The sequence below is a fragment of the Citrobacter sp. RHBSTW-00029 genome, from assembly GCF_014104295.1.
Taxonomy (GTDB): domain Bacteria; phylum Pseudomonadota; class Gammaproteobacteria; order Enterobacterales; family Enterobacteriaceae; genus Citrobacter; species Citrobacter youngae.
This window is the reverse complement of sequence record NZ_JABXRT010000002.1, coordinates 114,017-167,404: the sequence shown is the minus strand read 5'-3', so window position 1 is coordinate 167,404 and position 53,388 is coordinate 114,017. Positions and strand designations below refer to the sequence as shown.

The window sequence follows — 53,388 nt, the reverse complement described above, 5'->3', positions numbered from 1 at the left end:
TGTGAGACAGAATAGATGAATGACTGTCCACGACGCTATGCTCAAAAGAACGCGGCTTATCGGATAGCTTCACTCTTTATAGAATCCCGCTTCGGCGGGGTTTTTACTTTGTGAGACAGAATAGATGAATGACTGTCCACGACGCTATGCTCAAAAGAACGCGGCTTATCGGTCAGCTTCACTCTTTATAGAATCCCGCTCCGGCGGGGTTTTTGCTTTGTGTGGCGTAGCCCACAGGAAGTCATCATTCTGTCCGTTGTAACATAAATTATGTTCTCTCCTTTGAATTGCCATCTTCTACTTTATTCATATCAGAAATACCCGTTTTTGGCGTGATAAACAGAGTGTCTTTAAATTACTCATGATCTTTAACATTAAAGCAATACCATCAACAAAAAATTACATTATTAATAAATGATCGTTGTGATTTTTTTCTGATTATTTTAGTGTCGCCTTTTCTTTATTCAGGTCGAATAAAAGGGGACAGAGTCAATTACTAATAAAATGGTTAAAAAGTAAGCGAAAAAACCGCTCAAAAAAAATTGATTCATTATTATTTTTGATTGTTGTCACAATAATGGACATTTCTATTCATAACAATGACCCACGAATTCAGTACGAATTTCCACTTATTGCAAAATTTTAAATTAATAGGAAACCATTATGGGAACAGTAAGCTCAGGCTCTGCTCATAAAATGGGAGTCATTGCCCTAACGTTAGTGACTGCATCAAATATGATGGGGTCTGGCGTATTTATGTTGCCAACTAATCTCGCAGGCATAGGCTCCATCTCAATATGGGGATGGGTATTTACCATCATCGGTGTTATTGCACTTGCATTAGTTTTCGCTAAAACCAGTTTAATTACACCTCGTACCGGCGGTATCGTTGCTTATGCCAGTGATGCCTTCGGCCCATTCATTGGGTTTCAGACAACAATGTGCTATTGGATCAGCGCATGGGTAGGTAACGTTGCATTATTGGTCGCAGGTGTCGGCTATCTCAGTTTCTTTTTCCCGGAGCTTAAAAATCCAACTTACGGTTGTATTGCCGCAATTATTATTCTGTGGGCATTTGTTTTCCTTGCTAGTTTTGGTGCCAAAGTTGCGGGGCGGGCACAATCCTTTACCGCAACCTGCGGGTTAATCGTAATATTAGGCGTAGGATTTATTGGGTGGTTCTGGTTTAACCCGTCGCTCTATACTGAAGTTTATAATGGAACGGGACATAGTGATTCCTCGGCAATTATTTCTGCTGCGTCGATTGCGCTATGGGGCTTCCTTGGTATTGAATCTGCAGTCGTTTCTACCGGTCAGGTCGAAGATCCTGAACGCACGGTTCCTCGGGCTACCGTTATGGGGTTATTAATCGCTTCCGTATGCTATGTTGGTAGCTGCACCGTTATTATGGGGTTGGTACCACATAATGTTCTGGTAGATTCAGCCGCACCTTTTGCTGATGCCGCACGCTATATGTTCGGTAATACGGCAGGGAACATTGCTTCCGCACTGAGCATCATTGCCTGCTTTGGCTCAATTTCAGGTTGGTTGATACTTCAGTCAGAAGGTCCGCGCGCAGGTGCTCAACAAGGACTTTTCCCGAAATTCTTTGAAGAAACCAACAAGCAAGATGTCCCGATGAAAAGCCTCGTTTTTACCGGTGTATTAATGAGTATTGTCTTGCTTCTGACGGCATCTCCGAATCTGGCGAAACAATTCCAGGCTGTAATCTTAATGTCGGTATTTGCTTCACTTCTGCCATATATGTACGCCCTGATTTCGCTTCCAATTATCCTTGTTTCAAAGAAAGCCAATCGTGGAAGATCGTTTATGTTTTACTGCACGTTGGTTGTTATTGGCATGATTTACTGCATTTTTGCTTTGCTTGGTTCTGGCAGCGACTCCATATTCTGGGGCATCTTGATGATGATGGTAACCATTCCATTGTTCTCATTTGTTGCTGCCGGGCGTAGTAAGAAAGGTCAGGATATTCTTTATTTAGATAAACGTATCTAAACGTATCCAACTGTATTGGTTTTATCCACGGGAGTTTAAAATGACATTATCTATTGTCGATCAGAATAAGCTCGATGCTTTTTGGTCATATTGCGTAAAAAATCAGTATTTTAATATAGGTTATCCGGAGTCAGCCGACTTCGATTACACGATACTGGAACGGTTTATGCGTTTCTCCATAAATAATTGTGGTGACTGGGGGGAGTATTGCAATTATTTGCTGAACTCGTTTGATTTTGAAAAAGAAGTAATAGAGTATTTCGCCAGTATTTTCAAAATCCCATTCGAAGAAAGCTGGGGTTACGTTACCAATGGGGGAACTGAAGGCAATATGTTTGGCTGCTATCTGGGGCGTGAACTGTTTCCAGAAGGTACGCTTTATTACTCGAAAGATACTCATTATTCCGTTGCGAAAATTGTTAAGTTGTTGCGCATTAAATCAAGTCTGGTGGAATCACAGCCGAATGGTGAGATGGACTATGATGATTTGATTCGTAAAATTCAACGCGATAACGAAGAACATCCGATTATTTTTGCAAATATCGGCACAACCGTTCGTGGCGCTATTGATAATATTGCTGAGATCCAACAACGGATTGGTCAACTGGGTATCAAACGTGACGATTATTATCTACACGCTGATGCTGCGTTGAGCGGTATGATTTTGCCGTTTGTGAACGATCCGCAGCCTTTTAACTTCGCTGATGGTATTGATTCTATTGGCGTTTCAGGTCACAAAATGATTGGTTCGCCTATTCCCTGCGGCATCGTGGTAGCGAAAAGGAAAAACGTTGACCGGATTTCTGTCGAAATTGATTACATCTCTGCACACGATAAAACCATTTCTGGTTCTCGTAACGGCCATACACCGCTAATGATGTGGGAAGCTATTCGCAGCCATTCCTGGAGCGACTGGCAACGCCGCATTGAACATAGCCTGAATATGGCGCAGTACGCAGTCGATCGCTTACAGGCTGCTGGTATTGATGCCTGGCGCAATAAAAACTCTATTACCGTGGTTTTCCCTTGTCCGTCAGAAGCCGTCTGGAAGAAGCACTGTCTGGCCACCTCCGGTGACATCGCTCACCTGATTACCACTGCGCACCACCTTGACTCCAGCAAGATTGATGAGCTGATTGACGATGTGATTGCTGACCTGAACCAGCAGGCCGCATGAAGAAAGGGCAGTGATAATCATCACTGCCCTCAGGGGCGGCGCAACCGATGCCGAGACCAATCATTATCGGTTGCGTCTATCAGGCTCTGTTCTTACAGAGCCTTCAACGAGATTAACGCTTTACCGATGGGTTGTAACGACAAACTTTGGCCCTGGACATGCGCGGGAGGAGTCCCGTTCATCTCACTATGATCTATTAAATGAGGACTGGCATGGATAAATGTTGCGCGAAGACAAACCAAATGGGTCTGCTTGCGCTGACCATGATGACAGCATCAAATATGATGGGTAGCGGTGTGTTTATGCTGCCTGCCACGCTTGCGAGAATAGGTTCAATCTCTGTCTGGGGATGGGGACTCGCGTTTTTAGCGATTGCTGCTCTGGCACTCATTTTCTGCAAAATGAGTGAGTTATTTCCGCGCAATGGCGGCATCATAGCCAGTATTACTGCCAGCTTTGGCCCCTTTATCGGCCTACAAATGACATTGTTCTATTGGTTGTCAACGTGGATTGGCAACTGCGCGCTGCTGTTAGCCGGCGTGGGATATCTCTCTTTCTTCTTCCCGGTATTACACAACCCACTTTATGGTACGACAGCATGCATTGTGCTGCTTTGGTGCTCTGTTCTTTGGGGATTACGTGGAGCGAAACGGGTTGGCTATATGCAAATGTTCACGGGCAGCTGCATGGTGCTGGTGATCCTCAGCATCGGCGTCATGGGCTGGGGACATTTTGACGTTGCGCGTTATCAGGCAGCCTGGAATCTTAGTGGCGTCAGTGATCATCAGGCAATCATTAACGCGGCAACTATCTCATTATGGGGTTTTCTGGGCATTGAATCTGCATCTGTCTCGTTTAGCCAAGTGAAAAACCCACGCCGCACAATACCTCTGGCCACCTTGTTAGGGTTGGGGCTCGCTGGGTTATGTTATGCCAGTTCAACCAATGTCATGATGGGGCTACTCCCCCATGATGTGCTGATGAACTCCTCCTCTCCTTTTGCCGACAGCGCAAAAGCAATGTGGGGAAGTACGGTTGGGGCGATTATTTCAGCCATGGTCGTTATCGCTTGCCTCGGGGCGATGCCTGGTTGGCAAATCCTGCAAACTGAAGTGCCCAGGGCTGCGGCGGAAGATAATTTACTCCCTGCTTTTTTTGCCCGTACTAACCGCCATGGTGTTCCCTGGTGTGGGTTGATTTTTACTGCAGCGCTGATGACTGCACTCCTGCTATTCACATTGTCGCCAAATCTGCAGAACCAGTTCCAGAGCGTGATTACATTGGCCATCTCTGCCAGCTTACTCCCCTATGCATTTGCTGCAGTATCACTGCCGGTCATGATAGTTGTTCATCGCCGGGGAGGTGATGCCAGTTTCTGGAGTTATTGCTGCCTCAGCCTGGTTGCGTTGAGCTTTATTGCACTGGCGCTAATGACAGAGAGTGCCTCTACCGTGGTATGGGGCATTATTTTACAGATGATCACCATCCCTCTTTACCTTCTTTATGTTGCCCGGCGCCATCGTCTGAACAAGGGTGTCCCGCAGCACAATTTGACTGAACAATCTTTTTCTTTATTAAGCAAGGAGTTGTCATGAGCAAAATTCAGGCTATACGAGGTATGCGCGATGTGCTGCCTGACGAAACACCAATGTGGCAGTGGCTGGAGCGTAAATTTCATCAAATGGCGTTTCGTTATGGATACCAGGAAATGCGTCTGCCGCTCCTGGAGCCCGTTGCGCTCTTTGAACGTGCGGTGGGTGAAGCGACCGATATCGTCTCAAAAGAAATGTACGATTTTACCGATAAAAGCGGTGAGCATATTACCTTGCGTCCGGAAGGGACCAGCGGATGTATGCGTGCGGTCCTGGAAAATAACATGTGTTACAACAAGTCACAGCGTTTGTGGTATCAGGGACCGATGTTTCGTTACGAGCGTCCGCAAAAAGGGCGGTTACGCCAGTTCACGCAGTTTGGCGTCGAAGCCTTCGGAATGTCCGGTGCCGATGTTGATGCTGAACTGATCTTTATGGTGCGCGATCTATTTGAAGATTTAGGCATATCACAGAACGTCCGGCTGGAAATTAACTCATTAGGGACGCCGGAAGAACGCCAGGCACATCGCAGGGAACTGGTGAGTTGGTTTACTCAACATAGAGACTTGTTGGACGAAGACAGCATCAAGCGTCTGGACGTAAACCCTCTGCGTATCCTCGATAGTAAAAACCCTGAAATGCAAGAAATGATAGAGAACGCACCTCGTTTACTGGATTTTCTGGAGGATGATTCACAGCGGCATTTCAATACGTTGCGGACTCTGCTCGACAATGCCGATATAACCTATCACATTAACCCACGCTTGGTGCGCGGGTTGGATTACTATTCACGCACTGTTTTTGAATGGATTACCGATGACTTAGGTTCTCAGGGGACAGTCTGCGGTGGTGGTCGTTATGATGGTCTGGCTGAGTTATTTAATGGTAAGAAATTGCCCGCCTGTGGGTTTGCCATAGGTATCGAACGATTGTTGCTTCTGCTGCAGACTGTTTATGATGGTCTGAATCCTCAGTGGCAATTCCATCCTGACGTTGTGATTACCAGCGAGCTGGAGGATGGGGGCATACAGGTGCAAGTGCTGGCTTGCGCGCTTCGTCGAGACTTGCCTGGTTTGCGTGTCCTCACTGATTGTAGCGGTACCAAACTTAAACGACAGCATCAAAATGCCCTTAAGAGCGGTTGTCGTTTTATTCTGACCATTAATGCTGATCAACAAATTCGTCTTTGGGATTTACAAAATAACCAGCAAAATTTACTAGCGATTCAAGATATTGCATTACGACTTGATGAGCTTAACCAGAAATAAGTGAACTGGGCTATCAAAAGGGCATCTTGTTGTCTTTTGGTAGCTCCTGTAAGATTCTCTAGAAATCCTAATATATTAACAGACGTGGCTTATGCACTAATAAAAAACACTATTTAGCCAACTTAAATATTATTTAAACATTATTCCTATGCCACGAAAAAACCGATTATTTATCGATGGAATTCCTCACCTCGTGCAATTGTGCGGGCATAATGATGAAACTATTTTTAAAGGTGAAGAAGATTACCAGTATTTTTATCAATGCGTCGACACTGCAATGAGTATCTATGCGGTAAGATTACATGCGTATTCACTTTCATCAAAGAAAATATTTTTATTTCTGTCCGCTCCTGATAAAGAATGCCTCGGGCGTTTTATGCAATATATCGCCAAAGGTTACACCCACTACTTCAACCACCGTCACCAACGCCATGGCACGCTTTGGGATAGTCGATACAATTGCTGCCCCGTCGAACCCAACGCCTATTTCTTACTGACAAAAAAATACGTTGAATGCCATTGCGTGGATGAAACTCCGCATCATAGTTTTGCTGATTCCCCCGAAGTGCGGATCACTCCCCATGAAGAGTACCTGCGCCTCGGAGAAAATGCGGCGCAGCGTTCCGGTGCCTACCAGCGCTTTTGCCTGGGGATGATTGTTCCGGCAGTCATTACGCGTATTGAGTCATCACTGGCGCAAAACTGCCTACTGGCAACGACACCTTACTCTCAGTCGCTGGAAGAAAAATATCAGCGGAATCTGCGGCCACGAAAAAGTGGTCGTCCACGTAAGCATTACCAGAACCCCGCCGCGGACTGGGAGTGGCTGGAAAAAAAAGCGGAGTATTTATTGCAGCAGTATTGCTACAAGGAGATCCGCATGCCGCTTCTTGAAAGGCTGGAAGAAAACGCTACGAGGTCTTTTTCCGGTGAAAGTGATGAGCTAATGCTTAATCATCAGGCGTTATTTCGCGGTGATGGAACGATGGGCTGTCTACGGCTTTTATCGCAATATCAGAATTTACAAATTGGCACACGATTATGGTATCTGGGGGCAATGTTCCGCCGTCAGAACCAGCAGAACATCAGCCAATTTCATCAATTGGGCGTGGAAGCGTTTGGCTATCCAGATATTGGCATTGAGATTGAACTCATTTCCTTACAGTACGATTTTTTCAAATCGCTACAACTGTTGCCGTTTGTCGAACTCAAAATCAATACATTAGGCAATGTCGAAGAGTTCACTCAATTTCGCCGTCACTTGCAGCAATACTATCAGCCGCTGGCATCACTGCTTAATGCCAGGCAGTTAGCTTGCCTGGAGCAACATCCTGAGCGCTTACTGAGTGATAAAGATAATTTGATGCTGCGCCTGGCAGAAAAGGCGCCGCAACTTGAAGCATGCCTGTCATTACAATCCCGTCAGCGTTTTACGCACCTTTGCGACTCACTGACTGCACTGAATATCCCTTTTACCCACGATAAAAATCTCTTCCCCGTAAATGACTATAACGACCAGCTTTTTGAATGGTATGCGGATTCGTTGCATCACAATAAATTACTGTGTCGGGGCGGGCGTTACGACAATAGCGCCAGTCGGCTAATTGGGCATCCTGTCTCTGCATGCGGCTTCGCTTTCATGCTGGAACCGATTATGCAGTTGCTTACCGCTACGAAAAAAAGCAGCGATTATGCTAAGCATGTCGATGTTGTCATCATACCCAGCCAGGAAAGGGCACGGGATCAGGCAATACTACTTGGCCGCCGGCTCAGGCGTAATTTCCCGCATTTGAGCATTGTCAATGACTGCTCCACGCTACGCTTATCGACCCGGCAGAAGAACGCGCAACGCCAGGGAGCACGTTTTATTTTGCTTATAGACGGCAGCGACAATGAGGTCACTTTTTGTGATGAAGAAAACCATTGCTGGGTGCAAATCCCCCTTCATGAAGTGACAGCGCATTTAAGTATGGCGTTAATGATGTAACCCGGTGGCTCGCAATGAGAAGTGGCATTCCCTTTATTGAAGGGGATAACGTTCTTTATCTGGTAAAAGGTACTGGTGGATATTTCCCGTTTTGTGACAACCAACACAAAACGCTGTGCGATACGTTTTTCTCGAGAATAAATGAACGCAATCGATCGCCATCACAAAATTACTCGCTGATAAATCGTACAAAATCAGTGTTAATATAATGTTGCATATGATAATTTTATGTATGATTTTGTTTGAATATTAATAAATGCAATGTTTCTTTACAAACAAATAAGGCGAAAAAATGTGATGCATGGCGTTATTTATTCATGGTTACAATTAAAATATAATTAAATTTGATAAGTTGCTTATTAAATTTAAGCATCATTTTGCCGGATAATTGCTCTGTAATTGATTGAAATATAGCCTTTCACGATTTTTGGAAATAGCGGAAAAAACAGGTGTGTTATTGCCATAAAATTCCGTTATCCCCCCATCTTTTTTTGATTAAAGTCAGGTTAAAGTGAGATCGTGTTTTTATAATTTGTTGATTATAAAGAGTTTTATTGTTTAATAATAATCTTACAAAATGTAAGTGAAGGGGATTTGTGAGTGGTCGCACATATCCTCGATTGCTTAATTTGGTACACTTCCTGCCGTCAACAAAGTAATTAACGCAGGTCGATATGAATACTATTACTCTCCCTAAAACACAGCATTTAGTGGTCTTTCAGGAAGTCATTAGAAGTGGTTCTATCGGCTCGGCTGCAAAAGAATTAGGTTTAACTCAACCCGCTGTCAGCAAAATCATTAACGATGTTGAGGCTTATTTTGGCATTGAGTTAGTCGTACGTAAAAATACTGGTGTGACACTGACCCAGGCAGGTCAGGTGATGCTTTCATGGTCTGAATCCATTACCCGCGAAATGAAAAACATGGTTGATGAGATGAACAGCATGACCAGCAACGCGGTCGTTGATGTGTCGTTTGGCTTCCCTTCACTGATCGCCTTTACCATCATGTCCGGCATGATAAAAAAATTTAAAGAGGTGTTCCCGAAAGCGCAGGTTTCCATGTATGAGGCTCAGCTCTCCTCTTTCTTACCTGCGGTACGCGATGGGCGTCTGGATTTCGCCATTGGTACGCTGAGCGATGAGATGAAACTGCAGGACCTCCATGTTGAGCCGCTTTTTGAGTCAGAGTTTATTCTGGTGGCCAGTAAGTCCCGAACATGCACCGGCATCACCTCGCTGAGCGCGTTGAAAAACGAACAGTGGGTGTTGCCACAAACGAATATGGGTTACTACAGCGAACTTCTCACCACGTTACAAAATAATGGCATCAGCAGTGAAAACATCGTTAAAACAGACTCCGTTGTCACGATTTATAATCTTGTTCTCAATGCTGATTTCTTAACAGTAATTCCCTGTGATATGACCGCCCCATTTGGTTCAGACCAGTTTATTACTATCCCGGTAGAAGAAGCCTTACCGGTTGCACGTTATGCCGCCGTTTGGTCTAAAAATTATCGAATAAAAAAAGCAGCATCTATTTTGGTTGAATTAGCCAAAGAATATTCATCATATAATTCTTGTAGGCGAAAGCAATTAATTGAAATTGATTAAAGATTGAACTTGTTTTAATGAGAAATTAACGCCATCGGTCTATATCAGACGTTGGTCACGGCTATCTATTTACTTTAATACCCAGGTAAGAGGTTCTAATGCACATTACATACGATCTCCCAGTTGCAATTGAAGATATCCTCGAAGCGAAAAAAAGACTGGCGGGGAAAATTTATAAAACGGGAATGCCTCGCTCTAACTATTTTAGTGAACGTTGCAAAGGGGAAATTTTCCTCAAGTTTGAAAACATGCAGCGTACCGGTTCATTTAAAATCCGTGGCGCTTTTAACAAGCTCAGTTCCTTAACTGAAGCAGAAAGAATGAAGGGTGTGGTGGCTTGCTCTGCAGGTAACCATGCGCAGGGCGTTTCTCTCTCCTGCGCTATGCTCGGTATCGACGGCAAAGTGGTGATGCCAAAAGGCGCGCCGAAGTCTAAAGTGGCGGCAACCTGCGATTATTCCGCAGAAGTTGTGCTGCACGGCGACAACTTCAACGACACCATCGCGAAGGTCAGCGAGATTGTGGAAACGGAAGGCCGTATCTTTATTCCGCCATACGATGACCCGAAAGTTATTGCGGGCCAGGGAACGATTGGCCTGGAAATTTTAGAAGATCTGTACGATGTCGATAACGTGATTGTACCAATTGGCGGTGGCGGACTGATTGCGGGTATTGCCGTAGCAATTAAATCTATCAACCCAACAATTAGAATTATTGGTGTGCAGTCTGAAAACGTTCACGGCATGGCGGCATCTTTCCACGCTGGAGAAATAACCACGCACCGAACGACCGGCACCCTGGCGGATGGTTGTGACGTCTCTCGCCCGGGTACTTTAACGTATGAAATTGTTCGTGAGTTGGTGGATGACATTGTCCTGGTCAGCGAAGATGAAATTCGCAACAGCATGGTGGCATTAATTCAGCGAAATAAAGTTGTGACTGAAGGTGCCGGTGCGCTGGCATGCGCAGCATTATTAAGCGGGAAATTAGATAGCTATATCCAGAACAGAAAAACAGTCAGCATTATTTCTGGCGGTAATATCGACCTTTCTCGTGTATCTCAAATTACTGGTTTAGTTGACGCTTAATATACTTCGTTGAGGATAGGATATGAGTACTACTGATAGCATTGTATCCAGCCAGACAAAACAGTCGTCCTGGCGCAAATCGGACACCACCTGGACACTGGGTTTATTTGGTACAGCCATCGGCGCAGGGGTGCTGTTCTTCCCTATCCGCGCAGGTTTTGGCGGACTGATCCCCATTCTGATCATGCTGGTGTTAGCATACCCCATCGCCTTCTATTGCCACCGTGCGCTGGCACGCCTGTGTCTTTCCGGTTCTAATCCTTCCGGTAACATCACAGAAACGGTTGAAGAGCACTTTGGTAAAACGGGCGGCGTGGTTATCACGTTCCTCTACTTCTTTGCGATTTGTCCGCTGCTGTGGATTTATGGCGTCACCATTACCAACACCTTTATGACCTTCTGGGAAAACCAGCTGCAGATGCCCGCGTTAAACCGTGGCTTCGTGGCACTGTTCCTGCTGCTGTTGATGGCATTCGTCATCTGGTTCGGTAAAGATCTGATGGTTAAAGTGATGAGCTACCTGGTATGGCCGTTTATCGCCAGCCTGGTGCTAATCTCTCTGTCTCTGATTCCTTACTGGAACTCTGCGGTTATCGATCAGGTTGACCTCAGCAATATCGCACTGACTGGCCATGACGGCATCCTGGTTACCGTATGGCTGGGTATTTCCATCATGGTGTTCTCTTTCAACTTCTCGCCAATCGTTTCTTCCTTCGTGGTCTCTAAACGCGAAGAGTATGAGAAAGATTTCGGTCGCGAATTTACCGAGCAGAAATGTTCCAAAATCATCTCCCGCGCCAGTATGCTGATGGTTGCCGTGGTTATGTTCTTCGCCTTTAGCTGCCTGTTTACGCTGTCTCCGGCAAATATGGCGGATGCGAAAGCACAGAACATTCCAGTACTGTCTTACCTGGCGAACCACTTCGCGTCACTGTCCGGTACGAAGTCCACCTTCGCGACCGTTCTGGAGTACGGTGCTTCTATCATCGCCCTGGTCGCTATCTTCAAATCTTTCTTCGGCCACTATCTGGGTACGCTGGAAGGTCTGAACGGTCTGGTGCTGAAGTTTGGTTACAAAGGCGATAAAACGAAAGTTTCCGTCGGCAAACTGAACACCATCAGCATGATCTTCATCATGGGCTCCACCTGGGTTGTGGCTTACGCCAACCCGAACATCCTGGACCTGATTGAAGCAATGGGCGCGCCGATTATCGCCTCACTGCTCTGCCTGCTGCCGATGTATGCCATCCGTAAAGCGCCGTCACTGGCGAAATACCGTGGCCGTCTGGATAACGTGTTTGTTACCGCGATTGGTCTGCTGACCATCCTGAACATTGTCTACAAACTGTTTTAATCCATAAGCTCAGGATGAGCGGAGTAGTGAAATGAATGAGTTTCCGGTAGTACTGGTTATTAACTGTGGTTCATCTTCCATTAAATTCTCAGTGCTGGATGCAGCAAACTGTGAAGTTTTACTGGCGGGAATTGCAGACGGTATTAACTCTGAAAATGCGTTCATAGCAATTAATGGAGGAGAGCCAGCTAAGCTGGCTCACCACAGCTACGAAGACGCATTAAAAGCCATTGCCGTTGAACTGGAGAAACGTAATTTAATGGACAGCGTGGCCTTAATTGGCCACCGCATTGCCCACGGCGGAAATATCTTTACCGAATCAGCCATTATTACTGATGAAGTTATCGAAAATATCCGCCGGGTCTCTCCTTTAGCACCGTTACATAATTATGCGAACTTAAGCGGAATCGAATCTGCTCAGCATCTTTTCCCTGGCCGGCAGCAGGTTGCGGTATTTGATACCAGCTTCCACCAGACGATGGCGCCTGAAGCGTATTTGTACGGTTTACCGTGGAAATATTTCGAAGAGTTGGGCGTTCGTCGTTACGGCTTCCACGGCACGTCGCATCGCTATGTTTCTCATCGTGCGCATGAGCTGCTTGAGCTACCGCACGATGATTCTGGCCTGGTTGTGGCTCACCTCGGGAATGGGGCGTCTATCTGTGCGGTGCGTAATGGACAGAGCGTGGATACCTCGATGGGGATGACGCCGCTGGAAGGCCTGATGATGGGGACACGCAGCGGTGATGTGGACTTCGGTGCGATGGCGTGGATCGCCAGTGAAACCAACCAGACGCTAAGCGACCTTGAACGCGTAGTGAATAAGGAATCTGGCCTGCTGGGTATTTCCGGTTTGTCGTCCGACTTACGTACGCTGGAAAAAGCCTGGCACGAGGGACATGAGCGTGCGCAACTGGCGATTAAAACGTTTGTGCATCGTATCGCGCGTCATATCGCCGGGCATGCCGCATCGCTGCATCGTCTTGATGGGATTATTTTCACCGGTGGTATAGGTGAAAACTCGGTATTAATTCGCCGCCTGGTGATTGAGCACCTTGCTGTTTTAGGCGTGAATATCGACAGTGAAATGAATAGTCTGCCAAATTCCCATGGCGAAAGAATTATCTCCAATAAAGATGCTCGTGTTGTTTGTGCGGTAATTCCCACAAACGAAGAGAAAATGATTGCGCGTGATGCCATTGCGTTAGGCAAAATTAATACACCAGTAGAATTTGCATAATTAATTTTCAGCAGAGAGATTATTTTTCATGAAGGTAAATATCGATACCAGCGATATGCTGTATGCCGAAGCCTGGAATGGCTTTAAAGGTACGGACTGGAAAGAAGAAATTAATGTCCGTGATTTTATTCAGCACAACTATACGCCTTATGAAGGGGATGAATCTTTCCTCGCCGAAGCCACGCCTGCGACCACAGCATTGTGGGAAAAAGTCATGGCGGGCATCCGTATTGAAAACTCGACGCATGCGCCGGTTGATTTTGATACCAATATTGCGACGACAATTACCGCACACGATGCGGGTTATATTGAACAGGAACTGGAAAAAATCGTCGGTCTGCAAACGGATAAGCCACTCAAGCGTGCTCTGCATCCGTTTGGCGGCATCAACATGATCAAAAGCTCTTTTGATGCTTATGGCCGTGAAATGGATGCTGATTTTGAGTACCAGTTTACTGAACTGCGTAAAACCCATAACCAGGGTGTATTCGACGCCTACTCTCCGGATATGCTGCGCTGCCGTAAATCCGGCGTGCTGACCGGTCTGCCGGACGGCTATGGTCGTGGCCGTATCATCGGTGACTATCGCCGCGTCGCGCTGTACGGTATCCGCTACCTGGTGCGCGAGCGTGAACTGCAGTTTGCCGATCTCCAGTCGAACCTGGAGTGGGGGCAGAATCTTGAAGCCACGATTCGCCTGCGTGAAGAGCTGTCTGAACATCGCCGCGCCCTGCTGCAAATGCAGGAAATGGCGGCGAAATATGGCTGCGATATCTCCCGCCCGGCGCGTAATGCGCAGGAAGCGGTGCAGTGGGTGTACTTTGCTTATCTGGCTGCGGTGAAATCGCAGAACGGCGGCGCGATGTCGCTGGGTCGCACCGCATCGTTCCTCGACATCTACATTGAGCGCGATTTCAAAGCGGGAATTTTAGACGAGCAGCAGGCGCAGGAGCTGATCGACCACTTCATTATGAAGATCCGTATGGTACGCTTCCTGCGTACGCCGGAATTCGACACCCTGTTCTCAGGCGACCCTATCTGGGCGACCGAAGTTATCGGCGGTATGGGGCTGGATGGCCGCACGCTGGTGACGAAAAACTCGTTCCGCTACCTGCATACGCTGCACACTATGGGCCCGGCACCTGAGCCGAACCTGACGGTGCTGTGGTCTGAACAGCTACCGATTGCCTTCAAAAAATATGCTGCCCAGGTGTCTATCATCACCTCGTCTTTGCAGTACGAAAACGACGATTTGATGCGTGCCGACTTTGACAGCGATGACTATGCCATTGCCTGCTGCGTCAGCCCGATGGTTATCGGCAAACAAATGCAGTTCTTCGGCGCACGTGCCAACCTCGCCAAAACGTTGCTGTATGCAATCAACGGCGGCGTGGATGAGAAGCTGAAAATCCAGGTCGGGCCGAAAACAGCACCGCTGATGGATGACGTGCTGGACTACGATACGGTGATGGAGAGCCTGGACCACTTTATGGACTGGCTGGCCGTGCAGTACATCAGTGCGCTGAACATCATCCACTACATGCACGACAAGTACAGCTACGAAGCCTCGCTGATGGCGCTGCACGATCGTGATGTCTATCGCACGATGGCCTGCGGCATGGCGGGTCTGTCCGTAGCGGCGGATTCTCTGTCGGCTATTAAGTACGCCCGCGTGAAACCGATTCGCGATGAAAACGGCCTGGCAATTGATTTCGAAATCGAAGGCGACTATCCGCAGTACGGCAACAACGACGAGCGCGTGGACAGCATTGCCTGCGACCTGGTCGAACGCTTTATGAAGAAAATTAAAGTGTTGCCAACTTACCGTAACGCGGTGCCGACGCAGTCCATCCTGACCATCACTTCCAACGTAGTGTACGGACAGAAAACCGGTAACACGCCGGACGGACGTCGCGCAGGTACGCCGTTTGCGCCAGGGGCGAACCCGATGCATGGCCGCGATCGTAAAGGTGCGGTGGCGTCGTTAACCTCGGTCGCCAAACTGCCGTTTACCTATGCCAAAGACGGTATCTCGTACACCTTCTCCATTGTGCCGGCAGCGCTGGGCAAAGAGGACAGCGTACGTAAAACCAACCTGGTCGGTCTGCTGGACGGTTACTTCCATCATGAAGCGCATGTGGAAGGCGGGCAGCATCTGAACGTTAACGTCATGAACCGTGAAATGTTGATGGATGCCATTGAGCACCCGGAAAACTATCCGAACCTGACGATCCGCGTGTCTGGCTATGCGGTGCGCTTCAACGCGCTGACCCGCGAACAGCAGCAGGATGTTATTTCACGTACTTTCACCCAGGCGCTCTGACGCCGGAGGGACTATGAGAAAAGTTATTGCAACCGAATGTGCGCCAGGGGCGATTGGGCCTTACGTACAGGGTGTGGATCTGGGCAGCATGGTATTGACGTCAGGTCAAATCCCGGTGTGTCCACAGACCGGTGAAGTGGCGGAAAACGTAGCCGATCAGGCGCGTCAAAGCCTGGAGAACGTGAAAGCGATTGTCGAGTCTGCAGGTTTGAAAGTGAGCGATATCGTGAAGACCACCGTTTTCGTTTCCGACCTGAACGACTTCGCCACCATCAATCAGGTGTACCAGCAGTTCTTTGATGAGCATAAGGCAATCTACCCTACGCGCAGCTGCGTGCAGGTCGCCCGCTTACCAAAGGATGTGAAGCTGGAGATTGAAGCCATCGCCGTACGTGGCGACATGCTGTAATCCCTTGCGGGGCGATCTCAGGATCGCCCCGATCCTTAATGAGTGTGAAACCTGGTCTTCACTGAACGGCAATCCGAGGGTGTGGATATGATTAGCGCATTCGATATTTTCAAGATTGGCATTGGACCTTCCAGCTCCCATACCGTGGGGCCAATGAATGCAGGTAAAAGCTTTATTGATCTGTTGGTCAGCAGCGGGGAACTTCCCAGGGCCACACATATTGTGGTCGATCTTTATGGATCGCTTTCCCTGACCGGAAAAGGTCATGCGACAGATGTCGCCATCATGATGGGGCTGGCCGGTAACAGTCCGCAAAACGTTAATATAGATTCAATCGCTGGTTTTACTCAGGAAGTAGCCCGTACCGGACGTTTACCGGTGGCAGAGGGCACGCATATTGTCGATTTCTCCCCAGACGAAAATATTCTCTTTCACGCCGAAACGCTGCCGCGCCATGAAAATGGTATGCGTATCACCGCGTGGAACGGCAGCGAGACGCTGTTAAGCAAAACCTATTACTCCGTCGGCGGTGGTTTTATCGTTGAAGAGGAGCAATTTGGTCAGGCGCATGATGTTGAAGCACACGTGCCCTACAATTTTCATTCCGCCAGCGAACTGCTGAAACTGTGTGAGCGCAACGGGCTGTCTGTTTCCGGCCTGATGATGCAAAACGAACTGGCGATGCGCAGCAAAGAAGAAATCGATGCTGGCTTTGCTGCCATTTGGGACGTCATGCATGCCGGGATTGAGCGCGGCATGAATACCGAAGGTGTGCTTCCGGGCCCGCTTAATGTACCGCGTCGCGCCGTGGCACTGCGTCGGCTGCTGGTTTCCAGCGACAACCTGTCCAGCGACCCGATGAACGTCATTGACTGGATCAACATGTTCGCGCTGGCCGTGAGCGAAGAAAACGCCGCCGGGTGTCGGGTGGTGACCGCACCGACCAACGGTGCATGCGGGATTATTCCCGCCGTCCTGGCCTATTACGACAAGTTCCGCCGTCCGGTGAATGCCAACTCCATCGCCCGTTATTTGCTGGCCGCGGGGGCGATAGGTGCGCTGTATAAGATGAATGCCTCGATTTCGGGTGCCGAAGTCGGCTGCCAGGGGGAAATTGGCGTAGCCTGTTCAATGGCGGCTGCCGGGCTGACAGAGTTGCTTGGCGGTAGCCCGTCTCAGGTGTGTATTGCGGCGGAAATCGCTATGGAGCATAACCTGGGCCTTACCTGCGATCCGGTGGCCGGGCAGGTGCAGATTCCGTGTATTGAACGTAATGCGATCAACGCAGTGAAAGCCGTCAACGCCGCCCGCATGGCGCTACGTAGGACGTCAGAACCACGCGTTTCGCTCGATAAAGTGATCGAGACCATGTATGAGACGGGCAAAGACATGAACGACAAATACCGTGAAACTTCACGTGGAGGCCTGGCTATCAAAGTGATTTGCACTTAACTGAATTTGTGTTTATTTCTCCTTTGGGCGCACTTGAGTGCGCCCTTTTTTTTGTTGTGATCTGCTTCAAAAATAGAAAATAATCCCATTTTGTAAATATAAAATAGAATAATTTTATTAAACATCATGAAATGAAGGGGTATTTATGTGAAGTTTTTCTCTGACCCTCGGCGTATGATTTCTCCATTCAAACGAACTCGCCTGCACGACTCGTACCGCGTATCGCATTGATGCGGAACGGAAAAATAATAAAACCTTACCCTACATTTTGAGCGAGATTTTTATGGAAACGGCAACGAATAACAGCGTAATACTCGACGCATCAGCGCCTGCGCGTCGGGCGGGAATGAACGAAAGCGAATGGCGGGAAGCTATTAAGTTCGACAGCACGGATACCGGCTGGGTCATTATGAGTATCGGTATGGCGATTGGTGCGGGGATTGTTTTTCTTCCTGTCCAGGTCGGGTTGATGGGGCTGTGGGTGTTCTTGCTGTCCTCTATCATTGGCTACCCAGCCATGTATCTGTTCCAGCGCCTGTTTATTAACACGCTTGCGGAATCTCCGGAATGCAAAGACTACCCGAGCGTAATCAGCGGCTATTTGGGTAAAAACTGGGGCATCCTGTTAGGCGCATTATATTTTGTGATGCTGGTAATCTGGATGTTCGTCTACTCCACGGCTATCACTAACGATAGCGCCTCTTATCTGCACACTTTTGGCGTTACTGAAGGTTTACTGTCCGACAGCCCGTTCTATGGCCTGGTGCTGATTTGCATCCTGGTGGCCATCTCGTCACGCGGAGAAAAACTGCTGTTTAAAATCTCCACCGGCATGGTGCTGACCAAGCTGCTGGTGGTGGCTGCGCTTGGTGTATCGATGGTGGGAATGTGGCATTTGTATAACGCGGGCTCACTGCCGCCGATGGCGCTGCTGATCAAAAACGCAATTATCACGCTGCCGTTTACCCTGACTTCAATTCTGTTTATTCAGACGCTAAGCCCGATGGTTATTTCGTACCGCTCTCGTGAGAAATCGATTGAGGTGGCACGCCATAAAGCTCTGCGTGCTATGAACATCGCATTCGGTATTCTGTTTGTCACCGTCTTTTTCTACGCCGTTTCCTTCACACTGGCGATGGGGCATGACGAAGCGGTTAAAGCCTATGAGCAGAACATTTCCGCTCTGGCGATTGCTGCGCAGTTTATCAGTGGTGATGGTGCAGGTTGGGTGAAAATCGTCAGCGTTATTCTGAACATTTTCGCCGTCATGACCGCCTTCTTCGGTGTTTACTTAGGCTTTCGTGAAGCGACTCAGGGGATCGTAATGAACGTGCTGCGCCGCAAAATGCCAGCCGAGAAAATCAACGAAGCCCTGGTTCAGCGCGGCATTATGGTTTTCGCCATCCTGCTGGCCTGGAGTGCAATTGTGCTCAATGCGCCGGTGCTGAGCTTTACCTCTATTTGTAGCCCAATCTTCGGCATGGTGGGCTGCTTGATCCCGGCATGGCTGGTCTACAAAGTTCCTGCATTGCACAAATACAAAGGCGCCTCTCTGTACCTGATTATCGTCACCGGCCTGTTGTTGTGCGTTTCTCCGTTCCTGGCATTTTCCTGAGTTATCTGAGCAAGGGTTGTTGTTATGTTTGAGACTACATTGAATCCATTATGGGATAGTTTTATTCGCGCGGTGCAGGAAGAAGTAAAACCTGCGCTGGGTTGTACTGAACCTATCTCTCTGGCTCTGGCTGCGGCCGTCGCTTCTGCTGAGCTGGACGGCGCGGTGGAACGCATTGATGCGTGGGTCTCACCAAACCTGATGAAAAACGGCATGGGCGTTACCGTGCCGGGTACCGGGATGGTAGGTCTTCCCGTAGCGGCTGCGCTGGGGGCTTTGGGGGGAAATGCCGAGGCTGGGTTAGAAGTACTGAAAGACGCGTCGCCACAAGCGATTGCTGATGCGAAAACGATGCTTAACGCAGGGAAGGTTGCTGTGATGCTGCAGGAGCCTTGCGAGGACATCCTCTTTTCCCGCGCGAAGGTTTACGGTGCTGAAGGATGGGCGTGCGTGACGATTGTCGGCGGTCATACCAACATTGTACACATCGAGACCAATAACGGCGTGGTGTTTACTAAGCCTGAGCAGGTTCAGGCTGATGAGCAGGAATCCCCGCTGGCAGTGCTATCCCACACGTCGCTGGAAGAGATTGTGGCATTTGTGAATGCTGTGCCGTTTGACGCTATTCGCTTTATTCTTGATGCGGCAAAACTGAACGGTGCGCTGTCTCAGGAAGGACTGCGCGGCAACTGGGGCTTGCACATCGGAACTACGCTGGAGAAGCAGTGCGCACGTGGTCTGCTGGCGAACGATCTCTCCACTGCCATTCTTATTCGTACCAGCGCGGCATCGGATGCGCGAATGGGCGGGGCGACGCTGCCGGCCATGAGCAACTCCGGTTCTGGTAATCAGGGGATTACCGCCACCGTCCCAGTGATGGTTGTAGCTGAGCATTTTGGCGCAGATGAGGAGAAACTGGCGCGTGCGCTGATGCTGTCTCACCTGAGCGCTATTTACATCCATCATCAGCTTCCGCGTTTGTCTGCGCTGTGCGCGGCAACTACGGCCGCAATGGGCGCAGCAGCGGGGATGGCATGGATCGTAGATGGTCGCTACAACACCATCGCGATGGCGATCAGCAGCATGATTGGCGACGTGAGCGGAATGATTTGCGATGGCGCTTCAAACAGCTGTGCGATGAAAGTCTCAACCAGCGCATCAGCGGCGTGGAAAGCGGTGCTGATGGCGCTGGATGATACTGCCGTAACCGGAAACGAAGGGATTGTGGCGCATAACGTGGAACAATCTATCGCTAACCTGTGTGCGCTGGCGTGTCGTTCGATGCAGGAAACCGATAAGCAGATCATTGAGATCATGGCCAGTAAGGCGCATTAATCCCCAGGTCGGGTAAGGCGTTGCCGCCACCCGGCATAAGTCTAAGCCGCCTTTTCAGGCGGCTTCTTCATCTTCCAGCCGTAGTTCAGCATCGGCCACAATCGCTTCCAGCTCTGTCAGCATTTCTTCATAGCCGAAGGGAACTGTTTCCTGTTTTTTCGGCGCAGCCTGCGGCTGGTGTTTTTTTGATGACTTCTTGCTCAATAGTCGTACTCCCTTGATTCCAATGACTATACGGGCAAATCTATCAGCAAAGCGCGCAATGGGGTATCGGCAACTAACGTTATGTTAGTTTCATCACGAATAAATGCGCCATCACCGCAGGTGAGCGCTTCTTTTTCGGCACCTGAAGTGACCGCGTGGAACGTGCCATGGATCGACTGCAAATACGCGCGAGGTCCATGTAACTGAAAACTCAGTGATTCACCTTTTTGCAACTCAACATGATGTACCCAGACCTGCTGGCGAAGATGCAGGCTACCCTGTTCACCGTCCGGTGAGGCCAGCAGCTGATGCTTACCTGCACTCAGCGTGGCTTTCTGTACGCAGGCGTTTTCGCGCTGCGGGCAGGCGTCCAGCCAGAGCTGCATTCTGGTCAGGGGCTTATCTTTGCTGATATTGTGCTCGCTGTAGCTGATCCCTGGTTGCGTAGCGAGCAGTAACACCTCTCCGGCTTTGGCCTGAATATGGTTACCTTCACTGTCGCGATACTCTGCTTCCCCTTCGAGGATCAGATTGACGATATCAACCTTTGGATAGGTACGTGGCTGGAAAGAGGCCCCCGGTGCCAGAACTTCCTGGTTCAGAACACGCAGCGAGGCATAACCCAGCAGTTTAGGATCAAAATAGTGTCCAAAGGAGAAGGTATAACGGGCCTGCAGCCAGCCGTAGTCTGCTTGCCCGCATTGTTTGGCTGTACGGGTAGTAATCATAGTTCTTGACCTCTCTTTACTTCCTTTTATGTTAAATGGCTAGACGCTGCATTGTTAGCCAGATATTCTGCCCGGTATGTTCAAATTTCCTGAATGAGAACGAGATGGCCAAAGAACGGGCTTTAACGCTTGAAGCGTTACGCGTCATGGACGCAATAGACAGGCGCGGCAGCTTTGCCGCCGCGGCAGATGAACTGGGACGCGTACCTTCCGCCCTCAGCTACACCATGCAGAAACTGGAAGAAGAGCTGGACGTGGTGCTGTTTGACCGCTCAGGTCACCGCACAAAATTTACCAACGTCGGGCGTATGCTGCTTGAACGTGGCCGCGTGTTGCTGGAGGCTGCGGATAAACTGACGACCGATGCTGAAGCACTGGCCCGTGGTTGGGAAACGCATCTGACGATTGTCACTGAAGCGTTGGTGCCAACGGCGGCATTCTTCCCGCTTATTGACCGCCTTGCCGGAAAGGCGAACACGCAGCTTTCCGTCATCACTGAAGTGCTGGCCGGGGCGTGGGAGCGTCTGGAGCAGGGCAGAGCGGATATCGTGATCGCGCCGGATATGCATTTCCGCTCATCATCAGAAATTAACTCGCGCAAGCTGTACTCGCTGATGAACGTGTATGTAGCGGCGCCGGATCACCCGATCCACCAGGAGCCGGAACCGTTGTCAGAAGTCACTCGTGTGAAATACCGGGGCATAGCGGTGGCGGATACTGCCCGTGAGCGCCCGGTGCTGACAGTTCAGCTTCTCGATAAACAACCACGCCTGACGGTGAGTACGATAGAAGATAAACGCCAGGCGCTGTTGGCTGGACTTGGAGTGGCGACGATGCCATACCCGCTGGTGGAAGCGGATATTGCGGCTGGCCGGCTGCGTGTAGTTAGCCCGGAATCGACAAACGAAATAGATATCATCATGGCCTGGCGTCGGGACAGTATGGGCGAAGCGAAGTCCTGGTGTTTGCGGGAAATCCCCAAGCTGTTTGCCGGGAAATAAGAAATACGCCCCTTCAACGGAAGGGGCGTATTTAAATTCAGGACAACTGTTTGGGGTCAGCGCCGAAGCGGTTGCTCCCCGGCGTGCCGTTTTGACAGTTGAAAATAATGATGACCAACCAGCCGACGATCGGGATCAGCAGCACCAGTAGCCACCAGGCTGAACGGTCGGTGTCATGTAAACGCCGGAACTGTACTGCCCACCACGGTATAAAAACCAGAATTGCATAAATCGTTGTTAATACGCCTTCTCCCCCGGTGCGTTGCCAGCCAAACATCCTGTCTAACACGCTCAGCACGAACGTAAAGATGATGTTGACCAAAATAAACATCCAGTACTCTTTGCGCCGTGCACGACCACCAAAACCAAAGTAGTTCTTTAATACGTTTAAATACCAATCCATTTTCGCCTCGTTCTGCGTTCAATTACTTGTTTTTAAAGCAATCAAATTAAGAATAGCTGCGAATGGAATGCTGGTAAATGTTTGTAGTATTAATTATTTGGCCCGCAGATGGGTAATGCTATTCAGTTAACGCCTCAGTTTCAGAAAGTATCGCCTGTGTGGGTAGAAGTTATGAATATGCTCTCTCAGAGAAAGGGTTCCGTTCACCTCATGTTCATAGTTTCTCTGAAACACCGATTCCTGTGAACGTGTAAAGGGCGTTCACGGGTATCAGCGCTTCAGAAAAGTGATACCGCTGAGGTGAACGGAACCCTGAGTCGAAATCTCATGTTCTGCAGAATGCTTAACTGACAAGCATTCCCCCCAAGGAGACCTGTGTAAATTATGCAAAACGGCTGTCACGTCCATGAGGTTCGCTGAGGTCCTGCCACGGGCCGATAGAAATAATGCCGGTCGGGTTGATCGTTTTGTGGCTACGGAAGTAGTGATTGCGGATGTGATCGAAATTGACGGTCTCCGCAATGCCTGGCATCTGGTAGATATCACGCAGAAAACCGTACAGATTCAGGTAGTCACTGATGCGGTGTTTGTCGCACTTGAAGTGGGTGACATAAACCGGATCAAAACGTACCAGCGTGGTCCACAGGCGAATATCGGCCTCGGTTAGCTGGTCGCCGGTCAGGTAGCGATGCTGACCCAGGATCTGCTCCAGTCGAGCCAGCGATTGAAAGACTTTTTCTACGGCGTCGTCGTAAGCTTCCTGGCTGGTGGCAAACCCGGCTTTATATACGCCGTTATTGACGTTGTCATAAATCCAACTGTTCAGATCGTCAATTTTACTTTGCAGAGTCGGTGGATAGTAATCCCCGGCTTTTGCGCCCAGCGCATCAAACGCAGTGTTAAACATGCGGATGATTTCTGCAGATTCGTTGCTCACGATGGTGTGATTTTTTTTATCCCACAGCACCGGAACCGTTACCCGGCCGCTGTAGTGCGGATCGGCGTGTAAATACAGTTGATAGAGAAACTCGTGCTGGTAAAGCGTATCGCCGGTGGCCGCTGGGAAGTTGTCATCAAAGGTCCAGCCGTTTTCCAGCATCAGCGGATTGACAACGGAAACGGAAATAAACGGTTCCAGCCCTTTGAGTTTACGCAAAATCAGCGTGCGATGCGCCCACGGACAGGCCAGAGAAACGTACAGGTGATAGCGGTCTTTTTCGGCGGCGAAGCCACCTTCACCCGTTGGGCCTGGGGCGCCATCCGCGGTGAGCCAGTTACGGAAAGCCGATGCAGAGCGTTGAAATTTCCCCCCGGTTGATTTGGTGTCGTACCAGGTGTCATGCCAGACGCCGTCAATGAGTTGTCCCATAATTTTCGCTCCTCAGATAGCAAAAGCGAGGAGATATCTCCTCGCTTTTTGATGTGTTCAGTATAGTTTGCTTACCACTTTTTATTCAGTACGCGGTCAATACTGAATGCGCCCGGACCGGTGATAGCCAGCAGCAGGAAGCCGCCTGAGATGGTCAGGTTTTTCATAAACATCAGAGAGTTCACACCTTCCGCAAAGTTGCTGTGGAAGAGGAATGCCGTCAGCAGCGTGAAGCCTGCGGTGAACAGCGCGGTAGTACGGGTCAGGAAACCGAACAGAATTGCCAGACCGCCGCCAAACTCAAGCAGAATCACCAGCGGCAACATAAATCCTGGGACGCCCATGGCTTCCATGTACTGTTGGGTACCCGCATATCCGGTGATTTTTCCCCAACCTGCGGTAATAAACAGGATTGGCATCAGAATGCGCGCTACCAGTACACCAACATCTTCTAATTTCTTCATCATACTCTCCAGGAAACCACTCAGGCGGCTTATTGTGTTTTTTTGTGCAACGACGCCGCAGAGGGCGTCATTGCTGTCGATGAAGAGAATAATAAACGTGGCTAATGAGAATTGTTAGCAAGGAAAACTGTCAGAAATTTTCAAAAAATTTGAGGTTAGGTGGAAGGTGAGGGGATCAGCCGCGCAGCTGCTGTTGTCTGATGGTTGATTTCACCAGACGCCAGATGCTCCAGGCGCTAAAGCCGCGTTTGGCCCAGCGTACCAGCAGGTTCGGATTACGGATGGTGCGAACCGCCATAATACTGCTCCCGACTAACACCCAACCACGCAGGTTCAACAGCGTTTTCCAGCCGCGATCGTAGACTTCAGTAGCCTCCAGCCAGTCGCGGCGAGTGGCTGACAGATCCAGCCGTTGCTGCTGGATCTGTCCAAGCAGTTGCGCCTTACGCTGTAGACGTTCGACTTTACTGCTCATTATGCATCATCCTCCAGGGCCTTCCTGTCGTTAGCGAGTTCATTGCGCGTATGGCGCAGCAGCGTTGTTTTACGCGCTTTTCGCAACGTCCATAGCCCACCGATAAGCGCTAAAAGCAACAGCACAACGGTAGTGGCAATCATGGCGTTCAGGCGATATTGAGGGTCGATGGCCCAGATGATAAGCACCATCAGACTCATCAGGCCAAACGCCGCGAACAGCATTGTCAGCCCAAGCATCAGCAGGATCTGGATGAGGTTGGCTTTTTCCTCTTCCAACTCAACGACGGCCAGCCGCAGCCGCGTCTCAACGATCTCAACGAGAATCGTCAGGATCCGCTGTCCAATACCCAGTACGCCTTTGCCTGGACCTTGTGCGTGTTGAGAATCAGCCATTGTTAACGGCGCGACAGCAGTACACCAAGCACCACACCGACTGCAGCGCCAATGCCGACGCCTGTCCATGGGTTTTCGCGCACGTAGTTATCGGCTTTAGCCGCGGCCTCACGGGTCTGTTTGGCAATCACATCGCTGGTTTCACTCAGACGATGGCGGCTCTCGCGCAGCGCATGTTCGGCTTTGCTGCGAATTTTACTCATCTCTTCCTTCGACTTATCGCCAGAAGAGCTAAGTACTTCTTCAAGCGTATCCGCAAGAGATTTCAGCTCAGCGCGCAGGTTTTCCGTAGCATTATCTTTCGACATAGTTTTCTCCAGTTGAGTGGCTAGTTACCGTACTTAGTAATCGCGGGTCTCGAGTTCTTTTAGCTCTTTCTGAGCTTCAGCAAGCTTGTGTTCGCGCTTTGCTACCTTATCCGCATCGCCTTTTTGCTTAGCTTCGGCTAAGTCACGTTGACGCTCGGCAATCTCATTTTTCTGCTCGGCGATTTTTTTCTGATGGTTGGCGCGCAGTTTGCTGTCAGTACAGTTTGCCCTGACTTCGCTCAGCGCTTTGTTCAGCCCATTGATGCGGCTCTGATTATTGTGTTTTTCGGCATAGCTAATCTCCCGCTGAATGTCTTGTTCTTTTTCCTGACAGAGGGTGTTGGCGTAGCTGCCGGCACTAAGAGCGAAAAGGCTAATTGCCAAAGCGATGCGGTATTTCATTCTTGAACCTTCCATTGTGATTCGACCTCGTAGTTTAGGGTCGATGCTCCAGAATAATAAAACGTTGGGCCATAAGCCCAGTTTATTAATCATAGGCGCTAAACGGTGAAATCACCAAAGTGAGTGATCTAATTCAGATTCCTGGAAATTAACCAAAGCGGTGTGGAGTATCACGTAAGCGGGATAACCACTGCACCGCCTGATTATCATCGTCCTGCTGAGCAATAACGAAACCGTGCGGTAACGTTCGGTCCAGCACGACCTTTGCGGCTGCGCTCTGCGCGCTGGAATCAAAAGTGATCAGCAGTGCGTCATTTTGCGGAGTGATGCTTTTAAAACGAATGCCGTTGGCATCCAGGTGATGCCAGATAGAGAAGCCATCAGGCATGCTGGCTCCCTGGTTTACGGCACGAATGGCAAGCGTTGATTCCTGCTGGCGAATGACAGACCAGGTCAGGAGCAACGCGCCAATGAACAATATAAAAGTGGTGGACCAGGCAAGTCGTCGGAGCGTTATGCATGATTTCAGCATAATTTACCCTCGGTTCCCGTATTTCTTTTTCCAAAGAACAACCAGTGAACCTGCCAGACCAAACACCAGTAACACCACAGGAAGCAGCATCAGACAAGACATCAGCTGATCTTCATATTTGAGAAACACCGGCGTTTTGCCCAGCAGATAGCCAAGCGTTGTGAGAATCAGAACCCAAAGCAGTCCACTCATCCAGTTGAAGAACTGAAAGCGCGCATTATTCAGGCCGGACAATCCTGCGATGGTCGGCAGTAATGTTCTGACAAACGCGATAAAGCGACCGACCAGCAGCGCAGACAAGCCATGCTTATGGAATAGATGATGCGCGCGCTGATGGTAATGCGCGGGCAGATGAGATAACCAGTTTTGTACTGTGCGGGTATTCCCCAGCCATCGCCCCTGGATATAGCTAAGCCAGCAACCCAGGCTGGCTGCGGTAGTGAGCAGCAGTACCGTTTGCGGGAAACCCATTGCGCCTTTGGCAATAAGAACGCCGACCAGTACCAGCAAACTGTCACCAGGTAAAAAGGCCGCGGGTAGCAACCCATTTTCCAGAAACAAAATTGTAAACAGTACAAAATACAGCATACCAATCATGGAAGGATTGGCCAGAGTTTCAAAATCCTGAGCCCATAAAGCATTCAATAATTGAGTCAGTAGTTCCATTCAATATTCCTGGAGAATCGGTTGTTGTCATGCCGGTTTTCTGGAGTTTGTAACGCCGCAATTTTATTGGTGTTTTTTACATGGTTCGCGGTCTGACACAAATTCACGGCCTGAACTATTCCCTGTAAAGTTGTGAAGTAAGCAAGCTCTCAAACATAAAAATTCAAATAGCATCTAATTGTAACAAAGGTCAACGTTGTCCGTTATATAAATTACGGTAGTTGAACTCTGATTTTGCTGATCGCAAGGGAGTGAGGCGAGAGGATTTACACAGGCTGACACTTTATACCTAATGCTTACTGAGTGTCAGAAACAGGCGCTGTTATCGCGCCTGTGAAAGTCAGAACGTTTATTTTGTGCTGTTTGCCGCGGTATCCAGATGAACGACCGGATTTTCCGTGAAAAGGTAACGATCCGCGTTGAACTCGAAATCATCGCTGGTTTCGTTAAACAGCATCTGTTTCGTGTTCTCAAGGTGCTGCCACATCGCCAGCTTGGCTGCATGCGGATCTTTGCGAATTAATGCCCGCAGGATCTGGTCATGGTCATCACACCAGTTGTCTACCGTGCGCAGATCAATGTGATCGTGCAATTTCTTCCAGTAGGGGTTGTGAACGCGCTGAGTCCACATTTTTTCAACAATGGCGGCCAGAGCTGAGTTTTGCGTCGCTAGCGCGACCTGAACATGGAACTGCAGGTCCCATTCGGAGTCACGAAAGCTTTTTTCGTTGCGCGACTTCTCCTGGATTTCCATCAGTTTCATGATGTCCTGCTTGGTCACCTGGGTGGCGGCAAACTCGGCGATGTTGCTCTCAATAAGCTGACGCGCTTGCAGCAATTCAAAAGGACCGTAGCTGGCGAATTCCAGACCCTCGTCGGGAGCAACATAATGTTTGGGTTGGTTAGAGATGACGTGGATACCTGATCCTTTACGCACCTCAACGTAGCCTTCAACCTCGAGCATGATAATCGCTTCACGAACCACGGTACGGCTGACATTCTTTTCATCGGCAATAAAGCGCTCGGCGGGAAGTTTATCGCCCACCAGATAGACGCCTTGCTCGATGCGTTCTTTTAGATCGGCAGCAAGTTGTTGGTACAAACGTCGTGGTTCAGTGATTTCCATATGCACTCCAGGCATGATACAGCAGACTATATTTGTTATACCACTTTTGCGATGGCGGCTCTACTCGCACCGACAAAAAAGCCGCCAGTTAACTGGCGGCTCTGCATTATATACCTATGACGACTAGCGTCAGGTTAATTTTGCGTAGCGGGAGAGCCGGTTTGCGGACCTGAATCAATCTCGCTTGCCGATTTGTTCTGCAGTACCGTCCAGATGACTAACGCACCGAGCAGGTCGAATACTGCCAGTACGGCGAACAGCGGGCTAAAGCCGATGGTATCAGCCAGGGCGCCAACGACCAGGGCAAACAGAGTACTCGCCAGCCAGGCTGACATCCCCGTCAGGCCGTTAGCTGTCGCGACCTCATTGCGGCCAAATACGTCAGAAGAGAGCGTAATCAGCGCGCCAGACAGTGCCTGGTGAGCAAAACCACCGACGCACAGCAGGGCAATAGCAATATACGGGCTGGTAAACAGACCAATCATCCCTGGGCCAATCATCAGCAGTGCACCCATGGTGACGACCATTTTACGGGACACGATCAGGTTTACGCCGAACCAGCGCTGGAACAGTGGCGGTAAGTAACCCCCGATGATACAACCCAGGTCAGCGAACAGCATTGGCATCCACGCGAACATCGCGATCTCTTTCAGGTTAAAGCCGTAGACTTTAAACATGAACAGCGGGATCCAGGCGTTGAATGTCCCCCAGGCTGGTTCTGCCAGAAAACGTGGCAGTGCGATACCCCAGAACTGGCGGTTACGCAGGATCTGGCCAAGCGACATTTTCTTCGCTGTGCTGTTTTTATGCTGTGATTCCTGACCGTTAAGAATGTAATCACGCTCTTCGTCAGACAGTTTTTTCTGGTCGCGCGGGTGCTTATAGAAGACAAGCCAGGACATCGCCCAGATGAAGCTCAGGGCACCAGAAATAATGAACGCCATCTGCCAGCTGTGCATGACGATAGCCCACACGACCAGCGGCGGAGCGATCATCGCGCCAATAGAAGAGCCGACGTTAAAGTAACCTACGGCAATCGAACGCTCTTTTGCCGGGAACCATTCTGAACTGGCTTTCAGACCCGCAGGGATCATCGCGGCTTCTGCGGCACCGACTGCGCCTCGTGCCAGTGCCAGTCCACCCCAGCTACCAGCCAGAGCCGTGGCACCACAGAAGACGGCCCACAGAACGGCGAACATCGCGTAGCCTACTTTGGTGCCGAGCACATCCAGCACGTAGCCAGCAACGGGTTGCATTACGGTGTAAGCAGCAGAATACGCTGCGATGATATAGGAATACTGTTGAGTGGAGATGTGTAACTCTTCCATCAGAGTTGGCGCAGCTGCCGCCACAGTGTTACGTGTCAGGTAACCCAGCACGGTGCCAAGCGTCACCAGTGCGATCATGTACCAACGTAACCCTTTAATTTTACGCATGTAAAACCTCATCGTTTTGTTATGTCCGCTAACGAGCGGTCATCTTCCAGTCCAGGGCGGAGGATGTTCTTTTACGAAGGGCGTGACCGAAAAAAAACCGGCACTGCCCCGAACTTTGCCATGTCAATGATTGTGCTAATTCGGTTTCCGTACCGGTCAATCCGATGGCGGACCATCGGTAATTTGCATTCCGTCGGCTTATGTATCGCGACGGCAAAAAGATAACTTGTCATACAGCTTTAAAAGGTGAGTGCCATCACAAAAGTGTGAATCTTCGTGTGGTCATTAATTCGATTCAGCAAAGCCAGTGCTGGCGCGGCTTGCCGTGAGTTTTACCTCTTTGAGAGTAATTTTTTTGTCATCATTTGTTGATCTAACTCACGAAAATATCTTCAGCGTATGGAAATTGGTGTGATAACTTTGACAACATCAAAACATAAGCAATCTGACGCACTCGCTGAGAGGAAGACGATAATGACCCCGTTTATGACTGAAGATTTCCTGCTGGATACCGAATTTGCCCGCCGTCTGTATCATGATTACGCTAAAGACCAGCCAATCTTCGACTACCACTGCCATTTGCCGCCGCAACAAATCGCGGATAACTACCGTTTTAATAACCTGTATGACATCTGGCTGAAAGGTGATCACTACAAGTGGCGCGCCATGCGCACTAACGGCGTCGCTGAACGCTTGTGTACCGGTGATGCGTCCGATCGCGAGAAGTTTGATGCATGGGCCGCGACGGTCCCACACACCATCGGTAACCCGCTCTACCACTGGACGCATCTTGAACTGCGTCGCCCATTTGGTATTACAGGTAAGCTGTTGTCTCCTGCAACTGCCGATGAAATCTGGAATCAGTGCAACGAATTGCTGGCGCAGGATCGGTTTTCCGCACGTGGAATCATGCAGCAGATGAATGTGAAAATGGTCGGTACCACCGATGACCCGATCGATTCTCTGGAGCATCACGCAGCGGTCGCGAAAGACAGCACCTTTGCTATCAAAGTGCTGCCAAGCTGGCGTCCGGATAAAGCCTTCAACATTGAACTGGCGACCTTTAACGATTACATGGCGAAGCTCGGTGAAGTGTCCGACACCGAGATCCGCCGCTTTACCGACCTGCAAACCGCGCTTACTAAACGTCTTGATCACTTTGCTGCGCACGGCTGTAAAGTCTCCGACCATGCGCTGGATGTGGTGTTGTTTGCCGAGTCTAACGAAGCTGAACTGGATAACATCCTGGCGCGTCGTCTGGCGGGTGAAACCCTGAGCGAGCATGAAGTTGCCCAGTTCAAAACTGCCGTACTGGTGTTCCTTGGCGCTGAATACGCACGTCGCGAATGGGTGCAGCAGTACCACATTGGCGCACTGCGTAATAACAACCTGCGTCAGTTCAAACTGCTGGGCGCGGATGTCGGTTTCGACTCCATTAACGATCGTCCGATGGCTGAAGAACTGTCCAAACTGCTAAGCAAGCAGAATGAACAGAACCTGCTGCCGAAAACCATCCTGTACTGCCTGAACCCGCGCGATAACGAAGTGCTGGGCACCATGATCGGTAACTTCCAGGGCGAAGGTATGCCGGGCAAAATGCAGTTCGGTTCCGGCTGGTGGTTCAACGACCAGAAAGACGGGATGGAACGTCAGATGACCCAACTGGCACAGCTCGGTCTGCTGAGCCGTTTTGTGGGTATGCTGACTGATAGCCGCAGCTTCCTGTCTTACACGCGCCATGAATACTTCCGCCGTATTCTGTGCCAGATGATTGGCCGTTGGGTTGCCGCCGGTGAAGCACCTGCCGACATCCAGCTGCTGGGTGAGATGGTGAGAAATATTTGCTTCAACAATGCGCGTGATTACTTCGCCATTGAACTGAACTAAGAGCCTATCCATTAGGCTATTTTACTTGCCAGTTTGAACCTGGTCAGTGCTCAAAATCCTCACGTACTGCGTGTACGCTCCGGTTTTTGCGCGCTGTCCGTGTCCAAACTGGCTGCGACAATATACGCCTACTGAGATAGGCTCTAAGGTCCGGGTTGATATGCAATACATCAAGATCCATGCGCTGGATAACGTCGCGGTAGCGCTCGCTGATTTGGCTGAAGGGACGGAAGTTACTGTTGATGGTCAGGTCGTCACCCTGCGCCAGGCGGTGACTCGCGGTCATAAATTCGCTTTACGCGATATTGCGAAAGGCGAAAACGTCATTAAATACGGTTTGCCAATCGGCCATACGCTGGCTGACGTTGCGGCGGGTGAGCATATTCATGCTCATAACACGCGCACCAATCTGAGCGACCTGGACACGTATCGCTACCAACCTGATTTCCAGCCGGAAGTCGCGCAACCTGCCGATCGCGATGTGCAGATTTATCGTCGCGCGAACGGTGACGTTGGGGTGCGTAATGAACTGTGGATCCTGCCAACCGTAGGCTGCGTCAACGCCATGGCGCGCCAGATGCAGAACCGTTTCCTGAAAGAAACGAATGACGCTGACGGTATCGACGGCGTGCATCTCTTCAGCCACACCTACGGCTGTTCACAGCTTGGCGATGACCACATCAACACTCGCACCATGCTGCAAAACATGGTGCGTCACCCGAATGCGGGGGCGGTGCTGGTGGTTGGCCTCGGTTGTGAAAACAACCAGGTGGATGCTTTCCGCGAAACGTTAGGGGAGTATGATCCTGACCGCGTTCACTTTATGGTCTGCCAGCATCAGGAAGACGAAGTGGAAGCAGGGATTGAACATCTCCATCAGCTGTACAACGTGATGCGTAACGATAAGCGCGAGCCGGGTAAACTCGGCGAGCTGAAGTTTGGTCTGGAATGTGGCGGCTCTGACGGCTTGTCCGGGATCACCGCTAACCCGATGCTGGGACGTTTCTCTGACTACGTGATCGCCAACGGCGGGACTACCGTGCTGACTGAAGTTCCGGAGATGTTCGGTGCCGAGCAGCTATTAATGGATCACTGCCGCGATGAAGAAACCTTCGGTAAGCTGGTGACCATGGTCAATGACTTCAAGCAATACTTCATTGCTCACGACCAGCCGATCTACGAGAACCCATCGCCGGGGAACAAAGCGGGTGGTATCACCACGCTGGAAGATAAATCACTGGGCTGTACACAGAAAGCGGGTTCCAGCAAAGTTGTCGATGTACTACGCTACGGTGAACGCCTGAAAACGCCTGGTCTGAATCTGTTAAGTGCTCCGGGTAATGACGCCGTTGCGACCAGTGCGTTGGCGGGGGCCGGCTGTCATATGGTGTTGTTCAGTACCGGGCGCGGTACACCGTACGGCGGTTTTGTACCGACGGTGAAAATCGCGACCAACAGCGAGCTGGCCGCGAAGAAAAAGCATTGGATCGATTTTGATGCCGGGCAGCTAATCCACGGTAAAGCGATGCCGCAATTGCTGAACGAGTTTGTCGATACCATCGTTGAGTTTGCTAACGGCAAGCAAACCTGCAATGAGCGCAACGATTTCCGGGAACTCGCGCTGTTTAAGTCGGGAGTGACGCTGTAATAAATCCCTGATGGTGCCTGCAGGTCTGCGCAAACCGTAGGCCTGATAAGCGTAGCGCCATCAGGCACAAACCGTTGCCGGATGCTGGCGAACGCGCCTTATCCGGCCTACAAAATGGAGTTGGGGTTGCTTGCATGACCGCGTATTGGCTGGCCCAGGGCGTAGGTGTCATCGCCTTTCTGATCGGTATTACCACTTTTTTTAATCGTGACGAGCGCCGGTTCCGGCTACAGCTCGCCGTCTATAGCGCCACCATTGGCGTGCATTTTTTCCTGATGGGGGCCTGGCCCGCGGGAATGAGCGCTGAGCTTAATACCATCCGCACGCTCGTCTCAATGCATACCCGCAAACTGTGGGTAATGACCGTTTTTATTGTCCTCACGCTGGTTCTTGGGTTGGCAAAATTGCAGCATGCTATGGAGCTACTGCCTATTATTGGCACGCTTGCCAGTACCTGGGCACTGTTTCGTTGCAAAGGGCTAACCGTGCGCTGTGTGATGTGGTGTGCAACCGCCTGCTGGGTTGTTCATAATTTCTGGTTAGGATCGATTGGCGGGACGATGATCGAAGGCAGCTTTCTGGTGATGAACGGCCTGAACATTATCCGCTTTCGGCGGATGCAAAAGCGCGGAATTGATCCGTTCAAAATTGAAAAAAGCGTACAGCAAGATAACCCCTCCGCCCGCTGACGGAGGGGAGAAACGATTAGCCGCGCAGGGCGTTATTTGCCAGACGTTCGTCTTCAGCCTGGCAGGCTGCAGCAGTAAACAACACGTCAGTTGATGAGTTCAGCGCCGTTTCACAGGAATCCTGCAATACACCGATGATAAAGCCAACGGCCACCACCTGCATGGCGATGTCATTCGGGATACCGAACATATTGCACGCCAGCGGGATCAGCAGCAGGGAGCCACCCGCTACGCCCGATGCGCCGCAAGCACACAGCGATGCCACCACGCTCAGCAACAGCGCCGTCGGTAAATCAACCGGGATCCCCAGCGTATTCACCGCCGCCAGCGTCAGTACGGTAATGGTGATCGCCGCGCCCGCCATATTGATGGTGGCGCCCAGCGGGATAGATACCGAGTAGGTATCACGGTCCAGATTCAGCTTCTCGCACAGTGCCATATTCACCGGAATGTTGGCGGCAGAGCTACGGGTAAAGAAAGCGTACACGCCGCTTTCGCGCAGACAGGCCAGCACCAGCGGATACGGGTTACGGCGAATTTTCCAGAATACCAGCAGCGGGTTGACCACCAGCGCCACCAACAGCATACAACCGACCAGTACGGTCAGCAGCTGCGCGTAGCCCCACAGCGTGGCAAAACCGGTGGTTGCCAGCGTGGAGGAGACCAGGCCGAAGATGCCGATCGGGGCGAAACGGATCACCAGCTTCACCATAAAGGTAACGGCGTTGGACATATCATTGACCAGATTTTTGGTCGTTTCATTACCGTGGCGCAACGCAAAGCCCAGACCGACGGCCCAGACCAGAATACCGATATAGTTGGCGTTAAGCAGGGCGTCAATTGGGTTGGAAACCATGCTCATCAGCAGGCTACGCATCACTTCAACAATACCGGATGGCGGCACGATATCGCCAGCGCTGCTGGAAAGGTGCAGTGTCGACGGGAAGGCGAAGCTGAAGACGACGGCTGCTAACGCGGCTGAAAACGTTCCGAGCAGGTAGAGGAACAGGATGGGGCGGATGTTGGTTTTTTGCCCGTGCTGGTGGTTGGCGATAGAGGCCATGACCAGCATCAGAACCAGAATTGGCGCGACGGCTTTTAATGCGCCGACGAACAGCGTACCCAGCAGACCAACGGCTTCTGCCGCAGGTTTTGACACCAGTGCGAGTAAAATCCCCAGTACCAAACCTACCAAAATTTGTTTAACCAGGCTCCCTTGCGCCAAACGCAAGAGTAGCCCCGATGAACGTTGCGTAGTCATGTCGTGATCCTTTGATTGTGTTGTTGCTCATCCATTGTGCGTTCTCATGACGCATCTTTCTGGATGTAACAAAGTGTTTGCCTGGTTGAGTATAAGGAAAGATAAAGCTTCGGGAAGAGAAATATGCTGGATTCCGCGTTGAGATCATATTTTATAACTTTGGGTTAACATTATTTTGACATGATAAACAAAAAGCCCGACGCACATAGTGTGCCGTCGGGCTTTTCAGCTAGCAGATAACCTTACTGTATTTGCTGCTTTTTATCGTGCTGGTGGTTGACCCACGCGTTCACAATCAGCGTTACAAACAGAATACCGAACACTACGCCTAACGAAATAGCGATCGGGATATGGTAGAAATCGACGATCAGCATCTTGATACCGATAAACACCAGGATGACCGCCAGACCGTACTTCAGCATGGAGAAACGCTCTGCAACGCCTGCCAGCAGGAAGTACATCGCGCGCAGACCTAAAATAGCAAACAGGTTCGAGGTCAACACGATGAACGGATCGGTGGTGACGGCGAAGATTGCCGGAATACTGTCGACGGCGAAAATCACGTCGCTCAGCTCAACCAGAATCAACACCAACATCAGCGGCGTCGCAAATAGCAGACCGTTTTTACGCACAAAGAATTTTTCGTCTTCAATGGTATCGGTCATACGTAAATGGCCGCGCAGCCAACGCACTAAGGGTTTGTCGCCAATACCGGAAGCGTCTTCTTTCGCCAGCGCCATCTTCACGCCGGTAAACAGCAGGAACGCGCCGAACACGTACAGCAGCCACTCAAACTGGGCGATAAGCCAACTGCCCGTGAAGATCATGATCGTACGTAATACAATCGCACCCAGTACGCCATACACCAGTACCCGACGCTGCAATGCAGGGGGGACGGAGAAGTAGCTGAACAGCATCAGCCAGACAAAGACGTTATCTACTGCCAGCGATTTTTCAATTAAATAGCCGGTAAGGAACGCCAGCGCCTGCGGGTCGGCAACGGCGCGGCCCTGAGTCTCAGCCAGGTACCACCAGAATGCCGCGTTAAACAGCAACGACAACGTTACCCAGACGATTGACCAGGCCGCGGCCTGCTTCATCGACATCGTATGTGCGCCACGACGACCCTGTAGCAGCAGATCGATGGCCAGCATAATGACCACCACAACAGCGAAGCCACCCCATAACAACGGTGTGCCGACAGTATTCATTTTATTTCCCCATGCATAAAAAAACGGCCAACGCCGAATGACGTTAGCCGCTGCTTTTTATGCATAGACCTTGCCATTCGGCAAGGTCTCACTTACAACAACAAAGGAATACGATGGCGTATTCCTTTGTTATCGCCCGGTGACCGGATGTGGTTTTTCACACATCGTAATGACGATCAACCGACAACGAAGTTACTCCCCTTTGCGGGTTACAAAATATTACAGGCCATGCATTCAGTCAATGGCCTGCAACATTCGTTTTACACACATTTACGCAGTCAGCGAGGTTACCGCTTCGTCTGCCGGGAAAACCACGCCGGTCTGGCGGCGAATCTCCGTTTGTAGTTTAGCGGTGATACGGCTGACGGCCAGTGCCGGGTGATCCACTTCGCCGGATTCAACCAAATAAGCAAACGCCTCTGCCTCATAAAGCATAGTATTGATGTGCTGAGGCACCGTAAGATCCTGCGTTTTGCCCCCGCGCGGAATAAAGCACACTTTCTGACACTCGGAAATCTTCTCGACAACCAGTGACCCTGATTCGCCCTGAATTTCGCTGGCCAGTACGGAATCACTGACTTTCGAGTGCTGTAACGTGACGCTAAAATCGCCGTAATTCAGCACCACCACGCCGTGGGCATCCACACCGCTCTCCAGCAGGCTGGCGCTGGCCTGAACGCTTTTTGGCTCACCCCACAGCGCAACCGCCGAGGCCAGGCAGTAAAAACCGATATCCATAATCGAGCCATTGGAGAATGCCGGATTAAACGTATTGGGATTTTCACCGTCGAGATAGCGCTGGTAACGCGAGGAGTACTGGCAGTAATTGATAAACGCTTTTCTGATTCTTCCAACTTTGGGAAGCGATTCCTGTAACAGCAGGAAGTTAGGCAGGCTGGCGGTCTTAAATGCTTCAAACAGCACGACCTGGTTTTCACGCGCGCAGGCGATGGCGGCTTCGGCTTGCGCCAGGTTTGAGGCCAGCGGTTTCTCGCAAATGACATGCTTTTTGTGCTGTAGAAACAGCGTTGTCTGCGGGAAGTGCAGAGAGTTCGGACTGGCAATGTAAACAGCATCAATCGCGTCGCTTTGCGCCATTGCCTCCAGCGAGGTAAACAGATGCTCGACGGGATAATCATTGGCGAAGGTCTGCGCCTGCTCAAGGCTACGGGAATAGACTGCGGTTAACTTATATTTGCCGGTTTCATGGGCGGCATCGACAAACTGGCGGGTGATCCAGTTTGTGCCAATTACTGCGAAACGTATCATAAAGGCCTTCAGGCTGCGAAAAGGGATCCTTGCGTCAATTTAGCATGCCCTGAAGACAAAGCCAGTGCGCTACGGCGCAGTTTGCTTTAACGATTGTTGCGTTAACCACAGGCGGGTATCGAACTCCAGTTGGTGATACTGAGGCTCCATATGGCAGCAGAGCTGGTAAAACGCTTTGTCGTGCTCTTTTTCTTTCAGATGCGCCAGTTCATGCACGACGATCATGCGTAAAAAGGGTTCGGGGGCATTGCGAAAAACGGTCGCCACGCGGATTTCCGCTTTGGCTTTGAGCTTGCCACCCTGCACGCGGGAGACGGCAGTATGCAGTCCCAGCGCATTTTTCAACACGTGTATCTTACTGTCATACATGACTTTATTCAGCGGCGGGGCGTTTCGCAGAAACTGATTTTTCAGATCCTGGGTATATTGCCAGAGCGCTTTGTCGGTCGCGAAGTCATGCGTACCCGGATAGCGCTTCTCCAGCACCGCCCCCAGACGCTGTTCAGCAATCAGCGTACGAACCTGGGAAAGTAAATTCTCCGGGTAGCCTTGCAGATAGGTCAACTGACTCATTAGTGCCCCATATAAAGTATAAAAAGTGTATACTCACGCACCCTTTTCAGGGATACGCCGAAATTTTACCATTCAGGAGGGCCGATGAGCCACATAGACAACGGTTTCCGTTCGCTGTCACTTAAACGTTTCCCGGAGACGGATGACGTTAACCCGCTGCTGGCGTGGGAAGCTGCAGATGAATATCTGCTGCAACAGCTGGACGATACCGAGATTAGCGGCCCGGTGCTTCTCCTGAATGATACTTTCGGCGCGCTGGGCTGTGCGCTGGCGGAACATACGCCGTATAGCATTGGCGACTCTTATCTCAGCGAGCTTGCCACACGCGAGAACCTGCGTCACAACGATATTGCCGAGTCGAGCGTCAAATTCCTCGACAGTACCGCTGAATATCCGCAGGCGCCGGGCGTGGTGCTGATTAAGCTGCCAAAAACCATGGCGCTGCTGGAACAGCAACTGCGCGCGCTGCGTGAAGTGGTGACGCCACAAACGCGCATCATCGCGGGCGCGAAGGCGCGCGATGTGCATACCTCGACGCTGGAGCTGTTCGAAAAAGTGTTGGGGCCAACCACCACGACGCTGGCGTGGAAAAAAGCCCGTCTGATCAACTGTACGTTCAGCAAACCTGAGCTGGCCGCTGCCTCGCAAACGTTGAGCTGGAAGCTGGAAGGCACCGACTGGACCATCCACAACCACGCCAACGTCTTCTCCCGTACCGGGCTGGACATCGGCGCGCGCTTCTTTATGGAACATCTGCCGGAAAACCTGGAAGGCGAGATTGTCGATCTCGGTTGTGGCAACGGCGTGCTGGGCATGACGCTGCTGGCGAAGAATCCAGAAGCCAGCGTGGTGTTTGTTGATGAATCACCGATGGCGGTGGCTTCAAGCCATCTGAACGTCGAAAGCAACATGCCGGAAGCATTGGATCGCTGCGAGTTTATGATCAACAACGCGCTGTCTGGCGTGGAGCCTTTCCGCTTTAACGCTGTGTTGTGTAACCCGCCGTTCCACCAGAAGCATGCGCTGACCGATAACATCGCCTGGGAGATGTTCCACCACGCGCGCCGTTGCCTGAAAATCAATGGTGAACTGTACATCGTGGCCAACCGCCACCTCGACTACTTCCACAAGCTGAAGAAGATTTTCGGCAACTGCGTGACCATCGCCACCAATAATAAATTCGTGGTGCTGAAAGCGGTCAAAACTGGTCGTCGCCGCTAATCGCGTGTGCCGGATGGCGGCTAACGCCTTATCCGGCCTACGAAAGACGTGACGTTAAATTTCCAGTGCCAGTCGGGTGCCTTGTGCAATAGCGCGTCGGGCATCCAGTTCCATTGCCACATCGCAGCCGCCGATCAGATGCACCGTTTTACCTGCCGCGTGCAGCGGATCGACCAGTTCACGGCGTGGCTCTTGTCCGGCGCAAATCACCACGTGATCCACATTCAGGATCTGTAGCTCGCCGTTGATCATCACGTGTAACCCGTCATCATCGATCTTCTGATAGCTCACCGCCGGGATCATTTTTACGCCGCGTGAAAGCAGGGTAGCACGGTGGATCCATCCCGTTGTTTTGCCTAAACCTTGTCCTGGTTTACTGGCTTTACGCTGCAACATCACTATCTGGCGTGGGCTGCGGGGTAGATGTGGGCCTTCCGGACGTAAACCGCCGGGCTGTTGCAGACTGGTGTCGATTCCCCATTCCACGCAGAACTCCGTAATGTTCTGGCTGGTGGGTTCACCGGGTTGACTCAGATACATGGCTGTATCGAAACCGATCCCGCCACAGCCAACGATCGCTACGCGTTTGCCCACCGGTGTTTTATCGCGCAGGACGTCGAGATAGCTCAGCACTTTAGGGTGATCGATCCCCTCGATCGGCGGCATGCGCGGCTCGATCCCGCTGGCGAGGATCACGTCGTCGAAGGTGTGCAGATCGCGTGCGCTGACAAAGTGATTCAGTTTCAGCGTTACGCCAGTCACGTCGATCATCCGGCGGTAGTAGCGCAGGGTTTCATAGAATTCTTCCTTGCCGGGGATCTGTTTGGCGATATTAAACTGCCCGCCAATCTCGCCATATGCGTCAAACAGCGTAACGTGATGCCCGCGCGCGGCGGCATTAATGGCGAAGGCGAGACCCGCAGGGCCCGCGCCGACCACCGCCAGATTTTTCGGCTGAGTGGCCGCAACGATCGGCATTTTGGTTTCATGGCAAGCGCGCGGATTGACCAGGCAAGAGGTGACTTTGCCGACGAAGATCTGATCCAGGCAGGCCTGGTTACAGCCGATACAGGTATTGATCTCATCCGCTCGTCCGCTTTGCGCTTTTGACAGCAGTTCGGCATCGGCGAGGAACGGGCGAGCCATCGACACCATATCGGCATCGCCACGGGCCAGAATATCATCGGCGACTTGAGGATCGTTAATGCGGTTGGTGGTGACCAGTGGGATCGTCATATGCCCTTTCAGCTTACGCGTCACCCAACTAAACGCGCCGCGCGGTACCGGGGTCGCGATAGTGGGAATACGCGCCTCATGCCAGCCAATACCGGTGTTAATAATGGTGGCCCCGGCGGCTTCTATAGCCTGCGCCAGCTGGACGGTTTCGTCGAAGGTTCCGCCGTTTTCTACCAGATCGAGCATCGACAGGCGGAAGATAATAATAAAGTCATTACCGGCGCGCTGACGTACCGCTCGCACCACCTCAACGGCAAAACGCATGCGGTTGGCATACTCACCGCCCCATTGGTCATCGCGCTGGTTGGTACGCAGAGTCAGGAATTCGTTGATGAGATACCCTTCCGACCCCATCACTTCCACGCCATCGTAGCCCGCTTCCCGCGCCAGTTGGGCGCAATGGGCAAAATCTTCAATCAGTTGCAGCACTTCATCGTGCGTCAGCTCATGCGGCGTAAAGCGGTTAATAGGAGCCTGAATGGCTGACGGCGCAACCAGATGCGGTTGATAGCTGTAGCGACCAGTGTGCAGGATTTGCAGGGTGATTTTCCCGCCTTCATCGTGAACCGCATCGGTAATGACGCGATGGTGTGCGAGCTGGCTGGTGTCGTTCAGCATCGCCCCGCCTTCCATACCCACGCCCGATAACGCGGGCGCAATTCCTCCGGTCACAATCAGGGCTACGCCGTGACGAGCGCGTTCAGCATAGAACGCGGCCAGCCGTTCTGCACCATCAGGATACTCTTCCAGACCGGTATGCATTGAACCCATCAGCACGCGGTTTTTAAGCGTGGTGAATCCCAAATCGAGCGGGGCGAACAGCGACGGATAGCTCATAAAGGTGTCCAGTATGTAAAATTATTGTTATGTGGTCGGATGAGTTACTAATTTAGCCGTCGCCGCGTAAAAGGGAAAAGGGGAATGCCGTGATTGTGATGGGATTCAAAAAAGAGGCTCTCCTTTTCAGGAGAGCCAGTCGACGTTACTGCTGTTTAAGAAAATCGTTATACAGCATGTAGAGATGCGCGGCGCTCCAGGAGAAGTTAGGTGCGCCCTGCTGTGCGCCGGTCAACGGGTTGTAGTTTTCCTGAATTGGACCTTCTGCCGTCAGCCCTTTGGCATGCTGGAAGAAAGTATCGGCCAGTTTTAATGCTTCAGCGCGATAGCCATAACGCGCCATCCCTTTTAGCCCGAACCAGAACTGATCCACCCAGACGCGTCCGCGCCAGTATATGTCCGCGCCGAAGGCTGGATTGGTCAGCGCTGCGGTGCCAAGTGGGACATATGTGTTGAACTCTTTCGGATCGAGCATCACGCTAACTACCGCATTCGCATGGGATTGTGTGGCCGCACCGTTAAACAGCGGTGACCAGCCTTCCGGTCCTTAACCGGCCTACAAAGGAGGTCCTTTAGTAGACCGGATAAGATACGTTAGTATCGCCATCCGGCAGTGGTTACACCTGCTCCACGCTCACCCGTAATGCGGCCAGGGCTTTGCGGGTTGATCGCAATACCAGTTCGCATTGCTCGATCGTTAATGTTAACGGCGGCTCGATACGGATCGTCTTCGCGTTATTCAGTGTTCCGGCGACCAGCACTCGCTGACGGAACATTTCACTGGCAAAGCTGTAGCCAATCTCATTATCGACAAACTCAATCGCCATCAGCATGCCTTTGCCGCGAACGTCGTGTACCAGATCCGGATATTCACGCGCCAGATGACGGAAACCATCCAGCAACATATCGCCTTTCTGCTCTGCCTGAGCGGGTAAATTTTGCTCCAGCAGGACGTTAATGGTCGCCAGCGCCGCCGCGCATGAGAGCGGGTTGCCACCGAACGTGGTGGTATGCAGGAAAGGATTGTCGAACAGGACGGAGAACACTTCTTCAGTGGCAATGGTCGCGCCAATTGGCATTACGCCACCCCCAAGCGCCTTGGCCAGACACAGAATGTCAGGCTGCACGTTTTCATGTTCGCAGGCGAACATCTTGCCGGTGCGCCCCATGCCGGTTTGCACTTCGTCGAGGATCATCAGCGCGCCAAACTCATCGCAAAGTTTACGTACCGCGGTTAAATACCCTTGCGGCGGCAGGATCACGCCTCCTTCCCCCTGGATTGGCTCCAGAATCACGGCGGCAACATCGTCGCCGGTCTTTTTGCATTCGTTCAGGACGGTGCGCATGGCATCAATATCGCCAAAAGGAACATGGCGGAAGCCCGGCAGCAGCGGCATAAACGGTTTGCGGAAGGTTGATTTAGCGGTGGCGGATAGCGACCCCAGCGATTTACCGTGGAAGGCTCCGCTGGTGGCAATAAATGTAAATTTACCGCGCGGCGATTGATACGCTTTCGCCAGTTTTAGCGCCGCTTCAACCGACTCGGTCCCGCTATTACTGAAGAAACTGTATTTCAGCTTTCCGGGAGCCAGTGCAGCAAGCGTTTTTGCCAGCATGGCCCGTAATGGGTCAAGTAATTCCTGGCTGTGCAGAGGTTGTTTCGCGAGTTGATTCTGTACGGCGGAGACCACTACTGGATTACGGTGCCCCACGTTGAAAATTCCAAAACCTCCCAGGCAATCGACAAACTCCTGTCCCTGGGTGTCGACAAGCGTATTCAGGCTTCCCGCTTGCCACTCTACGGCTCCGTAATCCCCGCCGGCAGTTACAGATTTTCTATACTCTAAGAACCCCGGATTGACATGCTCTTTGAAGTAATCAATCACCTCTCGGTTTAGTGCTTTCATTTCCTCATGATCAAGCGTTCGCTTCTCGATGAGATTCAGTGCGTGTGCGCTGCAGGCCAGAGCCGATGCGCTGGAAGGTAACCTGTTCAAAATATGCTCCCGGAGCTCGCGTATCACATGATACTGAATTAAGTATTGCAGGGATTGCGCCATCCCGACGCGCTTAACGAAAATCGGGATAAACACCAGGGAAGATCTTGCTTGTACAACATTTAATCTCAAACATTAACATTTGCTGGCATTTTGCCCAGGTTTACGCGCGTAAAACCGACGAGAAAAACGCGTTATTGCGCTAAAAGTGGGCGAAAATTGCACTATTGCGGTGCGCTGAGTGAAGGTGCGTTGAATAGTTACGCAATGAAAGTATTTTAAATCAATGAATTAGAAAACATACAAATTTTGAGGTTTAATCGCAAATTGCGATCTAAATCAAATTTAACAACTAAAGTTAAAAAGATTAGCGCCGAAATAACATAAGCCGAAAGAGTTAACAACCAGATAACCTGCACAGGACGCAACCATGTCTTCTCATCCCTACGTTAGTCAGCAAAATACACCGCTGGATGATGATATCACCCTCATGTCGACCACCGATTTACAAAGCTATATCACCCATGCGAACGATACCTTTGTTCAGGTCAGCGGCTATCAGCTGAATGAATTGCTTGCTCAGCCGCACAACCTGGTTCGTCACCCGGACATGCCGAAAGCGGCGTTTGCGGATATGTGGTACACCCTGAAACAGGGGGAACCGTGGAGCGGTATTGTGAAAAACCGGCGGAAGAATGGCGATCACTACTGGGTGAGGGCCAATGCGGTGCCGATGGTGCGGGAAGGACGCGTAACCGGGTATATGTCGATCCGTACCCGGGCGACGGAAGCGGAAATCGCGGCGGTCGAACCTTTATATAAAGCACTCAATGAAGGCCGTTGTCATCGGCGCGTCCATAAGGGGCTGGTGGTACGTAAAGGCTGGTTGGGTAAACTCCCGTCGCTTCCGGTTCGCTGGCGGGTACGCAGTGTCATGGCTTTTATGTTTGTCATCCTGGCAACTGCGCTACAGCAGATGGGCGCTGAATGGCCGCAACTGTTGGTGAGCGCGCTGGTGATGATGCTGGCGACGGTTATTTTCGAATGGCAGATTGTGCGCCCCATTGAGAATGTTGCCCAGCAGGCACTGAAAGTCGCGACCGGTGAGCGCAACAGCGTGACCCATCTTAACCGTAGCGATGAACTGGGTCTGATGCTACGGGCGGTGGGGCAGCTAGGGTTAATGTGCCGTTGGCTTATTCATGACGTGTCGAGTCAGGTCAGTTGTGTGCGTAACGACAGTGAAACGCTGGCGAAAGGCAGCGATGATTTAAACAAGCATACGCAGCAGACGGTAGAAAATGTGCAGGAAACGGTCACCACCATGAATCAGATGGCGGCATCGGTGAAGCAAAACTCTGCGACAGCAGCGGCGGCTGACAAGCTGTCTATTGCCGCCAGCAGCGCAGCGACACAGGGCGGTGAGGCGATGGATACAGTCATTAAAACAATGGACGATATTGCCAACAGCACCCAACGGATCGGCACTATCACGACCCTGATTAACGATATCGCCTTCCAGACAAATATTCTGGCGCTGAATGCGGCGGTTGAAGCGGCCAGGGCTGGTGAACAAGGAAAAGGATTTGCGGTGGTGGCCGGAGAGGTACGCCATCTTGCCAGTCGTAGTGCAAGCGCAGCAAATGACATCCGTAAACTGATTGATGCCAGCGCCGACAAGGTACAGTCCGGCTCCGATCAGGTTCATGCCGCAGGGCGGACAATGGATGATATTGTGGCGCAGGTCCAGAATGTGACGCAGTTGATTGCTCAAATCAGCCATTCAACGCTGGAGCAGTCAGATGGTCTTTCCAGCCTGACCCGTGCCGTAAATGAGTTGAGCAATATTACGCAGAAAAATGCCGAACTGGTCGAAGAGAGCGCGCAGATTTCAGCAATGGTGAAACATCGTGCCGGTCGCCTGGAAGATGCGGTGACCGTGCTGCATTAATTCTCACCCTATCCCATTTTCCCGCCAAACGCTTATCGTCCCCGGTAGGCGTTTTTGTAATGATTTTGTTAATCATATATTAAATAATACCACTTTGGTATTACGATTCAATTTTCCTTATTCCGTTCTGACCGCGAGTGTCCTGTTTTTAAATATTGTTAAATATCGCTTATATAACGATCGGTCTTGCTTTATTCATCGTCAAAAACTATTTAGTAACATTGATGAAAATTAAAAAACGATCAATATCATAAAGTTAGGTGAGTGTTGACCGATAAGGATATCTGTCTGAAGAAAACTGTCTCCAGGGAGAAAATATGTTCTTGCATAACGTAAAGATTCGCTCGAAATTATTTATCGCGTTTGGTTTGTTTATTGTACTGATGATGGTGAGTTCGGGCCTTTCGCTGTTGAGTCTGGATCGTAGTAACAGTGGGATGCAGAACATCATTACCAATGACTATCCGATTACGGTAAAAGCCAATCTGCTCATTGATAATTTTCAGGAGTTTGTCAGTACTCAACAATTGATGTTATTGGATGAGGAAGGCAAATGGACCCAGGCGTCCCAGAAAAAGCTCGATACCATCAGCCAGCAAATTTCTGCTCTGCTGGATGCGCTGAGTGCTGCACCTCTCAATGATGCATCCAAAAAAATTGTTGCGGATATCCGCGATGTGCGTGAGCAGTATCTGGCTTCCCGATTCCGCATTCTGCAGGCGCTGCAGAATCACGATCGCTCCGGTGCGATGCACGAGATGATGACCCGCACGGTGAATGTGCAGCAGGCGTATAAAGCAAAAGTGCAGGAATTGATCGCCATTGAAGATGCCCAGATGCAGAAGGCGGGCGCTCAGGTGGAATATGATTTCCACACCAATCGCGCGCTGTTGATTACTCTGGCGCTGATAAGCATTGCCGCCGGTTGTGTGATGGGGTGGTATATTGTGCGCTCAATTACCCGACCTCTTAATGAAGCTGTGCAGTTTGCCGAGGCGATTGCGCAGGGCGACCTTACTCGCAACATCAGTATGGAACAGAAGGATGAGACCGGTGTGCTGCTGCAAGCGCTGATGGCAATGAAAACCCGACTGTTAGAGATTGTCGAGGAAGTGCAAAACGGCTCCGAAAATATCTCTGCGGCGGCGGCGCAGATTGTCGCGGGTAATCAGGATTTGGCTGCGCGTACCGAAGAACAGGCAAGCTCGGTAGAACAGACTGCGGCGTCGATGGAACAAATTACCGCGACGGTCAAAACGACGGCAGACCATACCCATGAAGCGACGAAGCTGTCTACGGGAGCTGCGGCGGTCGTGAAAAACAACGGTGAGATGATGAATCAGGTGACGCAGAAAATACGCGTGATTAATGAAACCTCTAACCGTATGTCAGAGATTATCAACCTGATAGATTCGATTGCTTTTCAAACCAATATTTTGGCGCTGAATGCGGCTGTCGAAGCGGCGCGCGCCGGTGAGCATGGACGTGGTTTCGCGGTAGTAGCCGGAGAAGTGCGTCAACTGGCGCAAAAAAGCGCATCGTCTGCCAGTGAAATCCGCAATCTGATTGAAGACTCCACCAGTCAAACCCGGGAAGGACTGGTGCTGGTTGAAAAAGCCAACGCGTTGATCAATGGAATGGTCACTAACGTTGAAGAAATGGATGTAATATTGCGGGAAATCGGTCAGGCCAGCCGCGAGCAGACGGACGGTATTTCGCAGATTAACAGTGCGATTGGCCTTATCGACACCACCACGCAACAGAACTCCTGTCTGGTAGAGGAGTCCGTTGCGGCAGCGGCGTCATTAAACGAACAGGCATTACACTTAAAAGAGATGATTAAAGTGTTCCGCGTACGTAAAGAGGACGCGCAGCCTGCTTAATCAAGCTGGGTGATGTCCAGCGATGCGCGATCGATAATACCGATGATCTTCTTGATTTGCGCTTCGCTGGTGTCACCGTGATTGACCCGCAGATCCAGCACGGCTTTAAAATTCTCCAGTGCTCTTTTCATCTGTGGATTCTTGCGTAATTCAAAGCCGACACAGCGTGCTTTAATACGTTCGTGGATATGTTCCAGATGTTCCTGGTTCTCTTCCAGCCATTGCAGGCCTTGCTCGGTGATTGTGATTTGCTTACGTCCGCCTTCCTCGTCACGGATGGCGATAAGCGACTGATCCTGCAAGAAATCCAGTGTCGGGTAAATCACGCCCGGGCTTGGGGTGTAATTACCCTGAGTCAATGTTTCAATGGCTTTGATTAGCTCATAACCGTGACTGGCATCGCGGGTCAAAATATCGAGAATCACCAGCCGTAATTCGCCGTGGCCGAAGAAACGCTGACGTCGACCGCCACCGCCGCCGCGACCGTGGCGGTGTCCGCAGCCATGCTCATGGTGGTGTTCTTTGTTACAGCCTTCGTGATGACGTTCTTCACCTTTACAGCAGCCTTCGTGGTGTTCACTGTGATGACCTTCGTGGCGATGTCCTTCACCCTTACAGCAGCCTTCGTGCTGGTGTTCTGCATGTTTGCAGCACCCTTCATGATGATCTTGCATCATTCATCTCCTGACGTTATTTAGATATATCTAATTTATATCTAAACTTTTTCTATTTGCAAGTGCATGCAGGAATATTAATTTAATTTATTGATTTATATATATTTATTATTTGTTTCGCGTTTGGGGTGCGCTATTCATACTCTATCAAAAAAGTTCTTGCAATATTCTCAATTAGCAATCATTATCATTTAAAATTTATTTAGATATATCTAATCTCTGTCACGAAGGCGAAAAAATGACAAATAACACTCCACGCTATCCACAGCGCGTTCGCAATGAGCTGCGCTTCCGTGAACTGACCGTCCTGCGGGTTGAACGTATCAGCGCGGGTTTCCAGCGCATTGTACTGGGCGGTGACGCTCTGGATGGTTTTAGCTCACATGGTTTTGACGACCACACCAAGGTCTTTTTCCCTGAGCCGGGCAGTCACTTTGTGCCGCCCGTAGTGACGGATGAGGGGATTGTCTGGCCGGAGGGTGTGCGTCCGGTATCCCGTGATTACACGCCGTTGTATGACCAGGCACGCCATGAACTGGCGCTGGATTTTTATATCCACGACGGCGGCGTGGCGAGTACGTGGGCGATGAATGCGCGTGAAGGTGACAAATTGACGATTGGCGGACCGCGTGGCTCGCTGGTGGTACCAGAAGATTATGCGTACCAGGTTTACGTGTGTGATGAATCTGGAATGCCTGCGCTACGTCGTCGGCTAGAGGCGATCGGTCGTTTAGCGGTACGTCCAAACGTGACGGCGCTGGTTAGCGTACACGATGCAGCGTATCAGGATTATTTCGCTCATCTCGATGGTTTTACGATTCAGTGGTTTGTCGGCCATGACGAACAGGCAGTGAATGATCAGCTTTCACAGCTGACCGTACCTGCACAGGATTATTTCATTTGGATAACTGGCGAAGGAAAAGTGGTGAAAAACCTGAGCGCCCGCTTTGCTACTGAGGCTTTCGATCAGCAGTTGGTGCGTGCCGCGGCTTACTGGCATCAACGTCGGAACGTTAATTAATAATGTGACGGTGAAACGCCAAACGCCTGGCGGAATGCATAACTAAACGCTGCGGTGCTTGAATATCCCACATCGAGCGCCACGGCGGTTACGCTTTTATTTTTCTTCAGCATGAGTACAGACTCCAGAATTCGCATTTTTTGCTTCCAGACGCTGAAGGGTAATCCGGTTTCTTTTTTGAAATGACGCGAAAAGGTACGGGCAGACATACCCAAATGTTGTGCCCAATACTCTACTGAATGTTCCAGCGCCGGTGACGCTTGTATTGTTCGGCACACATGGGTTAATTCACGATCCTGCGGCCAGGGTAATACAAAGGCGACCTCTGGTAATTGCAGAATAATGTCAACCAGCACACTGACCAGTTTGCCTTCTTTTGACTGGCTATCATAATGGCCTGAAATTGAATTCGTGGCGTAATGAATAAACTCTCTGGCGAAATCACTGATCGCCACGACTTTACACTCATGGATACTTTCTTCGAGAAAACCCGGTTTAATATCCAGATTCTCTAAATGCACATCATCCAGCGCCCAAACTGCATGCTCAGTATTATTAGGGATCCAGATGCCGTAATGCGCGGGGATTATCCAGCACTTGCCGGCGACATCAATGCGCATACTGCCTTTGCGGGCAAAATGAAACTGCATAAAAGCGTGTGAGTGCTGCGGAACATGGTGGTTGGCTTCCAGGACATAAGAGCGAAAGTAAACGTCCTGCGGCAGTTCTGCCATGGAATCGTCCGGGAAGGAATTCCAATGTTTTTGCGCGAGAGTTTCCATAAATAAATCGTCAATGCTCCCGGTGGTGTGGCCGCTGTTCGATAGATCTTGTCCGCAAATCATAATACATACATTCTTTTTTCCATAATAATCTTGCGTAATAATTAATAGCCCACTTTTGGTAAATACCATGAACACGCTTTGTTCAGATGCTGTCATCGTCAATGAAACAAATGATAACTGGACCCGAATGGGAAAAGAGCTGCTCCAGCAAGCAGATATTCAGATCAATGGTTCCCGCCCCTGGGACATTCAACTTCATCATGCCGGTTTCTTTAAACGGGTGCTGCAACAAGGCTCCCTGGGGCTTGGCGAAAGCTATATGGAAGGCTGGTGGGACTGTGAACGCCTCGATGTTCTGTTTTGCAAAATTCTGAAAGCAAAACTCGACCAGCAAATGCCGGGAAATCTGAAAGATATATTACGTATTGCCAGCGCCCGCCTGTTTAATTTGCAGTCTCGCAGTCGTGCGTGGATTGTCGGTAAAGAACACTACGATATTGGCAACGATCTCTTTGCACTCATGTTGGATCCCCACATGCAATATTCCTGTGGCTACTGGAAAGAGGCAACCACTTTAGAAGACGCGCAACACGCCAAATTAAAAATGATTTGCGAGAAGCTGCAACTGAAACCGGGTATGCGTTTACTCGATATTGGTTGTGGCTGGGGCGGGCTGGCCGAATATGCGGCGCGTCATTACGGCGTGGCGGTAGAAGGCGTCACTATCTCGAAAGAGCAGCAGAAAATGGCGCAGCAGCGCTGTGAAGGGCTGGACGTTAATATTCTGCTGCAGGATTATCGCGACCTCGATAAACACTACGATCGTATTGTCTCCGTGGGGATGTTTGAACACGTAGGGCCGAAAAACTACGACACCTATTTCAGCATCGCCGACCGTTGTTTAAAACCGGATGGGCTGTTCCTGTTACATACTATTGGTAGCAATAAAAAAGGGATGAGCGTCGATCCGTGGATCAATAAATATATTTTCCCGAATGGCTGCTTACCGGCGATTTCTCATATTGCTGAAGCGAGCGAGTCGCGATTCGTGATGGAAGACTGGCATAACTTTGGCAGTGACTATGATAAAACGCTGATGGCCTGGCATGCGCGGTTTAATCAGGCGTGGCCGGAGCTGTCATCGCGTTATTCCGCGACTTTCAGAAGGATGTTCAATTATTACCTGTGCGCTTGTGCTGGTGCGTTCCGCGCCAGAGATATTGAGCTGTGGCAAGTACTGTTTAGCCGGGGCGTAGAAGGCGGGATCCGCGTTTATCGTTAACGTTCCGCCGGATGTCAGCGTTGCCTTATCCGGCCTACAAAGCTTTGCACTCGTAGGCCTGATAAGCGCAGCGCATCAGGCACTTATGGCTTATCCCAACTCACTCTCTGCCAGTGCTTTAAACACCATTGCGACGGCGTGCGCGCCGGGGTCCATATTGCCCAGCAGGCTTTCGCCGCTGAGATACGATGCGCGGCCCGCATTGGCTTTGCTCGACAGACAGGTACGTTCTGCGCCTGCCTGTGCGGCGTCAAAAGCGGCTTGCAGGTTTTGCGGTTGTGCCAGCAGAGACGTCAGTGCGGGTTGCAGCGCGTCAATCATCGTACGGTCACCTTCGTCTGCACCACCGTAGAACTTCATCTGCGCCAGGCCCGTATTCAGCGCCTCGGCAACGTTAGCCCCTTGTTCGAGTTTCTGCCCGGCGGCGGTAAAGAAGATGGACATCAGTACGCCGCTGGACCCGCCCATCACCACGGTCAGGCGTTCGCCGATCAGGGCGAACAGCGTGGCAAGGTTATCCAGTGGCAGTCGCTGACGATGCAGCAGGTCAGCGATTTCACGTGCACCAGCGGCAAAAGTTGAACCCGTATCACCATCGCCTACTTTGGCATCCAGCGCGTTGAGGTGTGTTTCCAGATCGGAAAGCGTTCCGGTGACCTGCTCAATAATCCCGGCAACCAGCGTGTTGGCTGAGGGCTGAAATTCGACACGCGCGCTGCGCTGCGATGACGGCACACAGTTGATTTCGCGTGGTGGGACCGGGGTTGGCCAGCTGCTGGTTTCTACTTCGGTTAACAGTGCTTTTTCGATGCTCTCTTCCAGTACGATGGCGGTCAGCGAGAAACCTTTCATATCCAGGGCGGTGACCAGCGAGGCCGGGCCAATCAGCCAGTCGATACGCGGATGCAGTGGGCTGTTTGCCAGTTCCCGAGTGATAATAGCCATTTCAGCAACGGACACGCCGCCCAGGTTATTAATCATTACTGTCAGACGGCCGGTTTCGGGCAGTGCCGCCAGCAGTTTATCCACCATCAAATTCACCACCTGCGCACTGTTTTGCGTGTCGATAACCGAAGCACCTGGTTCGCCGTGAATGCCCATGCCCAGTTCAGCATGGCCCGCATGATGGCGCGGTGCGGCGTCGGTTTCCTGCGGCAGGTGACAACTGGAAATGGCGACGCCCAGGCTGAAGGTGTTACTTGCTGCATACTGCGCTTCACGCAGGACGGTAGCGAGGTTGTAGCCGCGTTCAGCGAAATAGCCTGCCACTTTATGAACCAGGATAGTGCCCGCAATCCCGCGAGGATGCTTGTTATCCGGCAGGGAGATATCGTCGCCGACAATCAGCATTTCGACGTTATAGCCAAGGCGGCGTGCTTTTTCGGCGGCGAGGCCGAAGTTAAGACGATCGCCGGTGTAATTTTTAACGATCAACAGACAGCCTGCCTCGCCAGTTACCGCCTGGATTGCGGTCAGCACTGCATCTACGCTCGGGGACGCAAACACGTCGCCACAGACCGCAGCGGTGAGCATGCCTTTACCGATAAAACCAACGTGCGCAGGTTCGTGTCCCGAACCGCCGCCAGAAATGACCGCCACGTTATCTTTGTTGAGATCGCGACGTACCACGATGCGAATAGCCGGATCGCTTTCCAGACGCGCCAGATTGTTCCACGGACTGGTGATAATCGTACCGTCGATGACGTCGTTAACGAGTTGGGTACGCTGATTAAAAAAGAATTGAGACATAACGGCTCCTCGAGGTTGAGTGTAAGACAAACCCCCGAATGCATTGTCATGGTGCGGAGGCGATGGGGAGATTCTGGCGGAGTCAGCGTGGAAAAAAACAGCGGCAAAATTGGTTTCATTACGGAACGTAATTGTTATTTTTTGTTCCGTAATGGAACGCATTTGTGAGATGAACGATCACAATGCGAGCCCGCGCGACTTTTTTATCGCCTTTTCAGTGCTGGCCACACCGCACA

The 53,388-nt window shown here is 50.8% G+C and carries 45 protein-coding genes and 1 pseudogene; 23 read left to right on the top strand and 23 right to left on the bottom strand.

Annotated features, from left to right (window positions below; translation table 11 throughout):
- The first annotated feature begins 663 nt into the window (after positions 1 to 663).
- The 14 genes from hdcC to HV041_RS23775 all read left to right on the top strand — a co-directional run bounded on the left by hdcC (position 664) and on the right by HV041_RS23775 (position 20,469).
- The gene (hdcC, locus tag HV041_RS23840) at positions 664 to 2,016 is read left to right on the top strand and encodes a histidine-histamine antiporter (RefSeq protein ID WP_048213364.1); all 1,353 of its coding nucleotides are present in this window, start codon (positions 664 to 666) and stop codon (positions 2,014 to 2,016) included.
- Positions 2,017 to 2,056: 40 nt separating this feature from the next.
- A complete protein-coding gene (locus HV041_RS23835; RefSeq protein ID WP_121585089.1) occupies positions 2,057 to 3,193 on the top strand; it encodes a histidine decarboxylase in 1,137 nt (378 codons plus the stop codon).
- A 212-nt stretch (positions 3,194 to 3,405) separates the two neighbouring features.
- Positions 3,406 to 4,788, top strand: coding sequence for an amino acid permease (locus HV041_RS23830; RefSeq protein WP_048213362.1), 1,383 nt, complete (start codon positions 3,406 to 3,408; stop codon positions 4,786 to 4,788).
- Positions 4,785 to 6,053 carry a histidine--tRNA ligase gene (gene hisS / locus HV041_RS23825; RefSeq protein WP_048213361.1) on the top strand — a complete coding sequence of 423 codons (1,269 nt, stop codon included), beginning with the start codon at positions 4,785 to 4,787 and terminating at the stop codon, positions 6,051 to 6,053. The genes HV041_RS23830 and hisS overlap by 4 nt, the downstream gene beginning before the upstream one ends.
- Positions 6,054 to 6,201: 148 nt before the next feature.
- Positions 6,202 to 8,040: an ATP phosphoribosyltransferase regulatory subunit gene (locus tag HV041_RS23820; protein WP_048213360.1), complete on the top strand. Its 1,839-nt coding sequence runs from the start codon at positions 6,202 to 6,204 to the stop codon at positions 8,038 to 8,040.
- A 674-nt stretch (positions 8,041 to 8,714) separates the two neighbouring features.
- Positions 8,715 to 9,653, top strand: a complete 939-nt coding sequence (tdcA, locus tag HV041_RS23815; RefSeq protein WP_048213359.1) for a transcriptional regulator TdcA — start codon at positions 8,715 to 8,717, stop codon at positions 9,651 to 9,653.
- Positions 9,654 to 9,751: 98 nt separating this feature from the next.
- Positions 9,752 to 10,741, top strand: a complete 990-nt coding sequence (tdcB, locus tag HV041_RS23810; RefSeq protein WP_048213358.1) for a bifunctional threonine ammonia-lyase/L-serine ammonia-lyase TdcB — start codon at positions 9,752 to 9,754, stop codon at positions 10,739 to 10,741.
- 22 nt (positions 10,742 to 10,763) lie between these two features.
- Positions 10,764 to 12,095: a threonine/serine transporter TdcC gene (gene tdcC / locus HV041_RS23805; RefSeq protein WP_005131699.1), complete on the top strand. Its 1,332-nt coding sequence runs from the start codon at positions 10,764 to 10,766 to the stop codon at positions 12,093 to 12,095.
- Positions 12,096 to 12,126: 31 nt separating this feature from the next.
- Complete coding sequence (gene tdcD / locus HV041_RS23800; protein ID WP_121585088.1) at positions 12,127 to 13,335, top strand: propionate kinase; 1,209 nt, start codon at positions 12,127 to 12,129, stop codon at positions 13,333 to 13,335.
- 28 nt (positions 13,336 to 13,363) lie between these two features.
- Entirely contained in the window at positions 13,364 to 15,658 is a 2,295-nt protein-coding gene (gene pflB / locus HV041_RS23795) for a formate C-acetyltransferase (RefSeq protein WP_048213356.1), read from the top strand.
- Positions 15,659 to 15,671: 13 nt separating this feature from the next.
- A complete protein-coding gene (locus HV041_RS23790) occupies positions 15,672 to 16,067 on the top strand; it encodes an enamine/imine deaminase (protein ID WP_048213355.1) in 396 nt (131 codons plus the stop codon).
- 87 nt (positions 16,068 to 16,154) lie between these two features.
- On the top strand, positions 16,155 to 17,519 hold the full coding sequence (gene tdcG, locus HV041_RS23785; protein ID WP_061068663.1) for an L-serine ammonia-lyase: 1,365 nt from the start codon (positions 16,155 to 16,157) through the stop codon (positions 17,517 to 17,519).
- A gap of 283 nt (positions 17,520 to 17,802) precedes the next feature.
- Positions 17,803 to 19,134 carry an amino acid permease gene (locus HV041_RS23780; RefSeq protein ID WP_121585087.1) on the top strand — a complete coding sequence of 444 codons (1,332 nt, stop codon included), beginning with the start codon at positions 17,803 to 17,805 and terminating at the stop codon, positions 19,132 to 19,134.
- A 24-nt stretch (positions 19,135 to 19,158) separates the two neighbouring features.
- Positions 19,159 to 20,469, top strand: a complete 1,311-nt coding sequence (locus HV041_RS23775) for a serine dehydratase subunit alpha family protein (RefSeq protein WP_115601421.1) — start codon at positions 19,159 to 19,161, stop codon at positions 20,467 to 20,469.
- Positions 20,470 to 20,523: 54 nt separating this feature from the next.
- On the opposite strand, the gene HV041_RS23770 is transcribed toward HV041_RS23775, so the two are convergent.
- Positions 20,524 to 20,673, bottom strand: coding sequence for a hypothetical protein (locus HV041_RS23770; protein ID WP_121585086.1), 150 nt, complete (start codon positions 20,671 to 20,673; stop codon positions 20,524 to 20,526).
- Between the two features lie 26 nt (positions 20,674 to 20,699).
- Positions 20,700 to 21,401, bottom strand: a complete 702-nt coding sequence (locus HV041_RS23765) for a pirin family protein (RefSeq protein ID WP_048213351.1) — start codon at positions 21,399 to 21,401, stop codon at positions 20,700 to 20,702.
- Between the two features lie 104 nt (positions 21,402 to 21,505).
- On the opposite strand from HV041_RS23765, the gene yhaJ reads away from it, so the two are divergent.
- Positions 21,506 to 22,402, top strand: a complete 897-nt coding sequence (gene yhaJ / locus HV041_RS23760; protein WP_048213350.1) for a DNA-binding transcriptional regulator YhaJ — start codon at positions 21,506 to 21,508, stop codon at positions 22,400 to 22,402.
- Positions 22,403 to 22,439: 37 nt separating this feature from the next.
- Here the strand turns inward: yhaJ and HV041_RS23755 are convergent, their stop codons facing one another.
- The 11 genes from HV041_RS23755 to exuT form a co-directional block, all read right to left on the bottom strand.
- Positions 22,440 to 22,805, bottom strand: a complete 366-nt coding sequence (locus tag HV041_RS23755) for a DUF805 domain-containing protein (RefSeq protein WP_048213349.1) — start codon at positions 22,803 to 22,805, stop codon at positions 22,440 to 22,442.
- A 382-nt stretch (positions 22,806 to 23,187) separates the two neighbouring features.
- Complete coding sequence (gene yqjG / locus HV041_RS23750) at positions 23,188 to 24,174, bottom strand: glutathionyl-hydroquinone reductase YqjG (RefSeq protein WP_061068661.1); 987 nt, start codon at positions 24,172 to 24,174, stop codon at positions 23,188 to 23,190.
- 71 nt (positions 24,175 to 24,245) lie between these two features.
- Entirely contained in the window at positions 24,246 to 24,638 is a 393-nt protein-coding gene (locus HV041_RS23745; protein WP_048213347.1) for a DoxX family protein, read from the bottom strand.
- Between the two features lie 175 nt (positions 24,639 to 24,813).
- Entirely contained in the window at positions 24,814 to 25,113 is a 300-nt protein-coding gene (locus HV041_RS23740) for a YqjK-like family protein (protein ID WP_048213346.1), read from the bottom strand.
- A complete protein-coding gene (locus tag HV041_RS23735; protein WP_121585085.1) occupies positions 25,113 to 25,508 on the bottom strand; it encodes a phage holin family protein in 396 nt (131 codons plus the stop codon). The genes HV041_RS23740 and HV041_RS23735 overlap by 1 nt, the downstream gene beginning before the upstream one ends.
- Before the next feature lie 2 nt (positions 25,509 to 25,510).
- On the bottom strand, positions 25,511 to 25,816 hold the full coding sequence (locus HV041_RS23730) for a YqjD family protein (RefSeq protein ID WP_003024832.1): 306 nt from the start codon (positions 25,814 to 25,816) through the stop codon (positions 25,511 to 25,513).
- A 33-nt stretch (positions 25,817 to 25,849) separates the two neighbouring features.
- On the bottom strand, positions 25,850 to 26,218 hold the full coding sequence (locus tag HV041_RS23725; protein WP_003024825.1) for a DUF1090 domain-containing protein: 369 nt from the start codon (positions 26,216 to 26,218) through the stop codon (positions 25,850 to 25,852).
- Positions 26,219 to 26,366: 148 nt separating this feature from the next.
- Positions 26,367 to 26,735, bottom strand: coding sequence for an EnvZ/OmpR regulon moderator MzrA (mzrA, locus tag HV041_RS23720; protein WP_165712562.1), 369 nt, complete (start codon positions 26,733 to 26,735; stop codon positions 26,367 to 26,369).
- An 18-nt stretch (positions 26,736 to 26,753) separates the two neighbouring features.
- Entirely contained in the window at positions 26,754 to 27,416 is a 663-nt protein-coding gene (gene yqjA / locus HV041_RS23715; protein ID WP_003024820.1) for a DedA family general envelope maintenance protein YqjA, read from the bottom strand.
- A gap of 349 nt (positions 27,417 to 27,765) precedes the next feature.
- Positions 27,766 to 28,542 carry a transcriptional regulator ExuR gene (exuR, locus tag HV041_RS23710; protein ID WP_005131459.1) on the bottom strand — a complete coding sequence of 259 codons (777 nt, stop codon included), beginning with the start codon at positions 28,540 to 28,542 and terminating at the stop codon, positions 27,766 to 27,768.
- A 134-nt stretch (positions 28,543 to 28,676) separates the two neighbouring features.
- Positions 28,677 to 29,978: a hexuronate transporter ExuT gene (gene exuT / locus HV041_RS23705; RefSeq protein ID WP_048213342.1), complete on the bottom strand. Its 1,302-nt coding sequence runs from the start codon at positions 29,976 to 29,978 to the stop codon at positions 28,677 to 28,679.
- Between the two features lie 474 nt (positions 29,979 to 30,452).
- On the opposite strand from exuT, the gene uxaC reads away from it, so the two are divergent.
- The 3 genes from uxaC to HV041_RS23690 all read left to right on the top strand — a co-directional run bounded on the left by uxaC (position 30,453) and on the right by HV041_RS23690 (position 34,202).
- Positions 30,453 to 31,865: a glucuronate isomerase gene (uxaC, locus tag HV041_RS23700; RefSeq protein WP_048213341.1), complete on the top strand. Its 1,413-nt coding sequence runs from the start codon at positions 30,453 to 30,455 to the stop codon at positions 31,863 to 31,865.
- Positions 31,866 to 32,025: 160 nt separating this feature from the next.
- Positions 32,026 to 33,513 (top strand): altronate dehydratase family protein, encoded by a 1,488-nt coding sequence (locus HV041_RS23695; RefSeq protein WP_048213340.1) that lies wholly within the window; start codon positions 32,026 to 32,028, stop codon positions 33,511 to 33,513.
- Between the two features lie 134 nt (positions 33,514 to 33,647).
- Positions 33,648 to 34,202, top strand: a complete 555-nt coding sequence (locus tag HV041_RS23690) for a YgjV family protein (RefSeq protein WP_048213339.1) — start codon at positions 33,648 to 33,650, stop codon at positions 34,200 to 34,202.
- A gap of 16 nt (positions 34,203 to 34,218) precedes the next feature.
- On the opposite strand, the gene sstT is transcribed toward HV041_RS23690, so the two are convergent.
- From sstT to HV041_RS23670, 4 genes are all read right to left on the bottom strand, one after another.
- Positions 34,219 to 35,463, bottom strand: coding sequence for a serine/threonine transporter SstT (gene sstT / locus HV041_RS23685; RefSeq protein WP_121585083.1), 1,245 nt, complete (start codon positions 35,461 to 35,463; stop codon positions 34,219 to 34,221).
- 242 nt (positions 35,464 to 35,705) lie between these two features.
- Positions 35,706 to 36,674, bottom strand: a complete 969-nt coding sequence (locus HV041_RS23680; RefSeq protein WP_048213337.1) for a TerC family protein — start codon at positions 36,672 to 36,674, stop codon at positions 35,706 to 35,708.
- 270 nt (positions 36,675 to 36,944) lie between these two features.
- Entirely contained in the window at positions 36,945 to 37,943 is a 999-nt protein-coding gene (locus HV041_RS23675) for a Gfo/Idh/MocA family oxidoreductase (protein WP_121585082.1), read from the bottom strand.
- Between the two features lie 69 nt (positions 37,944 to 38,012).
- Complete coding sequence (locus HV041_RS23670) at positions 38,013 to 38,516, bottom strand: M48 family metallopeptidase (protein WP_048213335.1); 504 nt, start codon at positions 38,514 to 38,516, stop codon at positions 38,013 to 38,015.
- Positions 38,517 to 38,600: 84 nt separating this feature from the next.
- Between HV041_RS23670 and rlmG the strand changes: the two genes are divergently transcribed.
- Positions 38,601 to 39,737, top strand: coding sequence for a 23S rRNA (guanine(1835)-N(2))-methyltransferase RlmG (gene rlmG, locus HV041_RS23665; protein WP_121585081.1), 1,137 nt, complete (start codon positions 38,601 to 38,603; stop codon positions 39,735 to 39,737).
- A gap of 54 nt (positions 39,738 to 39,791) precedes the next feature.
- Here rlmG and HV041_RS23660 read toward each other — a convergent pair whose 3' ends face one another.
- From HV041_RS23660 to ygjG, 3 genes and pseudogenes are all read right to left on the bottom strand, one after another.
- A complete protein-coding gene (locus HV041_RS23660) occupies positions 39,792 to 41,810 on the bottom strand; it encodes an NADPH-dependent 2,4-dienoyl-CoA reductase (protein ID WP_121585080.1) in 2,019 nt (672 codons plus the stop codon).
- 145 nt (positions 41,811 to 41,955) lie between these two features.
- Positions 41,956 to 42,357: pseudogene (locus HV041_RS23655) on the bottom strand (alpha-glucosidase); the annotation flags it as partial.
- A gap of 70 nt (positions 42,358 to 42,427) precedes the next feature.
- Positions 42,428 to 43,807: a putrescine aminotransferase gene (ygjG, locus tag HV041_RS23650; RefSeq protein WP_168216430.1), complete on the bottom strand. Its 1,380-nt coding sequence runs from the start codon at positions 43,805 to 43,807 to the stop codon at positions 42,428 to 42,430.
- Between the two features lie 430 nt (positions 43,808 to 44,237).
- On the opposite strand from ygjG, the gene HV041_RS23645 reads away from it, so the two are divergent.
- Both HV041_RS23645 and HV041_RS23640 read left to right on the top strand, forming a co-directional pair.
- Positions 44,238 to 45,758 carry a PAS domain-containing methyl-accepting chemotaxis protein gene (locus HV041_RS23645; RefSeq protein ID WP_048213331.1) on the top strand — a complete coding sequence of 507 codons (1,521 nt, stop codon included), beginning with the start codon at positions 44,238 to 44,240 and terminating at the stop codon, positions 45,756 to 45,758.
- A 317-nt stretch (positions 45,759 to 46,075) separates the two neighbouring features.
- Positions 46,076 to 47,641, top strand: coding sequence for a methyl-accepting chemotaxis protein (locus tag HV041_RS23640; protein ID WP_048213330.1), 1,566 nt, complete (start codon positions 46,076 to 46,078; stop codon positions 47,639 to 47,641).
- On the opposite strand, the gene HV041_RS23635 is transcribed toward HV041_RS23640, so the two are convergent.
- Entirely contained in the window at positions 47,638 to 48,315 is a 678-nt protein-coding gene (locus tag HV041_RS23635; RefSeq protein WP_005131432.1) for a PadR family transcriptional regulator, read from the bottom strand. The genes HV041_RS23640 and HV041_RS23635 overlap by 4 nt on opposite strands.
- 238 nt (positions 48,316 to 48,553) lie before the next feature.
- Between HV041_RS23635 and HV041_RS23630 the strand changes: the two genes are divergently transcribed.
- Positions 48,554 to 49,336, top strand: coding sequence for a siderophore-interacting protein (locus tag HV041_RS23630; RefSeq protein WP_115601434.1), 783 nt, complete (start codon positions 48,554 to 48,556; stop codon positions 49,334 to 49,336).
- Here HV041_RS23630 and HV041_RS23625 read toward each other — a convergent pair.
- Complete coding sequence (locus tag HV041_RS23625; protein ID WP_040230561.1) at positions 49,333 to 50,181, bottom strand: helix-turn-helix transcriptional regulator; 849 nt, start codon at positions 50,179 to 50,181, stop codon at positions 49,333 to 49,335. The two genes, HV041_RS23630 and HV041_RS23625, sit on opposite strands and share 4 nt — an antisense overlap.
- Before the next feature lie 67 nt (positions 50,182 to 50,248).
- Here HV041_RS23625 and cfa point away from each other — a divergent pair, with 67 nt between their 5' ends.
- The gene (gene cfa, locus HV041_RS23620) at positions 50,249 to 51,403 is read left to right on the top strand and encodes a cyclopropane fatty acyl phospholipid synthase (RefSeq protein WP_121585079.1); all 1,155 of its coding nucleotides are present in this window, start codon (positions 50,249 to 50,251) and stop codon (positions 51,401 to 51,403) included.
- 90 nt (positions 51,404 to 51,493) lie between these two features.
- On the opposite strand, the gene HV041_RS23615 is transcribed toward cfa, so the two are convergent.
- Complete coding sequence (locus tag HV041_RS23615) at positions 51,494 to 53,152, bottom strand: glycerone kinase (protein WP_121585078.1); 1,659 nt, start codon at positions 53,150 to 53,152, stop codon at positions 51,494 to 51,496.
- Positions 53,153 to 53,388 lie beyond the last annotated feature (236 nt).

What these genes read in the sequence shown, in the direction of transcription:
- hdcC (WP_048213364.1), top strand. Translation starts at nt 664, where the DNA reads ATGGGAACAGTAAGCTCAGGCTCTGCTCATAAAATGGGAGTCATTGCC.
- HV041_RS23835 (WP_121585089.1), top strand. Translation starts at nt 2,057, where the DNA reads ATGACATTATCTATTGTCGATCAGAATAAGCTCGATGCTTTTTGGTCA.
- HV041_RS23830 (WP_048213362.1), top strand. Translation starts at nt 3,406, where the DNA reads ATGGATAAATGTTGCGCGAAGACAAACCAAATGGGTCTGCTTGCGCTG.
- hisS (WP_048213361.1), top strand. Translation starts at nt 4,785, where the DNA reads ATGAGCAAAATTCAGGCTATACGAGGTATGCGCGATGTGCTGCCTGAC.
- HV041_RS23820 (WP_048213360.1), top strand. Translation starts at nt 6,202, where the DNA reads ATGCCACGAAAAAACCGATTATTTATCGATGGAATTCCTCACCTCGTG.
- tdcA (WP_048213359.1), top strand. Translation starts at nt 8,715, where the DNA reads ATGAATACTATTACTCTCCCTAAAACACAGCATTTAGTGGTCTTTCAG.
- tdcB (WP_048213358.1), top strand. Translation starts at nt 9,752, where the DNA reads ATGCACATTACATACGATCTCCCAGTTGCAATTGAAGATATCCTCGAA.
- tdcC (WP_005131699.1), top strand. Translation starts at nt 10,764, where the DNA reads ATGAGTACTACTGATAGCATTGTATCCAGCCAGACAAAACAGTCGTCC.
- tdcD (WP_121585088.1), top strand. Translation starts at nt 12,127, where the DNA reads ATGAATGAGTTTCCGGTAGTACTGGTTATTAACTGTGGTTCATCTTCC.
- pflB (WP_048213356.1), top strand. Translation starts at nt 13,364, where the DNA reads ATGAAGGTAAATATCGATACCAGCGATATGCTGTATGCCGAAGCCTGG.
- HV041_RS23790 (WP_048213355.1), top strand. Translation starts at nt 15,672, where the DNA reads ATGAGAAAAGTTATTGCAACCGAATGTGCGCCAGGGGCGATTGGGCCT.
- tdcG (WP_061068663.1), top strand. Translation starts at nt 16,155, where the DNA reads ATGATTAGCGCATTCGATATTTTCAAGATTGGCATTGGACCTTCCAGC.
- HV041_RS23780 (WP_121585087.1), top strand. Translation starts at nt 17,803, where the DNA reads ATGGAAACGGCAACGAATAACAGCGTAATACTCGACGCATCAGCGCCT.
- HV041_RS23775 (WP_115601421.1), top strand. Translation starts at nt 19,159, where the DNA reads ATGTTTGAGACTACATTGAATCCATTATGGGATAGTTTTATTCGCGCG.
- HV041_RS23765 (WP_048213351.1), bottom strand. Translation starts at nt 21,401, where the DNA reads ATGATTACTACCCGTACAGCCAAACAATGCGGGCAAGCAGACTACGGC.
- yhaJ (WP_048213350.1), top strand. Translation starts at nt 21,506, where the DNA reads ATGGCCAAAGAACGGGCTTTAACGCTTGAAGCGTTACGCGTCATGGAC.
- HV041_RS23755 (WP_048213349.1), bottom strand. Translation starts at nt 22,805, where the DNA reads ATGGATTGGTATTTAAACGTATTAAAGAACTACTTTGGTTTTGGTGGT.
- yqjG (WP_061068661.1), bottom strand. Translation starts at nt 24,174, where the DNA reads ATGGGACAACTCATTGACGGCGTCTGGCATGACACCTGGTACGACACC.
- HV041_RS23745 (WP_048213347.1), bottom strand. Translation starts at nt 24,638, where the DNA reads ATGAAGAAATTAGAAGATGTTGGTGTACTGGTAGCGCGCATTCTGATG.
- HV041_RS23740 (WP_048213346.1), bottom strand. Translation starts at nt 25,113, where the DNA reads ATGAGCAGTAAAGTCGAACGTCTACAGCGTAAGGCGCAACTGCTTGGA.
- HV041_RS23735 (WP_121585085.1), bottom strand. Translation starts at nt 25,508, where the DNA reads ATGGCTGATTCTCAACACGCACAAGGTCCAGGCAAAGGCGTACTGGGT.
- HV041_RS23730 (WP_003024832.1), bottom strand. Translation starts at nt 25,816, where the DNA reads ATGTCGAAAGATAATGCTACGGAAAACCTGCGCGCTGAGCTGAAATCT.
- HV041_RS23725 (WP_003024825.1), bottom strand. Translation starts at nt 26,218, where the DNA reads ATGAAATACCGCATCGCTTTGGCAATTAGCCTTTTCGCTCTTAGTGCC.
- yqjA (WP_003024820.1), bottom strand. Translation starts at nt 27,416, where the DNA reads ATGGAACTACTGACTCAATTATTGAATGCTTTATGGGCTCAGGATTTT.
- exuR (WP_005131459.1), bottom strand. Translation starts at nt 28,542, where the DNA reads ATGGAAATCACTGAACCACGACGTTTGTACCAACAACTTGCTGCCGAT.
- exuT (WP_048213342.1), bottom strand. Translation starts at nt 29,978, where the DNA reads ATGCGTAAAATTAAAGGGTTACGTTGGTACATGATCGCACTGGTGACG.
- uxaC (WP_048213341.1), top strand. Translation starts at nt 30,453, where the DNA reads ATGACCCCGTTTATGACTGAAGATTTCCTGCTGGATACCGAATTTGCC.
- HV041_RS23695 (WP_048213340.1), top strand. Translation starts at nt 32,026, where the DNA reads ATGCAATACATCAAGATCCATGCGCTGGATAACGTCGCGGTAGCGCTC.
- HV041_RS23690 (WP_048213339.1), top strand. Translation starts at nt 33,648, where the DNA reads ATGACCGCGTATTGGCTGGCCCAGGGCGTAGGTGTCATCGCCTTTCTG.
- sstT (WP_121585083.1), bottom strand. Translation starts at nt 35,463, where the DNA reads ATGACTACGCAACGTTCATCGGGGCTACTCTTGCGTTTGGCGCAAGGG.
- HV041_RS23680 (WP_048213337.1), bottom strand. Translation starts at nt 36,674, where the DNA reads ATGAATACTGTCGGCACACCGTTGTTATGGGGTGGCTTCGCTGTTGTG.
- HV041_RS23675 (WP_121585082.1), bottom strand. Translation starts at nt 37,943, where the DNA reads ATGATACGTTTCGCAGTAATTGGCACAAACTGGATCACCCGCCAGTTT.
- HV041_RS23670 (WP_048213335.1), bottom strand. Translation starts at nt 38,516, where the DNA reads ATGAGTCAGTTGACCTATCTGCAAGGCTACCCGGAGAATTTACTTTCC.
- rlmG (WP_121585081.1), top strand. Translation starts at nt 38,601, where the DNA reads ATGAGCCACATAGACAACGGTTTCCGTTCGCTGTCACTTAAACGTTTC.
- HV041_RS23660 (WP_121585080.1), bottom strand. Translation starts at nt 41,810, where the DNA reads ATGAGCTATCCGTCGCTGTTCGCCCCGCTCGATTTGGGATTCACCACG.
- HV041_RS23645 (WP_048213331.1), top strand. Translation starts at nt 44,238, where the DNA reads ATGTCTTCTCATCCCTACGTTAGTCAGCAAAATACACCGCTGGATGAT.
- HV041_RS23640 (WP_048213330.1), top strand. Translation starts at nt 46,076, where the DNA reads ATGTTCTTGCATAACGTAAAGATTCGCTCGAAATTATTTATCGCGTTT.
- HV041_RS23635 (WP_005131432.1), bottom strand. Translation starts at nt 48,315, where the DNA reads ATGCAAGATCATCATGAAGGGTGCTGCAAACATGCAGAACACCAGCAC.
- HV041_RS23630 (WP_115601434.1), top strand. Translation starts at nt 48,554, where the DNA reads ATGACAAATAACACTCCACGCTATCCACAGCGCGTTCGCAATGAGCTG.
- HV041_RS23625 (WP_040230561.1), bottom strand. Translation starts at nt 50,181, where the DNA reads ATGATTTGCGGACAAGATCTATCGAACAGCGGCCACACCACCGGGAGC.
- cfa (WP_121585079.1), top strand. Translation starts at nt 50,249, where the DNA reads ATGAACACGCTTTGTTCAGATGCTGTCATCGTCAATGAAACAAATGAT.
- HV041_RS23615 (WP_121585078.1), bottom strand. Translation starts at nt 53,152, where the DNA reads ATGTCTCAATTCTTTTTTAATCAGCGTACCCAACTCGTTAACGACGTC.